The organism is Agrobacterium sp. ST15.16.055, assembly GCF_027956555.1.
Lineage (GTDB): Bacteria > Pseudomonadota > Alphaproteobacteria > Rhizobiales > Rhizobiaceae > Agrobacterium > Agrobacterium salinitolerans.
In genome coordinates this window covers 230,140-286,459 of the sequence record NZ_JAQKGN010000005.1, presented here as the reverse complement: position 1 = coordinate 286,459, position 56,320 = coordinate 230,140, and the positions used below count along the sequence as shown (strand labels likewise).

54 protein-coding genes and 1 tRNA gene are annotated in these 56,320 nt (G+C 59.3%); 32 read left to right on the top strand and 23 right to left on the bottom strand.

Annotated features, from left to right (window positions below; translation table 11 throughout):
• Positions 1-208: 208 nt before the first annotated feature.
• Positions 209-376 (bottom strand): Thivi_2564 family membrane protein, encoded by a 168-nt coding sequence (locus PL599_RS11090; RefSeq protein WP_003502827.1) that lies wholly within the window; start codon positions 374-376, stop codon positions 209-211.
• Between the two features lie 122 nt (positions 377-498).
• On the opposite strand from PL599_RS11090, the gene PL599_RS11085 reads away from it, so the two are divergent.
• Positions 499-927: an OsmC family protein gene (locus PL599_RS11085; protein ID WP_269823907.1), complete on the top strand. Its 429-nt coding sequence runs from the start codon at positions 499-501 to the stop codon at positions 925-927.
• Positions 928-930: 3 nt separating this feature from the next.
• Here the strand turns inward: PL599_RS11085 and PL599_RS11080 are convergent, their stop codons facing one another.
• From PL599_RS11080 to PL599_RS11070, 3 genes are read right to left on the bottom strand one after another with little or no spacing between them, the layout of a single operon-like run.
• Positions 931-1,425 (bottom strand): peptide deformylase, encoded by a 495-nt coding sequence (locus PL599_RS11080; RefSeq protein ID WP_269823908.1) that lies wholly within the window; start codon positions 1,423-1,425, stop codon positions 931-933.
• A gap of 17 nt (positions 1,426-1,442) precedes the next feature.
• The gene (locus PL599_RS11075) at positions 1,443-1,745 is read right to left on the bottom strand and encodes a hypothetical protein (RefSeq protein WP_137410407.1); all 303 of its coding nucleotides are present in this window, start codon (positions 1,743-1,745) and stop codon (positions 1,443-1,445) included.
• A complete protein-coding gene (locus PL599_RS11070) occupies positions 1,745-4,045 on the bottom strand; it encodes an FdhF/YdeP family oxidoreductase (protein ID WP_269823909.1) in 2,301 nt (766 codons plus the stop codon). The genes PL599_RS11075 and PL599_RS11070 overlap by 1 nt, the downstream gene beginning before the upstream one ends.
• 391 nt (positions 4,046-4,436) lie before the next feature.
• On the opposite strand from PL599_RS11070, the gene mgtE reads away from it, so the two are divergent.
• Both mgtE and PL599_RS11060 read left to right on the top strand, forming a co-directional pair.
• The gene (gene mgtE / locus PL599_RS11065) at positions 4,437-5,864 is read left to right on the top strand and encodes a magnesium transporter (RefSeq protein ID WP_269823910.1); all 1,428 of its coding nucleotides are present in this window, start codon (positions 4,437-4,439) and stop codon (positions 5,862-5,864) included.
• A 72-nt stretch (positions 5,865-5,936) separates the two neighbouring features.
• Positions 5,937-6,323, top strand: coding sequence for a MerR family transcriptional regulator (locus PL599_RS11060; RefSeq protein WP_003524989.1), 387 nt, complete (start codon positions 5,937-5,939; stop codon positions 6,321-6,323).
• A gap of 286 nt (positions 6,324-6,609) precedes the next feature.
• Here the strand turns inward: PL599_RS11060 and PL599_RS11055 are convergent, their stop codons facing one another.
• Together PL599_RS11055 and PL599_RS11050 are read right to left on the bottom strand one after the other, a co-directional pair.
• Positions 6,610-7,575 carry a heparan-alpha-glucosaminide N-acetyltransferase gene (locus PL599_RS11055; protein ID WP_077982259.1) on the bottom strand — a complete coding sequence of 322 codons (966 nt, stop codon included), beginning with the start codon at positions 7,573-7,575 and terminating at the stop codon, positions 6,610-6,612.
• A 65-nt stretch (positions 7,576-7,640) separates the two neighbouring features.
• Positions 7,641-8,333 carry a DUF599 domain-containing protein gene (locus PL599_RS11050; protein WP_137411010.1) on the bottom strand — a complete coding sequence of 231 codons (693 nt, stop codon included), beginning with the start codon at positions 8,331-8,333 and terminating at the stop codon, positions 7,641-7,643.
• 503 nt (positions 8,334-8,836) lie between these two features.
• Here PL599_RS11050 and cobU point away from each other — a divergent pair.
• From cobU to ccoP, 5 genes are all read left to right on the top strand, one after another.
• Positions 8,837-9,358 carry a bifunctional adenosylcobinamide kinase/adenosylcobinamide-phosphate guanylyltransferase gene (gene cobU, locus PL599_RS11045; RefSeq protein ID WP_269823911.1) on the top strand — a complete coding sequence of 174 codons (522 nt, stop codon included), beginning with the start codon at positions 8,837-8,839 and terminating at the stop codon, positions 9,356-9,358.
• 237 nt (positions 9,359-9,595) lie between these two features.
• Positions 9,596-11,218, top strand: coding sequence for a cytochrome-c oxidase, cbb3-type subunit I (gene ccoN / locus PL599_RS11040; protein ID WP_142912245.1), 1,623 nt, complete (start codon positions 9,596-9,598; stop codon positions 11,216-11,218).
• An 11-nt stretch (positions 11,219-11,229) separates the two neighbouring features.
• Positions 11,230-11,961: a cytochrome-c oxidase, cbb3-type subunit II gene (ccoO, locus tag PL599_RS11035; RefSeq protein WP_137410403.1), complete on the top strand. Its 732-nt coding sequence runs from the start codon at positions 11,230-11,232 to the stop codon at positions 11,959-11,961.
• A gap of 13 nt (positions 11,962-11,974) precedes the next feature.
• Positions 11,975-12,127 (top strand): cbb3-type cytochrome c oxidase subunit 3, encoded by a 153-nt coding sequence (locus PL599_RS11030; RefSeq protein WP_142912244.1) that lies wholly within the window; start codon positions 11,975-11,977, stop codon positions 12,125-12,127.
• Positions 12,128-12,130: 3 nt separating this feature from the next.
• The gene (ccoP, locus tag PL599_RS11025; RefSeq protein WP_077982264.1) at positions 12,131-12,994 is read left to right on the top strand and encodes a cytochrome-c oxidase, cbb3-type subunit III; all 864 of its coding nucleotides are present in this window, start codon (positions 12,131-12,133) and stop codon (positions 12,992-12,994) included.
• A gap of 57 nt (positions 12,995-13,051) precedes the next feature.
• Here ccoP and PL599_RS11020 read toward each other — a convergent pair whose 3' ends face one another.
• Genes PL599_RS11020 through PL599_RS11010 form a run of 3 tightly spaced genes read right to left on the bottom strand, consistent with a single transcriptional unit; the run spans position 13,052 to position 14,286 of the window.
• A complete protein-coding gene (locus tag PL599_RS11020) occupies positions 13,052-13,498 on the bottom strand; it encodes a VOC family protein (protein WP_191218266.1) in 447 nt (148 codons plus the stop codon).
• Between the two features lie 16 nt (positions 13,499-13,514).
• On the bottom strand, positions 13,515-13,871 hold the full coding sequence (locus PL599_RS11015; RefSeq protein ID WP_269823912.1) for a VOC family protein: 357 nt from the start codon (positions 13,869-13,871) through the stop codon (positions 13,515-13,517).
• A gap of 10 nt (positions 13,872-13,881) precedes the next feature.
• Entirely contained in the window at positions 13,882-14,286 is a 405-nt protein-coding gene (locus PL599_RS11010) for an SRPBCC family protein (RefSeq protein WP_269823913.1), read from the bottom strand.
• 119 nt (positions 14,287-14,405) lie between these two features.
• On the opposite strand from PL599_RS11010, the gene ccoG reads away from it, so the two are divergent.
• The 5 genes from ccoG to gndA all read left to right on the top strand — a co-directional run bounded on the left by ccoG (position 14,406) and on the right by gndA (position 20,524).
• The gene (ccoG, locus tag PL599_RS11005; RefSeq protein WP_269823914.1) at positions 14,406-15,989 is read left to right on the top strand and encodes a cytochrome c oxidase accessory protein CcoG; all 1,584 of its coding nucleotides are present in this window, start codon (positions 14,406-14,408) and stop codon (positions 15,987-15,989) included.
• Positions 15,986-16,486, top strand: coding sequence for a FixH family protein (locus tag PL599_RS11000; protein ID WP_269823915.1), 501 nt, complete (start codon positions 15,986-15,988; stop codon positions 16,484-16,486). The genes ccoG and PL599_RS11000 overlap by 4 nt, the downstream gene beginning before the upstream one ends.
• Positions 16,483-18,774, top strand: coding sequence for a cation-translocating P-type ATPase (locus tag PL599_RS10995; RefSeq protein ID WP_269823916.1), 2,292 nt, complete (start codon positions 16,483-16,485; stop codon positions 18,772-18,774). The genes PL599_RS11000 and PL599_RS10995 overlap by 4 nt, the downstream gene beginning before the upstream one ends.
• Positions 18,771-18,929, top strand: coding sequence for a cbb3-type cytochrome oxidase assembly protein CcoS (ccoS, locus tag PL599_RS10990; RefSeq protein WP_077982270.1), 159 nt, complete (start codon positions 18,771-18,773; stop codon positions 18,927-18,929). The genes PL599_RS10995 and ccoS overlap by 4 nt, the downstream gene beginning before the upstream one ends.
• Positions 18,930-19,093: 164 nt before the next feature.
• Positions 19,094-20,524, top strand: a complete 1,431-nt coding sequence (gene gndA, locus PL599_RS10985; RefSeq protein WP_271359058.1) for an NADP-dependent phosphogluconate dehydrogenase — start codon at positions 19,094-19,096, stop codon at positions 20,522-20,524.
• A 67-nt stretch (positions 20,525-20,591) separates the two neighbouring features.
• Here the strand turns inward: gndA and PL599_RS10980 are convergent, their stop codons facing one another.
• The 3 genes from PL599_RS10980 to PL599_RS10970 form a co-directional block, all read right to left on the bottom strand.
• On the bottom strand, positions 20,592-20,918 hold the full coding sequence (locus PL599_RS10980; protein WP_077982272.1) for an RcnB family protein: 327 nt from the start codon (positions 20,916-20,918) through the stop codon (positions 20,592-20,594).
• Positions 20,919-21,108: 190 nt separating this feature from the next.
• Complete coding sequence (gene mgrA / locus PL599_RS10975) at positions 21,109-22,140, bottom strand: L-glyceraldehyde 3-phosphate reductase (RefSeq protein WP_269823918.1); 1,032 nt, start codon at positions 22,138-22,140, stop codon at positions 21,109-21,111.
• Between the two features lie 103 nt (positions 22,141-22,243).
• Positions 22,244-24,742 carry a beta-mannosidase gene (locus PL599_RS10970; RefSeq protein WP_269823919.1) on the bottom strand — a complete coding sequence of 833 codons (2,499 nt, stop codon included), beginning with the start codon at positions 24,740-24,742 and terminating at the stop codon, positions 22,244-22,246.
• A gap of 489 nt (positions 24,743-25,231) precedes the next feature.
• On the opposite strand from PL599_RS10970, the gene PL599_RS10965 reads away from it, so the two are divergent.
• Entirely contained in the window at positions 25,232-26,284 is a 1,053-nt protein-coding gene (locus PL599_RS10965; RefSeq protein WP_269823920.1) for a LacI family transcriptional regulator, read from the top strand.
• A gap of 194 nt (positions 26,285-26,478) precedes the next feature.
• On the opposite strand, the gene znuA is transcribed toward PL599_RS10965, so the two are convergent.
• Positions 26,479-27,471 carry a zinc ABC transporter substrate-binding protein ZnuA gene (znuA, locus tag PL599_RS10960; RefSeq protein WP_269823921.1) on the bottom strand — a complete coding sequence of 331 codons (993 nt, stop codon included), beginning with the start codon at positions 27,469-27,471 and terminating at the stop codon, positions 26,479-26,481.
• Positions 27,472-27,575: 104 nt separating this feature from the next.
• Here znuA and znuC point away from each other — a divergent pair, with 104 nt between their 5' ends.
• The 3 genes from znuC to zur are packed head-to-tail and all read left to right on the top strand — an operon-like array spanning position 27,576 to position 29,717.
• Positions 27,576-28,496 carry a zinc ABC transporter ATP-binding protein ZnuC gene (znuC, locus tag PL599_RS10955; RefSeq protein ID WP_269823922.1) on the top strand — a complete coding sequence of 307 codons (921 nt, stop codon included), beginning with the start codon at positions 27,576-27,578 and terminating at the stop codon, positions 28,494-28,496.
• Positions 28,489-29,307 carry a zinc ABC transporter permease subunit ZnuB gene (znuB, locus tag PL599_RS10950; protein ID WP_191218276.1) on the top strand — a complete coding sequence of 273 codons (819 nt, stop codon included), beginning with the start codon at positions 28,489-28,491 and terminating at the stop codon, positions 29,305-29,307. Before znuC ends, znuB begins: the two co-directional genes overlap by 8 nt.
• A complete protein-coding gene (gene zur, locus PL599_RS10945; RefSeq protein WP_077982278.1) occupies positions 29,304-29,717 on the top strand; it encodes a zinc uptake transcriptional repressor Zur in 414 nt (137 codons plus the stop codon). The genes znuB and zur overlap by 4 nt, the downstream gene beginning before the upstream one ends.
• 36 nt (positions 29,718-29,753) lie before the next feature.
• Here the strand turns inward: zur and PL599_RS10940 are convergent, their stop codons facing one another.
• A complete protein-coding gene (locus PL599_RS10940) occupies positions 29,754-30,287 on the bottom strand; it encodes a gamma carbonic anhydrase family protein (protein WP_173989101.1) in 534 nt (177 codons plus the stop codon).
• Between the two features lie 33 nt (positions 30,288-30,320).
• Positions 30,321-31,010, bottom strand: a complete 690-nt coding sequence (locus PL599_RS10935; RefSeq protein WP_269823923.1) for a fumarylacetoacetate hydrolase family protein — start codon at positions 31,008-31,010, stop codon at positions 30,321-30,323.
• A gap of 138 nt (positions 31,011-31,148) precedes the next feature.
• On the opposite strand from PL599_RS10935, the gene dusA reads away from it, so the two are divergent.
• A complete protein-coding gene (gene dusA, locus PL599_RS10930; RefSeq protein WP_271359057.1) occupies positions 31,149-32,159 on the top strand; it encodes a tRNA dihydrouridine(20/20a) synthase DusA in 1,011 nt (336 codons plus the stop codon).
• 6 nt (positions 32,160-32,165) lie between these two features.
• On the opposite strand, the gene PL599_RS10925 is transcribed toward dusA, so the two are convergent.
• Both PL599_RS10925 and uvrA read right to left on the bottom strand, forming a co-directional pair.
• A complete protein-coding gene (locus PL599_RS10925; RefSeq protein WP_191218279.1) occupies positions 32,166-32,966 on the bottom strand; it encodes a DUF72 domain-containing protein in 801 nt (266 codons plus the stop codon).
• A gap of 56 nt (positions 32,967-33,022) precedes the next feature.
• Entirely contained in the window at positions 33,023-35,944 is a 2,922-nt protein-coding gene (gene uvrA / locus PL599_RS10920; RefSeq protein ID WP_269823925.1) for an excinuclease ABC subunit UvrA, read from the bottom strand.
• Positions 35,945-36,208: 264 nt separating this feature from the next.
• On the opposite strand from uvrA, the gene PL599_RS10915 reads away from it, so the two are divergent.
• The gene (locus tag PL599_RS10915; RefSeq protein ID WP_269823926.1) at positions 36,209-36,793 is read left to right on the top strand and encodes a single-stranded DNA-binding protein; all 585 of its coding nucleotides are present in this window, start codon (positions 36,209-36,211) and stop codon (positions 36,791-36,793) included.
• A 68-nt stretch (positions 36,794-36,861) separates the two neighbouring features.
• On the opposite strand, the gene PL599_RS10910 is transcribed toward PL599_RS10915, so the two are convergent.
• Positions 36,862-38,010, bottom strand: coding sequence for a CBS domain-containing protein (locus PL599_RS10910; protein WP_271359056.1), 1,149 nt, complete (start codon positions 38,008-38,010; stop codon positions 36,862-36,864).
• A gap of 132 nt (positions 38,011-38,142) precedes the next feature.
• On the bottom strand, positions 38,143-38,772 hold the full coding sequence (locus tag PL599_RS10905; RefSeq protein WP_080790741.1) for a MarC family protein: 630 nt from the start codon (positions 38,770-38,772) through the stop codon (positions 38,143-38,145).
• Positions 38,773-38,989: 217 nt separating this feature from the next.
• Here PL599_RS10905 and gyrA point away from each other — a divergent pair, with 217 nt between their 5' ends.
• Positions 38,990-41,782, top strand: coding sequence for a DNA gyrase subunit A (gyrA, locus tag PL599_RS10900; RefSeq protein WP_077982286.1), 2,793 nt, complete (start codon positions 38,990-38,992; stop codon positions 41,780-41,782).
• A gap of 97 nt (positions 41,783-41,879) precedes the next feature.
• Here the strand turns inward: gyrA and PL599_RS10895 are convergent, their stop codons facing one another.
• The 3 genes from PL599_RS10895 to PL599_RS10885 form a co-directional block, all read right to left on the bottom strand.
• Positions 41,880-42,140: a hypothetical protein gene (locus tag PL599_RS10895; protein WP_269823928.1), complete on the bottom strand. Its 261-nt coding sequence runs from the start codon at positions 42,138-42,140 to the stop codon at positions 41,880-41,882.
• Between the two features lie 83 nt (positions 42,141-42,223).
• Positions 42,224-43,711, bottom strand: a complete 1,488-nt coding sequence (locus PL599_RS10890) for a D-alanyl-D-alanine carboxypeptidase (RefSeq protein ID WP_269823929.1) — start codon at positions 43,709-43,711, stop codon at positions 42,224-42,226.
• Positions 43,712-43,849: 138 nt separating this feature from the next.
• Entirely contained in the window at positions 43,850-44,569 is a 720-nt protein-coding gene (locus PL599_RS10885) for a hypothetical protein (protein WP_269823930.1), read from the bottom strand.
• Between the two features lie 137 nt (positions 44,570-44,706).
• Between PL599_RS10885 and PL599_RS10880 the strand changes: the two genes are divergently transcribed.
• From PL599_RS10880 to PL599_RS10865, 4 genes are all read left to right on the top strand, one after another.
• Positions 44,707-44,970 carry a hypothetical protein gene (locus tag PL599_RS10880; RefSeq protein ID WP_003502742.1) on the top strand — a complete coding sequence of 88 codons (264 nt, stop codon included), beginning with the start codon at positions 44,707-44,709 and terminating at the stop codon, positions 44,968-44,970.
• A 15-nt stretch (positions 44,971-44,985) separates the two neighbouring features.
• Positions 44,986-45,213, top strand: a complete 228-nt coding sequence (locus tag PL599_RS10875; RefSeq protein ID WP_269823931.1) for a hypothetical protein — start codon at positions 44,986-44,988, stop codon at positions 45,211-45,213.
• Between the two features lie 329 nt (positions 45,214-45,542).
• Positions 45,543-45,707 (top strand): hypothetical protein, encoded by a 165-nt coding sequence (locus tag PL599_RS10870; RefSeq protein ID WP_077982291.1) that lies wholly within the window; start codon positions 45,543-45,545, stop codon positions 45,705-45,707.
• An 87-nt stretch (positions 45,708-45,794) separates the two neighbouring features.
• Positions 45,795-45,884, top strand: a tRNA-Ser gene (locus tag PL599_RS10865).
• Positions 45,885-46,015: 131 nt separating this feature from the next.
• Here PL599_RS10865 and PL599_RS10860 read toward each other — a convergent pair.
• Positions 46,016-46,354, bottom strand: a complete 339-nt coding sequence (locus tag PL599_RS10860) for a hypothetical protein (protein WP_269823932.1) — start codon at positions 46,352-46,354, stop codon at positions 46,016-46,018.
• Between the two features lie 317 nt (positions 46,355-46,671).
• On the opposite strand from PL599_RS10860, the gene PL599_RS10855 reads away from it, so the two are divergent.
• The 8 genes from PL599_RS10855 to PL599_RS10820 all read left to right on the top strand — a co-directional run bounded on the left by PL599_RS10855 (position 46,672) and on the right by PL599_RS10820 (position 55,924).
• Positions 46,672-47,760, top strand: coding sequence for a septal ring lytic transglycosylase RlpA family protein (locus PL599_RS10855; protein ID WP_269823933.1), 1,089 nt, complete (start codon positions 46,672-46,674; stop codon positions 47,758-47,760).
• Positions 47,761-47,835: 75 nt separating this feature from the next.
• Positions 47,836-49,008, top strand: a complete 1,173-nt coding sequence (locus PL599_RS10850; RefSeq protein ID WP_077982293.1) for a D-alanyl-D-alanine carboxypeptidase family protein — start codon at positions 47,836-47,838, stop codon at positions 49,006-49,008.
• A 137-nt stretch (positions 49,009-49,145) separates the two neighbouring features.
• The gene (gene tmk, locus PL599_RS10845) at positions 49,146-49,820 is read left to right on the top strand and encodes a dTMP kinase (protein ID WP_137410305.1); all 675 of its coding nucleotides are present in this window, start codon (positions 49,146-49,148) and stop codon (positions 49,818-49,820) included.
• Positions 49,813-50,838, top strand: coding sequence for a DNA polymerase III subunit delta' (locus PL599_RS10840; RefSeq protein WP_269823934.1), 1,026 nt, complete (start codon positions 49,813-49,815; stop codon positions 50,836-50,838). The genes tmk and PL599_RS10840 overlap by 8 nt, the downstream gene beginning before the upstream one ends.
• 111 nt (positions 50,839-50,949) lie before the next feature.
• On the top strand, positions 50,950-52,500 hold the full coding sequence (gene metG, locus PL599_RS10835; protein ID WP_269823935.1) for a methionine--tRNA ligase: 1,551 nt from the start codon (positions 50,950-50,952) through the stop codon (positions 52,498-52,500).
• 11 nt (positions 52,501-52,511) lie between these two features.
• Complete coding sequence (locus tag PL599_RS10830) at positions 52,512-53,294, top strand: TatD family hydrolase (protein WP_269823936.1); 783 nt, start codon at positions 52,512-52,514, stop codon at positions 53,292-53,294.
• A 2-nt stretch (positions 53,295-53,296) separates the two neighbouring features.
• Positions 53,297-54,121 (top strand): MBL fold metallo-hydrolase, encoded by an 825-nt coding sequence (locus PL599_RS10825; RefSeq protein WP_269823937.1) that lies wholly within the window; start codon positions 53,297-53,299, stop codon positions 54,119-54,121.
• A 21-nt stretch (positions 54,122-54,142) separates the two neighbouring features.
• Positions 54,143-55,924: a chloride channel protein gene (locus PL599_RS10820; RefSeq protein ID WP_416172487.1), complete on the top strand. Its 1,782-nt coding sequence runs from the start codon at positions 54,143-54,145 to the stop codon at positions 55,922-55,924.
• Positions 55,925-56,320 lie beyond the last annotated feature (396 nt).

The window sequence follows — 56,320 nt, the reverse complement described above, 5'->3', positions numbered from 1 at the left end:
AGAAAATAGCGATGGCGCTCACGAAAGCACCCAAACCCGCCTGGGGATGAGGAAACGAGGCTCATCTTATCTCCCGTTCACCCGCAAAAGACGACAACAAAACGTCATCATCCCGAAAAAGAAAAAAACCCGCCGAAAATATCGACGGGTTTGTCAGCGGTCTGGGGCGGCCTTCGCCGCCTTTTTTCGTCTGCACCGTGCTTGGACATCAGAAGACGGCAAGATATTTCAGCAGCGAAATAATGCCGATGATGATGACGATCACCTGCGCAATCTGTTTCGCACCGCCGCCGACCGGCAGGCGCGCGATAAGCCACAAGACGAGCACAATCACCAGGAAGGTGATCAGAATGCTGACGAGCGTAGATGTAACCATATGTCCCAGCTCCCTGTAAAATAAAGGCTTCAACGGTCGTTCACCGTTGTGGGAGTAAAAAGCGCCAGATAGATTTTTGTTCCATGCAGTTGATTGCGCGCGATTAAATTAGGACTTGCTGAATGGCAGATGGTGGGAAGGTGAAGTTGCGTCCCGTGGGGGCGAGGGCCGAGGTGGGGCGGCTCGGTCGCGCCGCCATTTCGACGGTGACAGGCGGTAAACTGGATCTCGTGACCGGCGTTGCAGAGCCTGGATTCAACCCGATTGATCTACTGTATTCGTCACTCGCCGCCTGTCTTGCAGTCAGCGCCCGGATCGCCGCCAGTCGGCTAGGTTTGCTGGAGCGCTTCAATGGTGTGGTTGTCGAGGTCACGGGCGAAAAATCCGCCGAGGAGCCGTACAGCATTGTCCGTTTCGACATTGGCATCGCGGTGAGCGGCGATTTCGATGAGAATAGCCGCAACGCCATTGCCCATCTTGCCGAGGATATATGCACTGTCAGCAACACGCTGAAGGGCGATGCGGAATTCGCGATGTCTGTTACCGGCTGACGATCAAGGCTTCCGGGATTTTTCCCATTTTTTCACCAGCCGGTCGCGCTTGAGCTTCGAGAGGCGCTTCAGCCAGAAAACGCCATCCAGCTGGTCGATCTCGTGCTGGATGCAGACGGCGTGAAATCCCTCGGCGGTCTGCCGGTGTTCGCCGCCGGATATGTCCTGAAACCTCACCTCGACACTGCAAGGTCGCTCCACCTCGTCGGTAAAGCCCGGCATGGAGACGCTGCCCTCCATATGGCGCATGGTCTGCGTGGATTGGCTGATTATTTCGGGATTGATGTAGGTCAGGACGGTTCCCGGTGTCAGTTCCAACACGAAAACCCGCTGTTTTATGCCGATGTGGGCGGCGGTGATGCCGACGCCGGGTGCAGCGCGCATCGTGTCGATCAGGTCCGTTACCAGCTGTTGCAATTGCCCGTCGAAAGCCGTGACCGGCGCGCAGATTTCGGACAAACCGGGATGAGGGTAGGGCAGGATCGGCCTGATTGCCAAGGAATGCTCCGTTCGTTTCAAATCCGCAGGGACGCCGCCGCGAGGGCCTGTCCTTCTTCGGTTGCCTCCAGAAAGCTGCGCTGGGTGCGGGCATCGCGTTTTGTCACCCGCACGAAACGTGGCGACAGGGCAGTGATTTCGCGCAGAATGAGGGCGTGCGCAAGCCCCAGCCGATTGGCGATGCTGCGGCTGTCAGCGGCGATGTTGAGACGAAGCGAAAGAAGGATCGCCGCGCCCGTGGCTGTCAGCGCCCGTGAGGAGCTTTCCTGAACCCGCTCCACCGCGGCCATGAACGCGGCGGCGGACTGCGCCTCGTCCATCAGGAGGCGTCCGTGCGCAGGCGAACAGAGACGAGCACCGATTTCGATGTCGGCGTGAAACTGTCTTCGCCATAGCTCGACAGCGGCACCAGCACGTTCAGTTCCGGATAATAACCGCCGACGCTGCCCTGCGGGATATTATAGGGCACCAGCCGGAAATTCCGCGCAATGCGTTTCACGCCGTCGCCATATTCGCCGATGACATCGACACGCTGGCGGGAATGGGCGCCGAGCGTTTCCATGTCCTTCGGGTTCATGAAGATGACGTGGCGCTCGCCATAGACGCCGCGATAACGGTCGTCCATGCCGTAGATCGTGGTGTTGTATTGATCGTGGCTGCGGAAGGTCTGCAAGACAAACAGGTCATCGCGCGTGAGCGCCTGCTGGTGTTCGGTCTGTTCGGGTAGCGGACCGCTATAGAAGGTGGCCTTTTTCGCCGGCGTGTTCCATTCCCGTTCGGCTGCTGCGTTGCGCAGATGAAAACCGCGCGGCACGCGTACGCGCTCGTTGAAATTATCGAAACCGGGAATGACCCGCTCGATCATGTCGCGGATGAGGTCGTAATCATCGGCAAGCGCCTTCCAGTCGACATGGGCATTGCCAAGCGTCGCCTCGGCGATGCCAGCGACGATGGCCACTTCCGAACGCAGCTCATCCGAGGCCGGTGGATTGATGCCGCCGGAACCGTGCACCATGCTCATGGAATCCTCCACCGTGACGATCTGCGAGCGCCCGGCCGAATTGCGGTCGATTTCCGTTCGGCCGAGGCAGGGCAGCACAAAGGAGGTTTCGCCCGGCACCAAGTGCGAATGGTTGAGCTTGGTTGCGATGTTGACGGTCAGCTTCTGCTTTTCGAAAGCCTTGACGATCAGCGGGCTGTCGGGCGTCGCCCGCATGAAATTGCCGCCGAGCGCGATGAAAGTCTGAGCCTTGCCGTCCAGCATCGCGGCGACGGCTTCGACGGTATTGTGGCCGGGCTTGCGCGGCATGGGGACGCCAAGTTCCTTTTCCAGCGCATCGAGAAGCGCGGGCGGGGCTTTTTCATCGATGCCGACGGTGCGGTCGCCCTGCACGTTGGAATGGCCGCGCACGGGGCAAAGGCCGGCGCCCGGACGGCCGATATTGCCACGCAGCAGCATGAAATTGGTGATCTCGCGAACGATAATGACCGAATGCCTGTGCTGCGTGACACCCATGGCCCAGGTGGCGATGACGGAACCGGCGTTCATGTAGATGCGGGCGGCTTCCTCGATCTCCGCGCGGGTGAGGCCGGACTGGTCGAGGATGCTCTCCCAGCTCGTTGCATCGACGGCGGCGCGATAGGCATCGAATTCGGCCGCATGTTCGGCGATGAAGTCGTAGTCGATGATGGCGGGCTCGCCCGCCGCCCTTGCTGCATCGTCGGCGGCGAAGACTGCCTTGCTCATGCCGCGCACGGCCGCCATATCGCCACCCTGACGCGGCTGGTAATAGTTGGTGGCGATTTTCGTGCTGCTGCCGGTGATCATTTCGATCTTGTCCTGGGGGTCGGCGAAACGCTCGAGACCCTTTTCCCGAATGGGATTAAAGACAGCGATGCGGGCGCCGCGAAGGGCGGCGCGGCGCAAGTCGCCAAGCATGCGTGGATGGTTGGTGCCGGGATTTTGCCCGATGACGAAAATGGCGTCCGTCTGCTCGAAATCCTCCAGCAGCACCGTGCCCTTGCCGACGCCGATCGATTCTTTCAGGCCGACGCCGCTCGCCTCGTGACACATGTTGGAGCAGTCGGGGAAATTATTGGTACCGTAAAGCCTGACCATCAACTGATAGAGGAAGGCCGCCTCGTTGGAGGCGCGGCCGGAGGTATAGAACTCAGCCCGGTCGGGACTGTCGAGGCTGTTGAGGATACGGCCGATTTCGGCAAAGGCATCGTCCCAGGAGACAGGCAGATATCTGTCGCTCGCCCGGTCATAACGCATGGGATGGGTGAGGCGGCCCTGTTTTTCCAGATCGTAATCAGACCAGCTGCGCAGTTCGGATACGGTGCGGCTGGCGAAGAAATCCGGCGGCACCCGGGCTTCCGTTGCTTCCCATGACACCGCCTTGACGCCGTTTTCGCAGAACTCGAAAGAGGAGCCATGTTCCGGGTCTCCCCAGGCGCAGCCCGGGCAGTCGAATCCATCCGGCTGGTTGGTCTTCAAAAGCGTGCGGGCGCCGGAAATCGGGGCGCCGGATTCCAGGAGGCGTTTGCCGACGCTTTTGAGTGCGCCCCAGCCACCTGCGGCGGAGGATGCCTTGCCTATGAAATCCGTCTTGCTCATGATTGTGATTCCCGGGATGTGTCTTCTTGCGCGCGCCCGACGGCTTGCCGTTTGTCAAAAGCATCTTCAAAAGCGCTGATCCGCACCGCCTGTCAATGTCTTAATTGTGCATTGCGGCAAAACCTTTGTTCGCCCATTCGACATTTAAAACGGGAACGGCGTAAAGGGGGTGGACGTTGTCGTAAAACAAGCCGCGCAGATTGGCTAAACATGCTTATGGCCGCTGGCTGAGACCCTGCCGGCCAATAGGAAGAGGAATGTCGAATGGATTTTTTGCCGCGGCCGGAGAGCTTGCGTATTTGCTGCTACCCGGTTGTTGACAATATACCTTTTAACGCCATTCTGCCTGCGCATCCGTGCACTGCCATATTTGAATACAAGGGGACGCCAGATGACAGACCGTGACGACGATCCTGTCGCGCCCGAGGACATGAAGCCGACGGAAGCGCCCTCCGATATCTACGCCGAAGACGGTTCGGTACGCTCCGATTTTCTGACGATGGTGGGTGCGGCGATCGCTGACCGCGATCTGCTTTTCCTGCGCAAGAATGTGGCGCGGCTGCACGAATCGGAACTTGGTGACTTGCTGGAATCCATCCTGCCGGAACAGCGCCATGCGCTGGTGCGGCTTCTCGGTTCCGATTTCGACATGACGGCGCTGACCGAGGTGGATGAGGGCATCCGTCTCGATATCGTTGACCAGATGTCGAATGAACAGATTGCCGCCGGCATTGGCGAGCTGGATTCGGACGACGCCGTCTATATTCTCGAGGACCTCGACGACGAAGACCGCGAGGATATTCTCTCGCAACTGCCGTTCACTGAACGCGTGCGGCTGATGCGGGCGCTGGATTATCCAGAAAGTTCGGCCGGTCGCCGCATGCAGACGGAATTCGTCGCCGTGCCGCCGTTCTGGACCGTGGGGCAGACCATCGACTACCTGCGCGAGGAGGAGGAGCTGCCGGAATCCTTCTCGCAGATTTTTGTCATCGATCCCACCTTCAAGCTGGTCGGCGCGCTCGATCTCGACAGGGTTCTGCGCGCCAAACGTCAGGTGAAGATCGAAACGATCATGCACGAGACCAACCACTCCATCCCGGCGGAGATGGACCAGGAAGAGGCCGCGCAGCTTTTCGAGCAATATGACCTTCTCTCCGCCGCTGTGGTCGATGATAACGGCCGACTGGTGGGCGTGCTGACCATCGATGACGTAGTGGACGTCATTCAGGAAGAGGCCGAGGAGGATTTGCTGCGCCTTGGCGGTGTCGGTGACGAAGAGCTGTCGGACTCGATTGCCAGCACGTCCCGTTCGCGCGTGCCCTGGCTTGCGGTTAACCTTATCACCGCCTTTCTCTCCGCCTCTGTCATCAGCCTGTTCGATGCAACGATCCAGCAGATCGTCGCGCTGGCGATCCTTATGCCGGCGGTGGCCGGTATGGGCGGCAATGCCGGATCGCAGACCATGACGGTGTCGGTGCGGGCGCTCGCCACCAAAAGCCTCGATATTCACAACGCTGCGCGCATCATCCGGCGCGAGGCGGGCGTGGGTATTCTGAATGGCATGCTGTTCGGCTGCGCCATCGGCATCGTTGCCGGTGTCTGGTTTCAGGATATCCATATCGGCGGCATCATCGCCACGGCCATGTGCCTCAACATGCTGGCGGCGGCGCTGGCGGGCATTCTCATTCCGCTGGTGCTCGACAAGTTCGGCGCGGACCCGGCGGTCTCGTCGGCAGTTTTCGTGACGGCGGTCACCGATATTGTCGGCTTCTTCGCCTTTCTGGGGATCGCGACCTGGTGGTACGGTATTTCCGGATAGGGCCAGACGGGCGAAAATTGACTTTTACGTGAAGGTCAAATAATATCTTCCGGTGATGAATCGGATAGGCCCTTGGACAAGTATTATAGCATAACCGAACTGACACGCGAATTCGGTGTTTCCACCCGCACCTTGAGGTTTTACGAGGACGAGGGACTGATTCACCCTGAACGTCGCGGGCGCACACGGCTTTTCAGGGCTGCAGACCGCCGCCTCATTCAGGAAATCCTGCGCGGCCGCCGTATCGGTTTCACGATCTCCGAAATTCGCGAGATCATTCACGTCTACAAGGAACCGCCGGGCGAATCGGGCCAATTGGTGCTTCTGATGAAGAAGGTCGATGAAAAGCGCGCCGAGCTTCGGCAAAAACGCAAGGACATCGAAGAGACGCTGGCGGAACTCGACAATGTCGAAGAAGCCTGTCTGACGCGGCTTGCCGAAATCGGCGTTGGGACATGAAAGCAGCTCGTGCTGCTTGATTCGTCAGTGATTTAATGCCGAAAACAGGCCTTAAGCCTTCTATCTTTACCGCATTCCTTTGGGGGACGATCGCCAGAGTGGTGATGGGCCGCGTTGGAGCGAGTATGTGCCGCTTGTCGCCTTCTCCCCGCCGGGGAGAAGGTCGCGGCAGCGGGATGAGGGGGCTAGGGTAGAGATATTCGGCAACGTTGCCCCCTCATCCGACCCTTCGGGCCACCTTCTCCCCCTCGGGGAGAAGAAACAAGCGGCAAGCCCTGACGTCTCCCTACTGTGCCTCAACCGTGCACTGTTGCGCCACCTCACTGACCTTCGTCTGCTGATCGGCGTTGAGCTTGCCTTCCATCATCGTGTCGAACAGGTTTTCCGCCTGCAGCTTCTCCAGTGTGCAGCCGCAGAAACGCTGGCACAGTTCCAGCCCGTTGGCCTGCTCGACACAGCTCTTTTCACAGCTCGATTTGTAAAGCTCGACCTGATCGACAGGCGAGGGTGGGGCTATGAGCGACAGGGTATAGACGAGGCCGATAAGCACCGGCTGGTGGATGAGGTAGAATGCCAGGCTGTGGCGGCCGGCGCCTGCGATCAGGTTGCGAGGCGAACTCGGGCTTCGAAAGCGGTCGAGCCAGTCGCGCGGCGTGACGAATTGCGACACCGCAAGCCCGGCAAGGAAGGGCGCAAGCCAGGGCAGAAGCGGCACATAGTCGTTCGAACGGGGCGGCGTGGTGGAAAAACCAATCCAGGCCAACCATTTTGCGTTGAACAGTTCGGACTGCAGATAGTGAGGCAGGGTGAAGGCGATCACGGCAAAAAGCAACGTCACGGCCGCGGGGGCTCGCACGAACAGCAACCCGACAAGGCTTGCCGCGGCGATATTGTGCAATATGCCAAAGAAGATGAAGCTGTCAGGAAAGGCGAAATAGGTGGCGATGGTAATGAGCAGTGCCGAGCCGGCCACCATCGCAAAACGTTTGCCGAAAGACGGCCAGTTGACGCCCTTACCATGGGCGAGAAACAGGCTGAAACCGGCCAGAAACAGGAACGAGCTGGCGATGCCGCGCGCATAGAGTTTCCACAGGCCGGTGGTTGCCGTGCCGGGTTCCAGATAGCCGAAATATTCCAGATTCCATGTGAAGTGGTAGGACGCCATGGCGATGAGGGCCAGCCCGCGCAGGGTGTCGAGACCGCCTATGCGGCCTTTGCGGCGGTTTTCGTTTGCGGCTGCGTTCGTGTTCATGGTTTCCGTTTTCGGCTTTCGGGGGGCGGTATCACGCTCGGCTTGGCCCCTGAAGTGCGGCTATTTCAAGGCCTGTTTTCTTCCATAATGGCGCGCCGTGCTTCGGAAAAGAACTGGCGGCGTAACAACGCCACGATGATGATGACCGTGCTGGCGATGAAGACATAGGGGCTGATGAACCAGCCGAGATAACCGATTGACAGAAAGATGGTCCGCAGGCCGTCATTGAAGTTCTTAGCAGCGATGATGTTCATCTTTATGACGTTTTCGGCTGCCCGCTCGGCCGCCCTGCGATCGGCGCCGACATCGTGGACCATGGGAATGGCGCCGAACAGGATGGTGCAATAGTTGAACAGGCGGTAGGACCAGCCGAACTTGAAGAAGGAATAACCGAAAAGACAGGTCAGCCCGATGACCTTCAGCTCGAAGGCCGTGCGCCCGGCATACTGCACGAACGGCATGTCGCGGAACACCGATTCGACTTGTTCTGTGGCGCCCAGCAGGGCGAAACATCCGCCGATGGCGAAGATGGAGGTGGAGGCGAAAAAGGCGGTGCCGTTCTGCAGGCCGGCCATAATCTGCGTGTCGATCATCTTCAGGTCGCGCTTCAGCGAATTCATGATCCACTCGCGGCGGCGCTCGGCCATGGCCTGGTTGAGGCTGGCTCTCGAAAACAGCCTCGTGCCCGTCGTGACATGGGTATAGACGGCCCATAGCAGGATGAAAACCACGATCGAGATATAGTCCATCACGGTCATCACGGGCAGGCCACCTTGCTGTTTGCGAATCTTCGAAAGCATATTGATTTGAAGGCCATGGCAAGGCAATGGCGGCGGCTGCCGTCACTCCATATTCTCCTTGGGCGTTGCGGTTTCATCATTCGGTTTTTCGCTAACGTTCCGGTAACCAAGTCGCTTTATCAATCCAGTCGCGGACGATGTGTCTGCCGGTTCCGGGTTAAGGTTTTGCGTCCCGGTTCCGCCCGTTTTTTTGCCTGCGGCGAGGGCCGATTGACAGAATGGCCGTTCGCACCTAGCCTTTTATCTGGACCGGTGTTTCCGGTATCCGGAGCAGCCAAGGCTGATATGCCCCGCATCCTGCAGGCAGGTCTTGTTTTCTCCGGCCCGGTATCAGCGGCAGTCCGGCATGAGCAACCGGGGAACGCCTTTTTCTACGAATCGTTCCCTTCCTGTCTGTCTGCCCCTGGCTTGCGACACGGCGAAGATGCCGGTCCGTTTCATTCTCTTCCTTCAGGTTTCAGATGACAGATAAAAACCGCTCCGTTTTCATTCTTGGCGGCGCGCGCTCAGGCAAGTCCCGTTTTGCGGAGGAGCTTGCGGGCAAGTCGGGTGGAAGCCTGCATTATCTGGCCACTGGCCGGGCATGGGATGACGAGATGCGCGACCGCATCGTCCATCATCAGGCGCGGCGCGGCGGCGAATGGACAACGCATGAAGCGCCCGTCGATATTGCCGCCGTGCTGGACCAGCTCGGCGCGCCGGAAAATGTCGTTCTCATCGATTGCCTCACCCTGTGGCTCACCAATCTGATGATGGAGAACGCCGATATCGAGGCTGCTTTTGCGGCGCTCGAGACGGCGATTGCATCGGCTCGAGCTAAGCTGATTCTCGTCTCCAACGAAGTCGGTCTCGGCATCGTGCCGGAAAACCGCATGGCGCGGGAATTTCGCGATCACGCCGGCCGCCTGCATCAGCGAATCGCCGCCATTGCCGGAGAGGTCTATTTCGTCGCCGCCGGCCTGCCCCTGAAGATGAAGGGCTGAAGGGTACGCGCGCAAGCGGGGCCGGCATCGCTGCGCATTTTGCTCTTGTACAAATTTCTCTCGTAAAGCCGCGTCCCGTTTTGCCGGGGCTGCGACAGCTTTGCTTTCTTGACCTGGATCAAGGTGGCGCTCTCCCGCCGGTGGCAATGCTCCAACCGACGCATAGGCACGTTTCCGCTCTCTTGGGCGCGTGCCGTGCCTTTCGTCGGTCGGCTTGCACGTTGGGGGAAACCAACAATGAATTACACGTTAGAAACCGCGATCGTGGCGCTCGGCGCCTTTCTCGCGTTGCTTGGGGCAGCCTTTGCCCATGACAGTCTTTTCGCAGCCCATATGTGGGTACTGTTCTTTACGCTTCTGGTCAGCACGGTGCTTTTGCTGCGCCGTGTCTCCTTCGCGCCTGTCGGTTCTGCCACGCGTGCTCACTTGAAGTCGGAATATTTCGACGAGGTGGTGAAATACGGCGTCATCGCCACTGTGTTCTGGGGTGTCGTCGGCTTTCTGGTTGGCGTTGTCGTGGCGCTTCAGCTCGCCTTTCCCGATCTCAACATCGCGCCCTATTTCAATTTCGGCCGGATGCGGCCGCTGCACACATCGGCGGTTATCTTCGCTTTCGGGGGAAATGCGCTGATCGCCACCTCCTTTTACGTGGTGCAGAGAACCTGTCGCGCGCGGCTGTTCGGCGGCAATCTCGGCTGGTTCGTGTTCTGGGGCTACAACCTCTTCATCGTCATGGCGGCCACCGGCTATCTGCTCGGGATTACGCAGGGCCGCGAATATGCGGAACCGGAATGGTATGTGGATATCTGGCTGACCATTGTCTGGGTCGCCTATCTGCTGGTGTTCCTCGGTACGATCCTCACGCGCAAGGAGCCGCATATCTATGTGGCCAACTGGTTCTACCTCAGTTTCATCGTCACCATCGCCATGCTGCATATCGTCAACAATCTCGCCATTCCCGTCTCGTTCCTTGGCGTCAAGAGCTATTCGGCTTTTTCGGGCGTGCAGGACGCGCTGACGCAATGGTGGTACGGCCATAACGCTGTCGGCTTCTTCCTGACGGCCGGCTTCCTCGGAATGATGTATTATTTCATTCCCAAGCAGGTGAACCGCCCGGTCTATTCCTACCGCCTGTCGATCATCCACTTCTGGGCGCTGATCTTCATGTATATCTGGGCCGGCCCGCACCATCTGCACTATACGGCGCTGCCGGACTGGGCGCAGACGCTCGGCATGGTGTTCTCGATCATGCTGTGGATGCCGTCCTGGGGCGGCATGATCAACGGTCTGATGACGCTTTCGGGCGCCTGGGACAAGATCCGTACAGACCCCATCGTGCGCATGATGGTGATGGCGGTGGCCTTTTACGGCATGGCGACCTTCGAAGGTCCGATGATGTCGATCAAGGCCGTCAACTCGCTCAGCCACTATACCGACTGGACCATCGGCCATGTGCATTCGGGTGCTCTCGGCTGGAACGGCATGATCACCTTCGGCGCGATCTATTACCTGACGCCGAAACTCTGGGGCAGGGAGCGTCTCTATAGCCTGCAACTCGTCAACTGGCACTTCTGGCTCGCCACGATCGGCATCGTCATCTACGCGGCCGTCATGTGGGTGGCCGGCATCCAGCAGGCGCTGATGTGGCGCGAATACGATACCCAGGGCTTCCTCGTCTATTCCTTCGCGGAATCGGTCGCGGCGCTGTTCCCCTATTACGTGATGCGTGCATTGGGCGGCCTGATGTTCCTCAGCGGCGCGCTGATCATGGCCTACAACGTCACAATGACCATCCTCGGTCATCAACGCGAGGAGGGCGCCAGCGAAGGCGCGGTGCCCTCGCTGCAGCCTGCTGAATAAGGAGGGCTCCGATGTCCATTCTTGACAAACACGCCGTCGTCGAACGCAACGCCACGCTGCTTCTGGTCGGTTCTTTGCTGGTCGTCTCCATCGGCGGTATCGTGGAAATCGCACCGCTCTTTTATCTCGAAAACACCATCGAGAAGGTGGAAGGCATGCGGCCCTACACGCCGCTGGAACTGGCCGGGCGCAACATCTACATCCGCGAGGGATGTTATGTCTGCCACAGCCAGATGATCCGGCCGTTCCGCGACGAGGTGGAGCGTTACGGGCATTACAGCCTGGCAGCGGAATCCATGTATGACCATCCGTTCCAGTGGGGTTCCAAGCGCACGGGGCCGGATCTTGCGCGTGTCGGCGATCGTTATTCGAACGAGTGGCACGTGCAGCATCTGGCCGATCCGCGTTCGGTCGTGCCGGAATCGATCATGCCCTCCTATGCTTTCCTGAAGACCACGACGCTGAAGGTCACCGAGGTTTCCATGGAGCTGAAGGCCAACCGCGCCGTCGGCGTACCCTATAGCGACGAGATGATCGAAAAGGCGAGCGCTGACATGAAGGCGCAGGCTGATCCGAATGCCGATACCAGCGAGCTGCTAGCGCGTTACCCGAAGGCCAAGGTCGGCGATTTCGACGGCGATCCGGCCAAGCTCACCGAAATGGATGCGCTTGTGGCCTATCTGCAAATGCTCGGCACGCTGGTCGATTTCTCGACCTATGACGATGCCGCCGGATACCGGTGAGGAGGTGTGAGCCATGGAAACCTACACGGCCATGCGCCACTTCGCCGATAGCTGGGGTCTGCTTGCCATGACCCTGTTCTTTGCCAGCGTCGTTGTTTTCACCCTTCGCCCAGGCTCGAGAAAAGCCGCGGACGATGCCGCCAGCATTCCGCTCAAGGAGGACTAGGATATGTCCGAAAAACACATCGATAAAATCAGCGGCGTCGAAACCACTGGCCATGAATGGGACGGTATCCGCGAGCTGAACAACCCAATGCCGCGCTGGTGGGTCTGGACCTTCTATCTCACGATACTGTGGGCCATCGGCTATACCATCGCCTATCCGGCATGGCCGCTGATCAACGGGGCGACGCAAGGGTTGCTCGGCTGGAACAGCCGCGGCGATATTGCCGCCGATATTGCCGATGCAAAACAGTTGCAGAGCGTCTTTGTCGACAAAATCGCCAATGCGTCGCTTGCCGAAATTCAGACCGACCCGGCCCTGAGTCAATTTGCCCTTTCCGGCGGCGCGGCCGCTTTCAAGGTCAATTGCATTCAGTGTCACGGTTCGGGCGCGGAAGGCGGGCAGGGTTATCCCAACCTCAACGATGACGACTGGATGTGGGGCGGCAGCGTCGAGGACATCTATACAACGGTGAAGCACGGCATTCGTTTTGCCGACGATGCTGATACGCGTGCTTCGGAAATGCCGGCCTTCGTCGACATTCTGAAGTCTGACGAAATCCGCGAGGTTGCCGCCTATGTCGTCAGTCTGACGGGAACGCCTTCCAATCCGGCGCTGGTGGAACCTGGCAAACAGGTTTTTGCGGATAATTGCGCTTCTTGCCACGGTGAGGATGCCAAGGGCAACCGCGAGTTCGGAGCACCCAATCTTGCCGATGCTATCTGGCTGAAGGCCCACGGCGAAGAAGGTATCGCTGCACAGATACGGTCACCGAAACATGGGGTGATGCCTGCCTGGGGAGAGCGTCTCGGTGATACGACCGTCAAGCAGCTTGCCATCTTCGTGCATTCGCTTGGTGGGGGTGAATGAGGTGAGCAGAATGTGGAGAGGGGGCGCCGGGGAGGCGCCCTTTTTATCATGGGCAGATCAGGCGTTGTCCGCCCGTCCATCCGGATATTCGGCTGGTCCCTTCAACTCGATCTTGTTGCCGAATGGATCACGGAAATAGAACGAATGTCCCATTCCTCTCGCGCCGCCGTGAAAGGCTTCCTGTTCTATCGTAACGTTAAATTTCACCAGATGTGCGCGAAGCGCATCATGGTTCAGGGGACCGGTCGCTATGCAGATGTGATCGACATTCCGTCCTCCGGCGACGGGCGGAGCAGCCTTTGTGCCACCGGGATGTGTGACATCCCACAGCACGATCAAGGCATTTCCGCACCAGACCTGTTCCATGCCGAGAGCAGGATAAGAGTAACCATCAGTGCACCCCAGCACGTTCCGGTAGAAATCGAGCGCCCGCGCCATATCGTCGACGATGAAGACGATATGATCGATACCGACCAACGAAAAAGGCGGCGTTGTCAAAGTCATTGCGGGTTCCTGCCGATCAGTTTTTCGACCAGACGGCCAGTTCGTATCCATCCGGATCGGTGAAATGGAAACGCCGGCCGCCGGGAAAGGCGAAGATCGCGACGCTGATCTGGCCGCCGGCGGCCTCGATACGCCGTTGCGCATCCTCGATATCGGCGGCGTAGAGAATGACGAGCGGTCCGCCCGTGGAAGAAACCGGCGCGGTGGTGGTGAAGCCGCCCGTCAGGCGGCCGTCGGAGAATTCGCAATATTGCGGACCGTAATCCTTGAAAGTCCAACCGAACGCGCCGCCGTAAAATTCCTTGCTGCGCTCGATATCGGCGACGTTGAATTCGACATAGTCGATGCGTCGGTCGTTTGTATTCGTGATCATCTTTCCTCCATCAATCCTTTTCGAGCAGCGCCTTCAGCGTTTCGAGATCGGCCGTGACCGCTCTTGCATCCTGATCGAAATCCTCGTCCGTCATGCCCTGAAGGCGAAGCAGGGTGAAACTCACCTCCGTACCGTCGCCATTCGGCGTCACCCGTAGCGCGTTATAAACTTTGATACCATCCGGCAATGTCACGAGGTGGTCGATGACGCCCAATTCGTTTGCGGGCGCAAAATTGACGCGCACCTCACCCAGCGGCCCGCCCTCGGCGATCCAGTCTTGGCCATCGGCTTTAAGACCGCCCGCAAGGCCCGCGGCCCAGCGAGGCATATTCTGAGGGTCGGAGGCGAAGTCGTAGACCTCTGCCCACGGTTTTTCGATGGATAGATGAATGATTCTCGACTGCATGACAGGCATTTCATCCTCCCTGACGGCGCTTTCCCGGGACTGCGCCACTTTGTCGTCACTTGATGCAAGTCAAGGATGTTTCACCGGGGAGATGGGAGAAAGCAAGGAGATAAAAATGGACTCCTCTCATGAACATCTATCGCGCCGGACAGGACAGCCCGCAACAGCCCGTCGAAAGGCTGGAGGCGGAAGCCGTCAATTCCGCAAAAACGCGCAAACCGCTCTACGAAGCCCGCAAGAAGATTTTTCCCAAGCGCGCCGAGGGACGGTTCCGGCGGTTCAAATGGCTGGTAATGCTGATCACGCTCGGCATTTATTATCTGACGCCATTCCTGCGCTGGGACCGTGGCCCCTATGCGCCAGATCAGGCGGTGTTGATCGATATCGCCAACCGGCGCTTTTATTTCTTCTTCATCGAAATCTGGCCGCAGGAGTTCTTTTTCGTTGCCGGCCTGCTGGTCATGGCAGGGCTGGGGCTGTTTCTCGTCACCTCCGCCGTTGGGCGCGCATGGTGCGGTTACACCTGTCCACAGACCGTCTGGGTCGATCTGTTTCTGGTGGTCGAGCGGGCGATAGAGGGCGACAGGAACGCTCGCATGAAACTGGATGCGGCGCCCTTCACGTTTGGCAAGTTACACAAGCGGGTGTTGAAACATGCGGTCTGGCTGGTCATCGGTGTTCTGACAGGTGGAGCCTGGATCTTCTATTTTGCCGATGCGCCGACGCTGGCGAGAGAGTTCCTGACCGGCGAAGCACCCATGATCGCTTACACCACCGTCGCGATCCTCACCGCCACGACCTATGTCTTCGGCGGGCTGATGCGGGAACAGGTCTGCACCTATATGTGCCCCTGGCCGCGCATTCAGGCAGCGATGCTGGACGAGAATTCGCTTGTCGTCACTTATAATGACTGGCGGGGTGAACCGCGCTCGCGGCACGCTAAAAAGGCTGCGGCGGCAGGGGAGAGCATCGGCGATTGCGTCGATTGCAATGCCTGCGTTGCGGTCTGTCCCATGGGCATCGACATCAGGGACGGGCAGCAGCTGGAATGCATCACCTGCGCTCTCTGTATCGATGCCTGTGACGGGGTGATGGACAAGATCGGCAAGCCGCGCGGGCTGATCGCCTATGCGACGCTTTCCGAATACCAATCCAACATGGCGCTGGCGACCGGCAATGGTCAGCACCCGATTCGCCCCGCGAATGTGCGCGAGGAGGACGGCAGTTTCAGCAAACGCGTGCGCCACTTCAACTGGCGCATCATCTTGCGGCCGCGCACGCTGCTTTATACGGCCATCTGGGCTGCTGTGGGCATCGGCATGTTGTTTGCGCTGGTGACGCGCGAGAGGCTGGCGCTCAACGTGCTGCACGACCGCAACCCGCAATATGTGCTGGAATCGAACGGGTCCATCCGCAACGGTTACACGGTCCGAATCCTCAACATGGTGCCACAGCCGCGCATAATGAGCCTGACGATGGACGGCCTTCCGAATGCGGTGATGAAGATAAACGGCATGGCCGATACGGCTGCCCGGGCTTTCGAGGTGACCGTGGAGCCGGATGAAGCGACGACGCTGAAGGTCTTCGTCACCCTGCCGGGCGAGGATGTTGCGCGGGTAGCTGAAAATTTCGAATTCATCGTCAGCGATACGGCCGGCCACGAAACGGCCCGTTACGATGCGGTCTTCAATGCTCCGGGAGTGAAAAAATGACGGTGACCAATCAACGCGCCTCCGGTTTCACATTTACAGGCTGGCACATGCTCGGCGTGATGGTGCTGTTCTTTGGCACCATCATTACCGTCAACATGATCATGGCCTGGAACGCGATCCATAGCTGGAGCGGGCTTGTGGTGCCCAATACCTATGTGGCCAGCCAGCAGTTCAACGCCAAGGCGGAGGCCGCCAAGGCAAGGGCTGCAACCGGCATCAAGGGCAGGCTGGCGGTGGATGAAAAGACGGTGCGTTACGAAGTTTTCCATCCGGATGCCGGGCCTGTCGACACGGATACGGTGACGGCGCATTTCCGCCGGCCCGTGGGTGAGAGCCAGAATTTCGACATGGAGCTGGCCCCGGTTTCGACAGGTGTCTTCACTGCTGCGCATGACATGCTGTCCGGCCAATGGATCGTCGAAGTGACAGCCGTCAAGGATGGCCGGATCATCGTGCATGAGGGCACGCGGATAGCTGTCATCAGGGGGCGCAAATGAGCTGCTGCGCACCGGGAACGGAAGGGTCGCTGCAACTCGGCGAACCGGTCAATCCGCCATCGTCGGAGGAATTGCTGTTAGCGAGCCGCGATCTGGGGCAGGGGCTTCGCCAGACCGATCTCAGCGTGCCGGATGTTTATTGCGGCGCCTGCATCACCACCATCGAGACTGCGCTTCGCCGTGTGCCGCAAGTGGAGCAGGCGCGGGTGAACCTGTCGTCGAAACGGGTGGCGGTCGTCTGGAAGGAAGAGGTCGATGGCGTCAAGACCGATCCCGCCGATCTTGCCCGCGCGATCCTTTCAACCGGATACAGGACACATCTTTTCGCGAGCGGGCAGGATGCTTCAGACGCGTTGCGCTCGCAGCTTATCAGGGCGGTGGCGCTCTGCGGCTTTGCGTCCGCCAACATCATGCTTCTGTCGGTATCCGTCTGGTCGGGCGCGGATGCGGCGACGCGTGACATGTTCCACTGGATTTCGGCGATGATCGCCGCGCCGGCGCTGATCTACGGCGGGCGTTTCTTCTATCGATCGGCCTGGAATGCGCTGAAACACGGCCGCACCAATATGGATGTGCCGATCGCGCTCGCCATCACGCTTTCCTACGCCGTTTCGCTGTGGGAGACGATCCATCACGGCGAACACGCGTGGTTCGACGCGACGGTATCGCTGCTGTTCTTCCTGCTGATCGGTCGCACGCTTGATCATGTCATGCGCGACAAGGCGCGCTCGGCGATTGCCGGATTGGCCCGCCTTTCGCCGCGCGGCGCTACCGTCATCGACGCGGACGGGGTGCGGGACTACCGGTCGCTTGCGGATATCGAACCCGGAATGTCGATTGCGATTGCGGCGGGTGACCGGGTAGCGGTGGATGCCGTGGTGGTCTCCGGCAGCAGCGATCTCGACATGTCCATCGTCAATGGTGAAAGCGCGCCGCGCCGCGTTGCGGCAGGCGACAGCCTGCAGGCCGGCACGCTCAATCTCACCGGTTCGCTTGTCGCCCGGGTGACTGCGTCTGCAAAGGATTCCTTCCTGTCGGAAGTGATCGGGCTGATGGAGGCAGCGGAAGGCGGGCGGGCGCGTTACCGGCGTATCGCTGACCGTGCCGCAAGCTATTATTCGCCCGTCGTGCATCTTCTGGCGCTGGTGACGTTTCTCGGCTGGGGCATTTTCGGCGGCGACTGGAAACAGGCGATGCTGATCGCCATTGCGGTTCTCATCATCACCTGCCCCTGCGCGCTCGGCCTTGCCGTTCCCGTCGTGCAGGTGGTGGCCGCAGGAAGGCTGTTCCGGCACGGGATCATGGTCAAGGAAGGTTCGGCCATGGAGCGGCTTGCTGAAATTGATACCGTGCTGTTTGACAAGACCGGAACCCTGACTGTTGGCAAGCCGAAACTGGTCGAGACCGGCGATGTAAAGCCGGCCATCATGGCGATTGCCGCCGGCCTTGCCGCCCATTCGCGGCATCCGTTGTCGAAGGCTCTGCATGCTGCCTATAGCGGTGCCTTGCCGGCCTATGAGACGGTGCGGGAAATTCCGGGGTCGGGCGTCGAGGCCGAGACGGAAGGCGGCACTTACCGGCTCGGCAATCGCCGTTTCGCTTGCCCGGATGAGGCGCGGGTCGACAATGGCGATGCGCGGTCGGAAGTGGTGCTTTCTCTCGATGGCCGGCATCTGGCGAGCTTCGGCTTTGAGGACAAGCCACGCGCAGGTGCGGTGGCGGCATTGCGCAGCCTGTCTGGGTGGGGCCTTGCGCGGGAGATCGTCTCGGGTGACCGGGCAGCAGCCGTCAGCGCCATGGCGCAGCGGCTGGGGATCGGCAACTGGCGCGCGGACCTGTCACCGAAGGACAAGGCGGCGCGCTGTGCCGCGCTTGCCGGCGAGGGGCGCAGAGTGCTGATGGTGGGAGACGGTATCAACGACGCTCCGGCGCTTGCCGCTGCGCATGTGTCCATGGCGCCCGCCACCGCCGCCGATATTGGCCGGCAGGCCGCCGATTTCGTGTTCATGCAGGAGAATCTCGATGCCGTGCCTTTCGCAATCGAGACATCGCAGCGGGCAGGAAGGCTGGTCCGGCAAAACTTTGCGCTTGCCATCGGCTATAACGTCGTCGCCGTGCCGATTGCGATTGCCGGTTATGCGACGCCGATGATTGCGGCCATTGCCATGTCGACGTCTTCGTTGGTTGTTGTTGCCAATGCGTTGCGCCTTGCTGGTGCGGCTGAAACTGTCCGTACCCGGAGCGATGTAAAAACAGGATTTGCGGGCGAGGGGGCGCAACTGGCATGAACATGCTGATCTATCTCATTCCCGTCGCGCTGTTCTTAGGGGCACTTGGCCTTTTCGCCTTCCTCTGGTCGGTGCGTTCGGGCCAATATGAGGATATGGACGGGGCCGCCTGGCGGGTAATCGATGATGGTGATGACCGGCCACGGCCCTCTTGACGGAAAAACAAACGGTCAGTTTTGAACTTGTATCGACCTGTCGCAAATATGCAAAGCTGACTTGCGTCATCAAAATTTAATCGTTTCAGTCGCCCCCAGCCTTGCCGTTTTGTTATTACAGTGCCACAACACGACCACCAAAAAGCAAGATGGAGGCACACCCCTTGGAACAGGCAGAAATCGGTTTGATCGGTCTCGGCGTCATGGGCTCGAACCTGGCGTTGAACATCGCGGAAAAGGGCAACAAGATTGCCGTATTCAACCGAACCCCTGAAGCGACGAAAAAATTCTACGCCGAGGCGGGTGAGTTGCAGGGACAGTTGATCCCCTGCGAAACCATCGAGGAATTCGTCGCCGCCATTCGTCCTCCGCGCCCAATCATCATCATGATCAAGGCCGGCGATCCGGTTGACCAGCAGATGGAAATCCTGAAGCCGCATCTCTCGAACGGCGACATCATGATCGACGCCGGCAATGCGAATTTCCGCGATACGATCCGCCGTTTCGACAATCTCAAGGATAGCGGCCTGACCTTTATCGGCATGGGCGTTTCCGGCGGTGAAGAGGGTGCTCGTCACGGACCGTCGATCATGGTTGGCGGCACCGAGGATAGCTGGAAGCGCGTCGAAAAGGTTCTGACCTCCATTTCCGCCAAATATAATGACGATCCGTGCGTGGCATGGCTCGGCAATGACGGTGCCGGTCATTTCGTCAAGACGATCCATAACGGCATCGAATATGCCGACATGCAGATGATTGCTGAAATCTACGGCATCCTGCGTGATGGCCTTGGCATGAGCGCGGTTGAGATCGCCGACGTGTTCGCTGAATGGAACAAGGGGCGCCTGAATTCCTACCTGATCGAGATCACCGAGAAGGTCCTGCGCGCCGCCGATCCGATCACCGGCAAGCCGATGGTCGATCTGATCCTCGACAAGGCCGGCCAGAAGGGCACCGGCAAGTGGTCGGTGATCGAGGCCCAGAACATGGGCGTCGCCGCAACAGCTATCGAGGCGGCTGTGGCTGCCCGTATCCTGTCGTCGCAGAAGGACGAGCGTGAAGCTGCCGAGAAGATCTTCGGCCTGCCGCCGCTTGCAGCTGCACCCGCCGACAAAAAGGCGTTTATCGCCGATCTGGAAAGCGCGCTTCTGGCCGCCAAGGTCGGTGCCTATGCGCAGGGCTTCGCCATCATGTCGGCCGCGTCGAAGGAGTTCAACTGGAACCTGCCGATGCCGACGATTGCCCGCATCTGGCGCGCCGGCTGCATCATCCGCTCGGAATTCCTCGATGAGATCACTTCGGCCTTCACCAAGGATCCGCATGTGGCCAACCTCATCGTGACGCCGGCCTTCTCCGCCATCGTCAAGGATACCGACGCGCCGCTGCGTCGTGTGGTTTCCTATGCCGTGCTCTCCGGCCTGCCTGTTTCGGCGCTGGCTTCGGCACTCGGCTATTTCGATGCCTATCGCCGCGGTCGCGGCAGCGCCAACCTCATCCAGGCGCAGCGCGACTTCTTCGGCGCCCACGGCTTCGAACGCACCGACGGTGTGGACAAACCGCACGGCCCTTGGGGCAGCGGCGCGGATAGCTTCTGATAGGCTGAAACGACAAACGACAAAAGGCCCGCGCGAGCGGGCCTTTTTCATTTCATCTATGCCTCGATTAGCGGGCGGCGGCGAGACCGACGATGAGGCCGCTGACGGCGTTGATGAGCAGGAACTGGTTGTCGACGCGCACCCAGCGCTGGTCGCGGCGCGGTTCGGCAAGGCGATAGCGGCGGTAGTCACGGCGGTCCACCATGTTGCGGCGCTCACGGGCCGAGAGGCGCTGGCCGCGATCCCAGCGGTGCTTCTTGACGATGACTTTCTTGGTGGTGACCTGACGCTCGACGGTAACGCCGCGATGGCGGTCGTCGTGGCGGCTCTGGGCCTGAGCCATCGGGGCTGCAAGAACGGTGGCTGCCAGAAGAATGGTGACGAACTTTTTCATGGACGTTTCCTCTCGTGTTTCGATGAGGAGAACTTACGAATAAACGAATGAACGGAAACTGAATTTAAAATTACATTTATGTAATGGTTATTAACGGTTAGGTGCGGACATTAATTCTTCGGTTGCAGATTGCAATCCGGCTCTTGGAGTGAGGCCGCCCGGTATCCGCCGGACGGCCTTGCTTCATATATCAGGCCCGTTCGGCGGATTTTGCCCAGAGGTTGATATCCGCGTCCTTGGCGTAGCGGTCGATTTCCGCAAGCTCGTCGGCGGAGAAATCGGCGTTGTCGAGCGCCTTCACGCAATCCTCGACCTGTTCGACACGGCTTGCGCCAATCAGCGCAGACGTGATGCGACCACCGCGCAGCACCCAGGCAATTGCCATCTGCGCCAGCGTCTGGCCGCGGCGTTCGGCAATGCTGTTCAGCGCGCGGATGTTTTCGACATTGCGCTCATTGAGGAACGCCGGGTTCAGCGACTTGCTCTGCGATGCACGGCTGCCATCAGGCACGCCGCCGAGATATTTCGTCGTCAACATGCCCTGCGCCAACGGCGAGAAGACGATGGAGCCGATGCCCAGTTCTTCCAACGTGTCGACGAGACCATCTTCTTCGATCCAGCGATTGATCATCGAATAGCTCGGCTGATGGATGATGCAGGGTGTGCCGAGATCCTTCAGGATCGCGGCGGCCTCGCGGGTACGCTTCGAATTGTAGGACGAGATGCCGACATAAAGCGCCTTGCCCGAACGCACGATCTGGTCCAGCGCGCCGCAGGTCTCCTCAAGCGGTGTATTGGGGTCGAAACGGTGGGAATAGAAAATATCGACGTAATCCAGCCCCATGCGCTTCAGGCTCTGGTCGCAGGAGGCGATTACATATTTGCGGCTGCCCCATTCGCCATAGGGACCTGGCCACATGTTGTAACCGGCCTTGGAGGAGATGATCATCTCGTCGCGATAACCTCTGAAATCCGTCTTCAGAATTTCGCCGAAGGCGGTTTCGGCGCTGCCGGGCGGCGGGCCGTAATTGTTGGCGAGATCGAAATGGGTAATGCCGAGATCGAAGGCGCGGCGGCAAATGGCCTGTTTGGTCTGGTGCGGCGTGTCATTACCGAAATTGTGCCAGAGCCCCAGCGAAATCGCCGGCAGTTTCAGGCCGGTCTTGCCACAATGATTGTATTTCATGGATGTGTATCGGTTTTCGGCCGGTTGCCAAACCATGGGTATTCCTCCATTTGCTGATGACTGGTTGCCGCAGAACCCGGCAACCCTTTGAACTGTCGACGACAGGCGCACGTGCACCTGTCATTCCCGAGAGGGATGGTTATGCCTTTCTCCGCATCGTTTCAATGTCGGGATTGGGCGAGGATTGGCAGGTGTGAAGATCGAAGATGCGGAAATGCGGCTGGGGGCCGCCCGCCTTCGGGGTGAAGATGATGCGGCGCGTTTCGCCGGCCGAAAGATCGAACAGATTGTCCGAATATCGACCCGGCTGGTCCGCCTCCAACATGACGAAGAGGGCGAGACCGGCGGCGGTGACATCGATTTCAAACTGGCCGTTTTTCAGCGGGCTGACGGAGAGATCCAACCCGGCGGGCTGAAGATCCAGCGCCTTGTAGCTATCGCGCACATGATGGCCTTCGCCGGTCATGCCGTTGGACGCGATGAAGCTCCACGCAAGGATAGCGCCATCCGGCAGGCTGTCCATGTCGATGTCTGTCAGCGTCGCGGCCTTATCCGTCGCGCATGTGCCGTTGGCGGATTTCAGCGGCACGCGGTTGCCGTCCATGGTCAGCGCAACGATGTTCATGTCAATTTCCACATCCTCCGCCGTGTCGTTGACCATGGAGAATTTCACCCGGCGTCCATCTTCTGAAGGGATGGCCGAGACCGTGACCGGCTGGAAGAAACGGCGGGCGGCATAGTGCAGCGCCTTCCAGCCGCCGCCATAATCGAGGCTCGACCATGAAGCGACCGGCCAGGTGTCGTTGAGCTGCCAATAAAGCGTGCCCATGCAATGGGGCTTGAGCGAGCGCCAGTAATCGACAGCCGTGCGTATGGCCAGCGCCTGCTGCACCTGACTGAGATAAACGAAATTCTTGAAATCCTTGGGGAAGCGGAAGTAGCGGAACATGGTGCCCGCAATCCGCTCATTGCCGCCGACATTCTTCTGGTGCAGTTCGATGACCGGGGAGGCGATGTTCATGTCCTTCTCTTCCGCATAGGTGCGGATGACAGGCATGGACGTATAGGATTGGAAACCGAATTCGGAGCAGAAGCGCGGCTTGACCGAGCGGTAATTGTCGAACGACTTGTTCTCGTGCCAGACGGACCAATAATGCATGTCGCCGGAGCCATCCGCGTGCCAGGCATCGCCATAATCGAGATAACCGGAGGCGGGGCTTGACGGCCACCAAAGCGCTTCGGGAGCGGCTTTTTTCAGGGCTTTTTCGATAGTGCGGTTCAGGCGGTCGTAAGCCACGAGATAACGGTCGCGATTGTTGCGGGATTCATTGAACCAGGTCAGCGCGCCCACCAGTTCGTTATCACCGCACCAGAGTGCGATGGACGGATGCGAGAAGAGGCGTTTGACCTGATAATCGACCTCGTGTTCGACATTGTCGAGGAAGTCATCGGTGCAGGGATAGAGATTGCAAGCGAACATGAAGTCCTGCCAGACCAGAAGGCCGAGGCGGTCGCAGAGATCATAGAACCAGTCTTCCTCATAAAAGCCGCCGCCCCAGACACGTATCATGTTCATATTGGCCTCGACCGCGGAGCAGAGGAGATCTTCGGTCTTTTCCGGGCTGGTCAGCGAATAAAGCGCATCGGCGGGAATCCAGTTGGCGCCGCGGCAGAAGATTTCCCGTCCGTTGATGCGGAAAGCGAAGCGGCTGCCGGCCTCATCCTTGTCGGTCAGAAGCTCGATGGTTCGAAACCCGATCTGGCGGGTGACGGTTTCGTCAGGCAGTTCGACCGTGAGTTTGTAGAGCGTCTGCTCGCCACTGCCGGCCGGCCACCAGAGGTCTGGATTTTCCACGAAGAAGACGTGGCGCACCACCGTTTCGCCAGCGCCGACGCCGCAATCCAGCCGCAGCCTTTCATGCCCCAGCGACAGATAGACCGGCAGGCTTGCCGGTCCTTCGGCAAAGAGCGTGATGGCCACATGCAGCTCGACGCCGCCTTCGACATGATGCTGCGAGGTGAGGACATGTTCGATACGGGCTGTATCGAGCCGCTTCAGCAGGATTTTGCCGTAGAGGCCAAGCGGGGCGATGGCGATGTTCCAGTCCCAGCCGAAATGGCATTGCGGCTTGCGCAGCATGTTGCCATTGGCAATGGGTGAATTGCCGGGGTGATAGGGAATATAAAAAGGCTGCCGCGCCTGCCGGTCCGCACCGGCAGCGATATTGGAATGGAAATGAATCCGGATGGTGTTTTCACCCGGCCGCACAGCCCGCGAAACATCCGGGCGGTAACGGCGAAAACAATTGTCGGCGCTCAGGACCGGGACGTCGTTGACGAAGACGATGGCGACCGTGTCGAGGTAATCGATATCGAGATACCAGCTGGCGTCCGCCTCATCGAGAATGAAAGTGCGCTCAAGGATCCAGTCTCGCTGCGCGACCCATTGCACGGCCTTCTCGTTGGCGCCGTGATAGGGGTCTGGAATGATGGCGGCATTTTTGAGCGCGGAGTGAATATCGCCCGGAATGGAAATCTCGATGGCATAGTCTCCTTCCACTGAGGCCAAGTGCCAAAGCCCGGACAGATCGATGACGGTTTCGGGCGTGGAGGAAGAAATCATGATCGGACCCTGCATAATATGAATTCAACGAAGACGGCCGGCATTATGATGCAGGCTTGTGTCAGAATATGGGGAGAATGGATCGACGCAAAGCGGCCGTGATACGTTTATGCGGCCTTGCGATTTCCTCCCTCCGGCAACGTTATCGTAAAACAATCCTCCCGTCATTCCTTTGAATGTCCTGTGGATGCCAGATAAATACCGGGCGTTTATTGAGTGGGATGCAGAAGTTCTGGTGAGTGATGATTTTGTTGTTTTATCAATTTATATCAGTAATTTATTCTATTTATTTAATTTAAATAATTAGGATGTTTTTCCGTCAATATCCACAATTTTCAGACCTTGAGGAGTGGCTGACGGCAGGGAGATATTTTCTCGATCTATATCGTTATAGCCGGATCGGCGGATATGCAGAAAAGGCCCGCTCTGTGGCCGAGACCTTTGCCTTTGCAACGGCGCAAAAGCTATCTATGATTATCGTTCGGTAAAGTGTGGCGAAATGACATGAACGATACTGGTAAATCCGGCGGAGGCGAAGCACCCGCGACGACGGGCGAGCGTCCGACCCTGAAGACCATCGCCTATATGACGGGTCTTGGCATCACCACAGTCTCGCGCGCGCTGAAGGATGCGCCCGATATCGGCGCCGAGACCAAGGAGCGCGTGCGGCTGATCGCCCGGCAGATCGGTTACCAGCCAAACCGCGCCGGGGTGCGCCTTCGCACCGGCAAGACCAATGTGATTGCCCTTGTGCTGAGCGTCGATGAAGAACTGATGGGTTTTACCAGCCAGATGGTATTCGGCATCACCGAGGTTCTTTCCACGACACAATATCATCTGGTTGTGACGCCCCACATCCATGCCAAGGATTCGATGGTGCCGATCCGCTATATTCTCGATACCGGTTCGGCGGATGGGGTCATTATTTCGAAAATCGAGCCCAACGATCCGCGCGTTCGTTTCATGACCGAGCGCAACATGCCCTTCGTCACCCATGGGCGGTCCGATATGGGGATCGACCATGCTTTTCACGATTTCGATAATGAGGCCTATGCCTATGAAGCCGTCGAGCGGCTGGCGCAATGCGGACGCAAAAGGATCGCCGTCATCGTGCCGCCATCGCGGTTTTCGTTCCACGATCACGCCCGCAAGGGGTTCAACCGGGCGATCAGGGATTTCGGCCTTAGCGAATTTCCGCTGGACGCCATCACCATCGAAACACCGCTTGAAAAAATCCGCGATTTCGGCCAGCGGTTAATGCAATCCGATGACCGTCCCGACGGCATCGTTTCGATCAGCGGCAGCAGCACCATCGCGCTGGTGGCGGGTTTCGAAGCAGCGGGTGTTAGGATCGGCGAAGATATCGATATCGTCTCGAAACAGTCCGCCGAGTTCCTGAACTGGATCAAACCGCAGATCCACACCGTCAATGAAGATATCAAGCTGGCAGGCAGGGAGCTTGCAAAGGCCCTTCTGGCGCGCATCAACGGCGCGCCGCCGGAAACCCTGCAGGGCATCAGCAGTCCTGTCTGGTCTTCGATGGCGCCGAAGCCGTAACGAGCTGCTTTGCGATTGATGGCGCGACGTGCCTACCCAGCGATTGTCGCGCCTCGTTTCCTTATGCGGTACTTTATATTTCAATCGCAAGTAACTGTTTTGAAATATGCGTTCTTCCGGTAATTTACGCTTCGGCCGTTTCCGGTTCAAAGCTGGAATGACGGCGCCGAACCGTTTGGGGCAGCAAATGCGCTTCAGGACAGGCAGTCCTTCAGCGAGCCGGCAATGCCGCGCATCAGCTTGAAATAGAGGTCCGGGCCGGGTTCCAGTGTTGCAGCCTCCGGATCGAGCGTCGCCGATTTCGCGGCGGTGCCTTCGGTGATGACCGAAATCAGCTTCGGCTCGAATTGCGGTTCAGCGAAGACGCAGGTTGCGCCGAGTTGGCGAACCTTTTCCTGCATCTGTTTGACGCGGTCCGCCCCCGGCAGGGTTTCGGGGCTTACGGTGATCGATCCCGCCGTCTTCACGCCGTAACGATGCTCGAAATATTGATAGGCATCGTGGAAGACGATGAAGGGCTTGTCCTTCACCGGCTTGACCGTTTCCCTGAGTTCGGCATCGAGCGCATCTAGGTCGTCTATCAGTTTTTTGGTATTGGCCTGATAGGTCGCGGCATTGCCGGCATCGGCGGCGATCAGAGCGGTTTCTATCGTCTGCGCCATGGCCTTGGCATTGGCGGGGTCGAGCCAGAGATGGGTGTCATAAGCGCCGTGGTCATGGTCCCCGTGGCCCTCCGCATGGTCGTGTCCATGATCGTGTGCGCCTTCCTCTTCGGCGTGGCCGTTATGTGCATGATGGCCTTCGTCGCCATGGTCGTGTGCTTCAAAGGGGCCGCCTTCACGGAAGGGCAGCTTCTCGAGCCCCTTGGCGTCTTCCAGTTCAACCACGGTCGCCTTGCTGGCAAGCGCCTCCAGCGGCTTTTCCAGGAATGCTTCCAGTCCCGGCCCGACCCAGAAGACCACATCCGCCTTTTCCAGCTTGCGCGCGTTGGAAGGTCTGAGATTATAGGTATGCGGTGAGGCCGCGCCGTCGACGATGAGCTGCGGTTCGCCGACGCCCTGCATGATGGCGGCGACGAGAGAATGGACGGGCTTGATCGAGACCACGACATCGGGCGCGGCGGTGGCGCCTGAAGCGGCCGCCGCTATTGCCACGGATGCCATGAGCGGGACCAGGAACGATTTCATGAAATGCACTCCACTTGAACAAGTATAGTTATGTTATTACATTTATTGCGTAACTCTATAACGTATGCAATAGCGGTAGGCAACATCGCCGAACGGACAATGCCATGCTTCATTCCGCCCGTAAGGGTAACGATACACTGGTTTCCCTTGCCAATGCCGGCGTGCAGCGCAACGGCCGATGGCTGGTGCGCGGCGTGGAGTTTTCCGTCAGCAAAGGCGAGATCGTCACGCTGATCGGCCCGAACGGTTCCGGCAAGTCAACGAGCGCGAAAATGGCAATCGGTGTGGTGAAGCCGACTGAGGGCGAGGTCTCGCGCATTGCCGGTCTGAGGGTCGGTTATGTGCCGCAGAAGCTTTCGGTTGATTGGACCATGCCGCTTTCGGTGCGCCGGCTGATGACGTTGACCGGGCCGCTGCCAGCCCGTGAAATCGACGCGGCGCTGAATGCGACTGGCATTGCGCATCTTGCCAATGCCGAGGTCCAGCACCTTTCCGGCGGCGAGTTCCAGCGCGCGCTTCTGGCTCGCGCCATCGCCCGCAAGCCCGATCTGCTGGTTCTTGACGAGCCCGTGCAGGGTGTTGATTTCTCCGGCGAGATAGCTCTCTATGATCTGATAAAAAATATCAGAAATTCAAATAATTGCGGAATTCTGTTAATCTCGCATGATCTGCATGTGGTGATGGCGGAGACCGATACCGTGATATGCCTGAACGGCCATGTCTGCTGCCGGGGCACGCCGCAGGCTGTGAGCCAGAGCCCGGAATATATGCGACTGTTCGGTGGCGCCGCGGCCAAGGCGCTTGCCGTCTACAGCCACCATCACGATCATACCCATTTGCCCGATGGCCGAGTGCAGCATGCGGATGGTTCGGTGACGGATCATTGCCACCCGGAGGATGGGCACCACCATATGCATGACCATGGCCACCATCACGACAACCATGACGAATGCGGCTGCGGCCATGAGCATGAACATGGGGGCCATACGCCTTCCAATGAGCGGCAGGGAGACCGCCATGTTTGACGATTTCTTCGTTCGCGCCATGGTCGCCGGTATCGGTGTTGCGCTGACTGCCGGTCCTCTCGGCTGTTTCGTCGTCTGGCGTCGCATGGCCTATTTCGGCGATACGATGGCCCATTCGGCGCTGCTCGGCGTCGCGCTGTCGCTGCTGTTGCAACTCAACCTCATCGTCAGCGTCTTTATGGTGGCGTCGGCCGTGTCGATCCTGCTTCTCTTCTTGCAACGGCGGCAGGCGCTTTCTTCCGACGCGCTGCTTGGCATCCTGTCCCATTCCGCGCTGGCGATCGGTCTCGTCATCGTCGCCTTCATGAGCTGGGTGCGCATCGATCTCGTCTCGTTCCTGTTCGGCGATATTCTCGCCGTCACCCGCAGCGATATCGCCCTGATATGGGGCGGCGGGCTGGTGGTCGTCATCTCCATGGTGTTCCTGTGGCGGTCGCTGCTTGCCTCCACCGTCAATACCGAACTGGCGGAAGCCGAGGGGCTGAACCCGGAGCGGGCGAAGCTGATCTTTACGCTCCTGATGGCGCTGGTGATCGCCATTGCCATGAAGGTGGTCGGCATCATGCTCATCACATCGCTGCTCATCATACCGGCGGCGACCGCCAGACGCTTTTCCGGCACACCGGAGGTGATGGCGGTTGTGGCTTCGCTGATCGGTGCGGTCGCCGTTGTCGGCGGCCTGTTCGGCTCGCTGACCTATGATACGCCGTCCGGCCCATCCATCGTGGTTGCCGCGGTGATCCTCTTCGTTATAAGCCTGTTGCCGGCGCCGGGTTTTTCCCGCGACGCGGATGAAGGAGGCAGATCATGAATGCTCAGACCCAGCAGAACCTCACCAAGAACCAGTCGCTGGTCATGAATGCCCTCTCAAACGCGCATCAGCCGCTGAGCGCCTATATGATCCTCGACAAGCTGCGCGACGAGGGGTTTCGTGCGCCGCTGCAGGTTTACCGGGCGCTGGAAAAGCTGGTGGAATTTGGTCTCGTGCACCGGCTCGAGAGCCTCAACGCCTTTGTCGCCTGCACCCATACGCAGGCGGAGTGCTGCTCGCAGCACCATGGCACGGTGGCTTTCGCCATCTGCGAGTCCTGCGGACAGGTGACGGAATTCCACGATCACGAAATCGACCACCGTCTCGAGCGCTGGGTGAAGGACAGCAAGTTCAAGGCGGAAAAGACCACCATTGAAATTCGGGGCCTCTGCGCCGCCTGCTCGGCTTAATCTCACGACGGGGCGGGCGTAGGCGCCCGCCGTTTCCTATCCCTCGATGATCGCCAGATCCTTCGAAAAACGTTTCCAGTTTTCGATGTATTTCTCCGCCGAGCGGCGAAGCCCCGCGACGGTGTCATCATCCAGCGTCCGGATGGCGCGCGCCGGCGAGCCCACAATCAGGGAATTGTCCGGAAATTCCTTGCCCTCCGTCACCAGCGCATTGGCGCCGACGAGGCAGTTGCGGCCGATCTTCGCGCCATTCAGGATCGTCGCGCCCATGCCGATGAGCGAATTGTCGCCAATGGTGCAGCCATGAACGATGGCATGGTGGCCGATGGTGCACATTTCGCCGATGACGGCGGGAAAACCGGGATCGCTATGCACCATCACGCCTTCCTGAATATTGGTGCCGCGCCCGATGCTGATCGGCTCGTTATCGCCGCGCAGCGTCGCGCCGAACCAGATGCCGACATCCTCGCCGAGCGTCACCGAACCGATGACATTGGCGTCGGGCGCTACCCAGTAGCGATCAGCCGCAGGGGTTTGCGGCATCCGGTCGGCGAGGCGGTAAAGTGGCATGGCGGTATCCTCCCTTTTGTTTTTTTGATGGCCTCAGGCAACCGTCACGGCAAGCGTGCCGACACCCTCGACGCCGCATTCGATGCGGTCGCCGCGCACGATCGGGCCGACGCCGGCCGGCGTGCCGGTCATGATGACGTCACCGGCGGCAAGCGTGAACAGCTTGGAGAGCTCGGCAATCACTTCCGGCACCTTCCAGATCATCTGGGCAAGGTCGCCCGTCTGCTTGCGTTCGCCATTGACGTCGAGCCAGATCGCGCCGGTGGCGGGATGGCCGATCCTGTCTGCGGGAACGATGGGGGAGACCGGTGCGGAATATTCGAAGGCCTTCGCGCCTTCCCAGGAGCGGCCCATCTTCTTCAGGCCGTCCTGCAGGTCGCGGCGGGTCATGTCGATACCGACGGCGTAACCCCAGACATGGTCCAGTGCCTCGGACGCCGGGATATCGGCGCCGCCGCTTTTCAGAACCACGACACATTCGACTTCGTAATGTACGTTCGATGACAGCGGCGGGTAGGGGAAGTCCTCACCGGCTGGCAGCAGATTGTCCGGGTTCTTCTGGAAATAAAAGGGCGGCTCGCGCGAGGGATCGTGGCCCATCTCAATGGCGTGATCGGCATAATTGCGGCCGACGCAATAGATCCGCCGTACGGGAAACAGGTCGCCCGTGCCTTCAACGGGCAGGAGAACGGGTTTGGGAGCGGGGATGACGGTGGCGGCCATGTGGATTTCCTGTCGTCTTTTTTGAGTGCAATTCTTGTCCCGCGATTCCGGGGCGATTTCCAGTTCAAAATGACCCTGCCTGCAAAACTGGCTTTTTACGGTCCTTTGTTGTAGAAGCCGGCGCAAAGAGGTTAATCCATGTACAGACAAGCGCTTGCAAGCGGCGAAAAAATCTTCGCCGTGGCCCCCATGATCGACTGGACCGATACGAGGTGCAGATTTCTGCACCGGCAATTGTCGAAGCGCGCTTTGCTGTTTACCGAAATGATCGTTGCCGACGCCATCATCCATGGCCAGCGTGAGAGGTTGCTCGGTTACCACCAGCAGGAACATCCCGTGGCCTTGCAGCTCGGCGGTTCTGATCCCGCCAAGCTTGCCGAGGCGGTGCGGATCGCCGGCGATTACGGTTATGACGAGATCAATCTCAATGTCGGCTGTCCTTCGGACCGCGTGCAATCCGGCACCTTCGGCGCCTGCCTGATGCGTGAGCCTGACGTCGTTGCGCAATGTATTTCCGCGATGAAGGCGGTTGCTGCTGTGCCCGTCACGGTCAAATGCCGGATCGGCGTTGATGACCAGGAGCCCGAAACCGTCTTGCCGGATTTTCTGGCGCGGGTGGTTGCTGCCGGTGCGGATGCGGTGTGGGTTCATGCGCGCAAAGCCTGGCTTCAGGGGCTTTCGCCGAAGGAAAACCGCGAGGTGCCGCCGCTTGATTATGATCTCGTCTATCGGATGAAGCGGGAAAATCCTGACGTCTTCATCGGCATCAATGGTGGTATTTCCGATCTCGATCAGGCGAGCGAGCACCTGAAACATATGGACGGCGTGATGCTCGGCCGCGCCGCCTATCACAACACCTCAATCCTTGCCGATGTCGATCATCGCATTCATGGCGGGGAAGCCCTCCAATATGACTGGATGGCTTTGCGGGACACGATGATGGACTACGCTGCCGATTATATTGCCACAGGTGGACGTCTCAATCACGTTACCCGACACATGGTCGGCCTGTTTCAGGGCATGCCGGGCGCGCGCCGTTTCCGGCAAATCCTCTCCAGCGATGCCACCCGGCCGGGCGCTGGGCCAGAGGTGATCGAGGCCGCTTTTGCCGCCATCGATTTCAACCCCACAAAAGAACTGGCGGGCTGAGGGGGCTCAGACCGCTTTTTGCAACTCCTGCGCACCCACGGGTGCATTGACCTTGCCGCCGGTGATGAAGAAGGCGAAGACGTCACGCGGGGTCTTTTCGACCGACCGCTCAGGCGCAATCAGCGGCAGATCGTCAGGCACGCCGCCCGCCGCATAGGTCTTGACCCGTTTGGCCCAGTCGCTGATCCCGGTCTGCGGATAACAGGTCTTGATATCGTCCTCGCCCTTCTGCAGGCGGCAATAGACGAAATCGGCGGTCACGTCCGGCAGCATCGGATAATCATGATGATCGGCGCAGACGACCGCGACCTTGTGTTTGGCGATGAGATCGATGAATTCCGGGACCTGGAATGTTTCGTTGCGGACCTCCACCACATGCCGCAGGGAGATACCGTCCTGTTTTTCCGGCAACAGCGCCAGAAACGCACCGAAATCATCCGCATCGAATTTCTTCGTGGGCGCAAACTGCCAGAGGATCGGGCCGAGATGGGCGCCGAGTTCCGTCAACCCTTGAGTCAAAAACTTCGTCATGGATTCACCGGCCTCGGCCAGAACCCTGCGATTGGTGACGAAGCGGCTTGCCTTCAGCGAGAAGACGAAATCCTCCGGCACTTCGGAAGCCCATTTGGCGAAGGTCTCCGGCTTCTGGCTGCTGTAATAGGTGCCGTTCACCTCAATGGCCGTAAGCTGCCGGCTGGCGTGCTCCAGCTGGCGCTTCTTCGGCAATTTTTCGGGATAAAACGTGCCTTCCCAGGGCTCGAAGGTCCAGCCGCCGATACCGGTGCGAATCGTGCCTGATGTCGACATGTGTTATTCCTCCTCCGGCCTTCGGCCTTTCGTACCCTTGCGACGAAAGCTGCGGATTACTCCGCAGCCTCCCGTTTTCCGGCTGGCCGGCGCTCCAGAAGCTCCTTCAGGAAATGACCGGTATAGGAACGCTCGACCTTCACAATGTCCTCCGGCGTGCCGGTCGCCACCACTTCGCCGCCGCCCGTGCCGCCTTCAGGCCCGATATCGATGATCCAGTCCGCCGTCTTGATGACTTCGAGATTGTGCTCGATCACCACGACGGAATTGCCCTGTTCGACCAACGCATGCAGCATTTCCAGCAGCTTGTTGACATCGTGGAAATGCAGGCCGGTCGTCGGCTCGTCGAGAATATAGAGCGTACGGCCCGTCGAGCGTTTCGACAGTTCCTTGGCGAGCTTCACGCGCTGCGCCTCGCCGCCGGAGAGCGTATTGGCCTGCTGGCCGACCTTGATGTAACCGAGGCCGACATCAAACAGCGATTGCAGCTTGTCGCGCACCGCCGGAACCGCCGCGAAGAACTCCACACCTTCCTCGACCGTCATATCCAGGACATCGGCGATGGACTTGCCCTTGAAGGTGACATCCAGCGTCTCGCGATTGTAGCGCTTGCCGTGGCAGACGTCGCAGGTGACGTAGACGTCGGGCAGGAAGTGCATCTCGATCTTGATGACGCCATCGCCCTGGCAGGCCTCGCATCGTCCGCCCTTGACGTTGAAGGAGAAGCGGCCGGGCGCATAACCGCGCGCTTTTGCTTCCGGCAGGCCGGCGAACCAGTCGCGGATCGGCGTGAAGGCGCCGGTATAGGTGGCCGGGTTGGAACGCGGTGTGCGGCCAATGGGCGACTGGTCGATATCGATCACCTTGTCGATGAATTCGAAACCGTCGATGCGGTCGTGCTCGGCCGGGATTTCGCGCGCGCCCATCACCCGGCGCGCCGCGGATTTGTAAAGCGTCTCGATCAGGAAGGTGGACTTGCCGCCGCCGGATACGCCTGTCACCGCGGTGAAGACGCCGAGCGGAACGGCCGCCGTGACATTCTGGAGATTGTTCCCGCGGGCGCCAAAAACCTTGATCTCGCGACCCTTTTTCGGCTTGCGGCGTTCGGCCGGCACGGCAACGCCGAGTTCGCCGGAGAGGTATTTGCCGGTCAGCGATTTCGGATTGGCCATCACGTCCTGCGGCGTGCCTTCCGCTATCACCTGACCACCGTGAATGCCGGCGGCCGGGCCGATATCGACCACATAATCCGCCGTCAGAATGGCGTCTTCGTCATGTTCGACAACGATGACAGTATTGCCGATATCGCGCAGGTGCTTGAGCGTCTCGAGCAGGCGGGCATTGTCACGCTGGTGCAAGCCTATCGAAGGCTCGTCGAGAACATAGAGAACGCCTGTCAGCCCCGAGCCGATCTGTGAGGCGAGACGGATACGCTGGCTTTCACCGCCGGAAAGCGTGCCTGAATTGCGCGACAGGCTGAGATAATCCAGCCCGACATCGTTGAGGAACCGCAGGCGTTCGCGGATTTCCTTGAGAATACGGACTGCGATTTCATTTTGCTTGGCGTTGAGACTTTCCGGCAGCACCTCGAACCAGTCGCGTGCCTTGCGGATCGACATTTCGGTAACTTCACCGATGTGCAGCTTGTTGATCTTGACGGCGAGCGCTTCCGGCTTCAGGCGATAACCGGCGCAGGCCGGGCAGGGGGCCGCCGACATGTAACGTTCGATTTCCTCGCGCGCCCAGGCGCTGTCCGTCTCTTTCCAGCGACGTTCCAGATTGGGCACGATGCCTTCGAAATTCTTCACCGTCTTGTAGGAGCGGGCGCCGTCCTGATAGTTGAATTCGATCTTGTCATCGGTGCCCTGCAGGATGGCGTGCTGCGCTTCTTTCGACAGGTCCGACCATTTGCTCGACAGCTTGAAGCCGAAAGTCTTGCCGAGCGCTTCCAGTGTCTGGTTGTAATAGGGTGAGGAGGATTTGGCCCAGGGCGCTATCGCGCCGTCGCGCAGCGTACGGGCCGGCTCCGGTACGATGAGGTTTTCATCGACCTTCTGCTGCGAGCCGAGACCGTCGCAGCTGGGACAAGCGCCGAAGGGATTGTTGAAGGAGAACAGCCGCGGCTCGATTTCCGGAATGGTGAAACCGGAAACAGGGCAGGCGAATTTTTCCGAAAACAGCACCCGTTCATGGGTCTCGTTGAGCGACTTGTTGGCGGAGCCACCAGCGGCGGTTTCTTCCGGCGGCAGAGGTTTGTCGGCGAATTCGGCGATTGCCAGCCCGTCGGCGAGCTTGAGGCAGGTCTCGAGACTGTCGGCAAGGCGTGCGGCCATATCCGGGCGAACGACGGCGCGGTCGACCACCACGTCGATATCGTGCTTGTATTTCTTGTCGAGGGCAGGAACGTCTGCGATCTCGTAGAACTGGCCATCCACCTTGACGCGCTGGAAGCCCTTTTTCATCAGCTCGGCGAGTTCTTTCTTGTACTCGCCTTTGCGGCCGCGCACGATCGGCGCAAGAATATAAAGACGCGTGCCTTCCTCGAAAGCGAGGATGCGGTCGACCATCTGGCTGACCGTCTGGCTCTCGATCGGCAGGCCGGTCGCCGGCGAATAGGGCACACCGACGCGGGCGAACAGCAGGCGCATATAGTCATAGATTTCGGTGACCGTGCCGACCGTGGAACGCGGATTGCGCGACGTTGTCTTTTGCTCGATGGAGATTGCCGGCGACAGGCCGTCGATCTGGTCGACATCCGGCTTCTGCATCATTTCCAGGAACTGGCGCGCATAGGCCGAAAGGCTTTCGACATAACGGCGCTGACCCTCGGCATAGATCGTATCGAAGGCAAGCGACGACTTGCCCGAACCGGAAAGGCCGGTCATGACGATCAGCTTGTTGCGCGGCAGATCCAGATCGATGCCCTTGAGGTTGTGCTCGCGGGCGCCACGGATGGAAATCGTCTTCAGTTCACTCATGACAAGGCTCGGACAAAAATAACAGGCTTGATGGCAACGCGTCCTTATGTAGTGACGCAGCCGGATGTGTCGAGGTCTATTCCCAATCGGTCGCAGCTTTTCGGAATGCTTGACTCGAAATCTGCGATTTAATAGAACAAAAAAGGAACGAATTGCAAGCGCGAATGTCTGCTCCCGCAGCTTAAGATTATTCTTTGTGGATAGTTCCCCGGCTGCGGTGCCCTTTGCGGGCGGCGGCAGCTATTGTGTGGCGAATTTTTTGAAATGCAATTGCCGGTCATGATGGCCGGCGGACAGGATGACGAGATGGCTGGTAGCGTAAACAAGGTAATTCTGATCGGAAACGTGGGCGCCGATCCCGAAATCCGCCGGACGCAGGATGGCCGCCCCATCGCCAATCTGCGCATTGCCACTTCGGAGACCTGGCGGGACCGTAACAGCGGCGAGCGCCGCGAGAAGACCGAATGGCACACCGTCGTCGTCTTCAACGAAGGCCTTTGCAAGGTGGTCGAGCAATATGTCAAGAAGGGCGCCAAGCTCTATATTGAAGGCCAGTTGCAGACGCGCAAATGGCAGGACCAGACCGGTAACGACCGTTACTCCACCGAAATCGTGCTTCAGGGCTTCAATTCCACGCTGACGATGCTTGATGGTCGCGGCGAGGGCGGTGGCCGCAGCGGCGGCGGCGATTTCGGCGGCGGCAATGATTATGGCAGCGGCGGTGGTTCCGGTTACAGCGGCAGCGGCGGCTACGACCAGCAGTCGTCACCCCGCGGCGGCTCTTCCCGTGGCGGCGGCCAGCCTTCCGGTGGATTCTCCAACGATATGGATGACGATATCCCGTTCTGAGCGGAAGCTCGCAGATTGTGGAAGGCGGGCGTAGCAAGGCTGCGGCCCGCCTTTAATTTTAGATCGGCTCAGGCCGCCACCTTGTCCGCCAGCATCGCAACCATGACATCCGATTGCGACACGATGCCCACCATCTTTCCCTTGGCGTCGATAACCGGCAGGTAATGTAGACCTTCCTCCGCAAAACGGATGATGGCCTCCTCGATCGAGGTTTCAGGCTGCACGGTTTTTACCGGGGAGGTCATGATGTCCTTGACGGTATCGTTGGGGGCGCTTGCGCCTGATAGAATCCGGCGCAGCCGCTGCAGGAAGCCGATGGAGGGGCGACCGTTTCTCCAGCTTGCCTTCTCCAGGAAATCGGTCTGGGTAACGATGCCGAGGATTTCGGCCTTATCATTGGTGACGGGCAGTGCCTTGAAATGGTGGCTGCGCATCAACGCATGGGCGTGGCGCAGGCTGTCATCGGGGGCGACACCGATCACATCCCGCGACATGACACTGGCGCAATCGAGATGCAGCGCGCGGCGGCGGTAAGAGCGCAGTTCGGTCTTGCGCAGGATGGCTTCGAGCTCGTCCCGGTCAATATCGAGAAACTCGTCATATTCCTTCAGCACCTCATCGAGATCGCTGGAGGAAAAGCCGATTTTCTGGATAGGGGTGGGATCGGTGGTGCCATGGGCGGCCTTTCCAGACTTCAGGCCGTGGGGATAAGTGCGGCCGGTGGCATTGTTATAGACGAGCGCGAGTGCCAGAAGGATCAGTGAGTTTCCGGCGACCGGCCAGAGCAGGAAGTCATAACCGAGGCTGTGTACGGCGGGGCCGCCGAGAACGGCCGTCAACGCGACGGCACCGCTTGGCGGATGCAGGCAGCGCAGCGCCATCATGGCGGCAATGGCAAGGCTGACGGCGAGCGCGCTGGCGAGGAATGGATCCGGCACCAGTAGCGCTGCGGTTACACCCACGAAAGCCGATACGAGATTGCCGCACAGGATCGACCAGGGTTGCGCCAGCGGGCTGGAGGGCACGGCGAATAAAAGCACGGCCGAGGCGCCCATCGGTGCGATCATGGCGGGCAGGGTGGGATCGAAATGCAGAGCCAAACTGCCGAGAAGCCCAGTCAGCAGAATGCCTAAAAAGGCGCCGCTTGCGGAGCGCAGCCTTTCCCTGTTGCTGACGGGGGCGGCATCCGGGATGAGGCGGCGCAGCGTGGAGCGCATGAGAACAACTTTCGAGACCGGAAAAGATGCGCGTCTTTTAGCCGAAATGCCGGCCGGATTTAAAGCGCGGATTTTCCGGAGTTATAACCGCATACGGGATTTTGTTGCGCGGACATGGGATCGCACCGAAGATCAGAAATCGAAGGCTGATTTTATGCCGTCGACCACGAATTGCACCGATAGTGCCGCCAGCAGCACGCCGAGCAGCCGGGTGAGGATCGCACGGCCGGTATTGCCGAGAAAGCGGTCCATGCGTTCCGAGACGATCAGGGCTGCATAAACGAGGGCCATGGCGAAAGCGAGGATCAGGATGAGCACCACCATCTCGACCGTGGTCTTCATCGATCCGGCTAGCAGCACGGTGGCTGAAATCGCGCCCGGCCCGGCGATCAGGGGCAGCGCCAGCGGAAAGACCGCCAGATTGTGAAGCTGGTCCCTGGTGATGGCGATTTCGGAAGTCTTTTCCTTGCGCTCCTGGCGTTTTTCGAAAATCATCTCGAAGGAAATCCAGAACAGCAGAAGGCCACCGGCGATGCGGAAGGCGCCGAGCGAGATGCCGAGAAGATTGAGGATCGCGAGGCCGAAAAGCGCGAAGACGGCGAGAATGCCGAAGGCGATGATGGAGCCGCGCAGCGCCACCTGGCTGCGCTGGTCGCGCGTCATGCCGACGGTGAGCGCCAGGAAAACGGGTGCGAGACCCGGTGGATCGAGTGTGACCAGAAGTGTGGTGAGCGCATTGATGAGCGTTTCGCTGCTGGCCATTCTTTCCCCGCTTATTGCCTTTTTGCATATGACCCTACGCAAGTCGTGGCTGCTTTGAAAGGGAACGGACCCACTTTTGCCGGGCTAAATCGTGAAAAGCGGCGTTCGTCTTGCAAATGACGCAAAAGCCTGTTCAAAACTCGCCGGGAAATTGGCTTAACGTTGCTGTTTCCGCTATAAAAATCCATCCGATTCTTAACAGAGAATGTGATCCGTTTTGACTGACCAGAGCCCCCCCGGCGGCGGAAAACTTCCGCCAGGCATTGAACCGATTTCCATCATGGAGGAAATGCAGCGGTCGTATCTCGATTACGCCATGAGCGTTATCGTGTCCCGCGCGCTTCCCGATGTGCGAGACGGCCTGAAGCCGGTCCATCGTCGTATCCTCTACGGCATGTCCGAACTCGGCATCGACTGGAACAAAAAATACGTCAAATGCGCCCGCGTTACCGGGGACGTGATGGGTAAATTCCATCCGCACGGCAATTCGGCGATCTACGACGCTTTGGCGCGCATGGCGCAAGACTGGTCGCTCCGCCTGCCGTTGATCGACGGGCAGGGCAATTTCGGCTCCATCGACGGCGATCCGCCGGCGGCAGAACGTTATACCGAATGCCGTCTGGACAAGGCCGCGCATTCGCTGCTCGACGATCTCGACAAGGAAACGGTCGATTTCCGCGATAACTATGACGGCACGCTGCAGGAGCCGGTGGTCATTCCGGCCAAGTTCCCGAATCTGCTGGTCAACGGTGCAGGCGGCATCGCCGTCGGCATGGCCACCAATATTCCGCCGCACAATCTTTCTGAGGTTATCGACGGCTGTATCGCTCTCATCGAAAATCCGGCGATTGAGCTGCCGGAACTGATGCAGATCATTCCCGGCCCGGATTTCCCGACCGGCGCGCTGATCATGGGCAGGTCCGGCATCCGCTCGGCTTACGAGACGGGTCGCGGATCGGTCATCATGCGCGGCCGCGCCACCATCGAACCGATGCGCGGCGACCGCGAGCAGATCATCATCACCGAGGTTCCCTATCAGGTGAACAAGGCGTCGATGATCGAAAAGATGGCCGAACTGGTCAAGGAAAAGCGCATCGAGGGCATTTCCGACCTGCGCGACGAGTCCGACCGCCAGGGCTACCGCGTGGTCGTCGAGCTGAAGCGCGATGCCAATGCCGATGTCATCCTGAACCAGCTTTACCGTTACACGCCGCTGCAGACCTCCTTCGGCTGCAACATGGTGGCGCTGAACGGCGGCAAGCCGGAGCAGATGACACTGCTCGACATGCTGCGCGCTTTCGTTTCGTTCCGCGAGGATGTCGTCAGCCGCCGCACCAAATATCTGCTGCGCAAGGCGCGTGAGCGCGCGCATGTGTTGGTCGGTCTGGCGATTGCGGTCGCCAATATCGACGAGGTCATCCGCGTCATTCGCCATGCGCCCGATCCCGCTTCGGCCCGCGAAGAGCTGATGACGCGGCGCTGGCCGGCGCAGGATGTGGAAAGCCTGATCCGTCTGATCGACGATCCGCGCCACCGCATCAATGAAGACGGCACCTACAATCTCTCGGAAGAGCAGGCGCGCGCCATTCTCGAACTTCGCCTTGCCCGCCTCACAGCGCTCGGCCGCGATGAAATCGGCGACGAACTGAACAAGATCGGCGCTGAAATATCCGAATATCTGGAAATCCTGTCGTCGCGCCTGCGCATCCAGCAGATCGTCAAGGACGAGCTTGTCGCCGTCCGTGACGAGTTCGGCACGCCGCGCCGTTCCGAGATTGTCGAGGGCGGCCCAGATATGGACGATGAAGACCTCATCGCCCGCGAGGACATGGTCGTCACCGTTTCGCATCTCGGCTACATCAAGCGCGTGCCGCTGACCACATATCGGGCGCAGCGTCGCGGCGGTAAGGGCCGGTCCGGCATGGCGACGCGCGACGAGGATTTCGTCAACCGTCTCTTCGTTGCCAATACCCATACGCCTGTCCTGTTCTTCTCCTCGCGTGGCATCGTCTACAAGGAAAAGGTCTGGCGTCTGCCGATCGGCACGCCGCAGTCCAAGGGCAAGGCCCTCATCAACATGCTGCCGCTGGAGCCCGGCGAGCGCATCACCACCATCATGCCGTTGCCCGAGGACGAAACGACCTGGGAAACGCTGGATGTAATGTTCTCGACGACGCGTGGCACGGTTCGCCGCAACAAGCTCGGCGATTTCGTACAGGTCAACCGCAATGGCAAGATCGCCATGAAGCTGGACGAGGAGGGCGATGAAATCCTCTCCGTCGAAACCTGTACGGACCGCGACGACGTGTTGCTGACGACCGCGCTCGGCCAGTGCATCCGCTTCCCCGTGGACGATGTGCGCGTCTTTGCCGGCCGCAACTCCGTCGGTGTGCGCGGCATCAACATGGCCGAGGGCGACCGCATCATCTCCATGACCATTGTGGGCCATGTGGAAGCTGAACCGTGGGAGCGCGCGGCCTATCTGAAGCGTTCGGCTACCGAGCGGCGTGCCGCAGGCGTTGATGAGGACGATATTGCGCTCGTCGGCGAGGAAGTTACGGAAGAGGGTGAACTCAGCGAAGAGCGTTATCAGGAACTGAAGGCACGCGAAGAATTCGTGCTGACGGTTTCCGTGAAGGGCTTCGGCAAGCGTTCCTCTTCTTACGACTTCCGCACCTCGGGTCGCGGCGGCAAGGGCATCCGCGCCACCGATACGGCAAAGACCAACGAGATCGGCGAACTCGTCGCTGCCTTCCCGGTGGAGGAGGGCGACCAGATCATGCTGGTTTCCGATGGCGGTCAGCTCATCCGCGTTCCGGTCAACGGAATCCGCATCGCCAGCCGCGCCACCAAGGGCGTGACTATTTTCTCGACCGCCAAGGATGAGAAGGTGGTTTCCGTGGAGCGTATCAACGAGCCGGAAGGCGACGACGAAGCGGAAAACGGCAATGGCGAAGACGCCGCCGCCGATCTGCCTGATACGCTGGAGGCGCCGGAAAGCGAGGCGTAAGCCGCCTCGTTATCTTCGGTTACCAATCAAGAAAAACCCCGCGGCGCTCAGGCTCCGCGGGGTTTTTTGCTTGCGTCTTGTCGACTGCGTTTGATTTTCAGCGGATCCGAATATGCACCGGTGCGCGGCCCGAGCGGCTTGCGACGTGAAGGTGGATTCTTGCTTCCGGCTGATTGGAGCGCCAGGCGCGGGCGCCATGCGACAGAAGCAGCGCCACGAGATCGCGCGTCTTCGCCTTGGAACGGTTAAGACCGAGATCGGCGATACGCATCGCCGCCTCGTGAATGGGATGCAGAACCGACAGGTTGCCATGCCCGTTGCCAGACGCAATGTCCGAATAATTCTCGTTGACTGCCATCTTGGAAAGCCTCGCTACACATTACAAATTTCGAGGAGACGGGCGATGTTTCGAGCGTGAACCACCGCCTGCGAAAACGTCTGTTACTGGAGTGACGCCCAGCAGCTGACGCCTTTCTTTTTCAATGCATTGCATGCATTCACTGCGGCGTTCTGGCCATCGAAGCCGCCGAAACGGGCGCGGTAGATCTGGGAGCCGTCCTTGTTGAAGGCAACCGTGAAGGGCTTTGCGGAGCGCAGCGCCGCACCGCCTTTTTCCTGCGCGTTGTGCAACAGGCCGCGCGCGGAGTTCTCGTCGGGAGATGCTCCGATCTGGATCACCCAGCTTCCCTGCGGAATTTCCGACCTGGCCGAAACTGAAGGGGCGGAGACGACAGGTGTCGTAGTGGACGCGGTGACGATATTATCCACCTTGGTCGAGTTGGTGATCAGCTTACGGTCCGGCGCGGAAGGCGCACGAGCAATCGGGTCCTTGCCCTTCTGCCAGGTTGCGGCTTCCATCGCCTTGACGGCCGCATTGGAAGAGGAGCCTGCAAAAGCGGTAACCGGCGCTTCCTCGTAACGGGCCTGCGGGACTGGACCGGAATTGGGCAGGCCGGCTGCCGTTGCAGCAACCGCCACGGAAGGAACGGCAGCGGCTACGGGCTCTTCGACCGGTGCGGAGCGGGTTTGCGCGATCAGGTTGCTGTTGCCGCCACGCGATGCCTGCGGCAGGTATGTTGCGACAAGCTTGCGCATGGTGGCGTCACGGGCAGCGCTGGAGCGACCGCCGAGAACGACGGCGACGATAGAACGTCCGTCAAGCTGAGCCGATGTGGCAAGGTTGCTGCCGGCTGCACGGGTATAACCGGTCTTGATGCCATCCACACCCTTCACGGTTCCGACAAGGCGGTTATGGTTGCCGATAACCTGCTTGCCGAAGTTGAAGGTACGGGTGGAGAAGTAGCCGTAATATTGCGGGAAATGCTGGCGAAGCGCGATACCGAGACGGGCCTGGTCGCGTGCCGTTGTCATCTGCGCCGTGTTGGGCAGGCCGTTGGCGTTGCGATAGGTCGTGCGGGTCATGCCGAGCGCTCGGGCCTTGGCGGTCATCATTCTGGCGAAACGGTCTTCCGAGCCGCCGAGATATTCGCCGAGCGCGGTTGCCATGTCATTTGCGGACCGGGTGACGAGTGCAAGGATGGCCTGTTCCACGGTGATGCTGCCGCCGGCGCGTACGCCGAGCTTGGACGGCGGCTCCTTGGCGGCGTTGGCTGACACCGGCACCTTCGAATCGAGCGAGATACGTCCGGTATTGAGCGCCTCGAATGTCAGATAAAGCGTCATCATCTTTGTCAGCGACGCCGGATAACGCAGCCCGTCCGGATCCTCGCCATAAAGAACCTTGCCGGTCTTGGCATCGATGACGATGCCCGCATATTTCGGATCGGCCTTTGCGGTTTGAACGGATGTTGCGGTTATGAACGCCGCAGCAAGGGTTAACGCAATAAACCTCACAAAAGACGTCGCACCCGCTTTGCGCGAATGTGCCCCGGATAGACTTTTCAACACTGCTGAACTCTTCAATCGCATATTTCTGTTCCGCTCGGACACGCCCCGCCCGATGCTCCGAGACAAAACTTTATCGGGTTGGCGTTACCAAGTGGTTTATGAAAGGTATCCGCCTTCCATAAAATGCGACTTTTCGCACCCAATCTGTGCCGTGCTGTTTCACCGATTTCCGTCTTTTACGAGGCGGCGCTCGATATAGTTTTTCACCTCCGCATCCAGCTTTTGCCATTGGGGCAGCAGGGCGGAGGAGAAACGGTAGAACAGGCTCAGGTCCTGTCCGGCGTGAATATCCCTCTGACAATCGCTGCCGGTGGCCGCCTGCGGCGTTTGCGGCAGCAGGCAGCGCACCACATAGACGCTTTTGCCATCGCGATCGCCGGTCAATATGACTTCCTTGCCATAGCCGGAATCGGTCCGCAGACGGTGCAGCAGCAGGCCGTGCTTCAACGGCATCGGCTCTCCCTCCGTCAGCCGCGAATAGATCGGCCCGAAACGACCGGACATGTCCTCGGACATGGTGCTTTGTGAAAGCTGGATGAAAATCAGACCTGCCGCCTGCGCCGGATCGTCGAAAACAGCGCGATTCGCTTCCTCATACCCCTTGAGATCAGGCCAGCTTAGATAAAGGTCGACGCGCTCCCGTTCTCCGCCGATGCGCTCGGAAGGCGCCCGCAGGGTGTTTTTGGCAAGCCTCAGCCGGTCGTTGCCGATGACGATCTCGACCTCTTCGGTGTCCGTCGTCTGGCCGGCCTGAAGAATCCGCTCGCCATACCATTTGATGCCGACATTTAGGACGCCGAGAAAGACGAGCAGAATTGCGGTGATAAGGACGGACCGCAGCATGAGTGATGATGACAGCAGAGGTTTCTGGTCGTTCATGGGCTTCCACATTCATTCCGGCCGCTGGATGCGTTTCCCGCCGGGAAATAGGGGTGCAAAGCTTTAACCCGAGGCGATCGGCATTGAAATGATGTTTTGCCGCTGCTACCTGAGAACAACCAAGCAAAGGACGGCATATGGCAGCGCGCGACAGATATTCCCGGAAGCTCGAATGTTCCAAATGTGGTCATCAGGGTTTTGCCGAAGCGTCGGAATCGGATGACAAGAGCCGCCGGGACGTCGATTTTCGCATCGATGAAATGCCGCGCGGATTTCGCGCGGAGCGCGTCTCGGGCGATCCGACGGATTTCATGATCCGCTGCGCCCAGTGCGGCAATATATTCCGTTTCTTGCAGAAAACCGCCTATGCGCCCGGAGGCGAGCCGCGCGTGAAGGCCTGAAGGAAAGGTGCCAGCATGACCTTACCACAACAACCGAACGGAGCGCCGCAAAGGCGCAAGCCGATCTGGCCGTGGATCGTGCTGCTGGTGCTGACGCTCTCAGCCATTTATTCCTATAATCGCGCCAACGAAATCATCACCGAGTTGTCCGATAGCTTGCCGCCGGCGTTGCTAAATCTGTTCGAGGATATTTTTCGAGGTGACAGCCGGCACGGCAATGGCGGGCCGAGCATCGGCGTCTGAGACGATGGCGGTTATCGCCCGCTGGCCTTTCGGTCACGCTTCTTTTTTTTGTGGTCATAATAGAAAAAAAGCCCCGCAAAGAGGCGGGGCAGGTTGATCGCTCGGGGAAAGTTGGGCAATGCCCGGGAGCGATGGCCTGATATAAATGACAATAGTGCTGACGCGATAGGCCATTTCCGTCTCAAACAGTACGCCTATGCATAAATTTCACCCAATTTGCGGATTTTTGAACGATAAGTTGGCCGAATCTGTAAGACAACTTGACAGACTTTCACTTTGTTCTTTGCGTTGCCCAGAATTGCACATATTCGGCTTTAAGATAACGTGACATGAGCAAACGCATGGACAAATCGGGAATCCTCTTTGTGGCGCTTTTGCTGGCGCTTGTGGCAATCGTTTTAAGCCTGACGCTATTCGATACGGCTCAGCAGGCGCCGTCGATACCTTCAGGTGACGGATCCCTGTTGCCGCCGGCAACGACACCGGGGCAATGATCTGCCAACCACGAAAGAAGAGCGACGCCGCTCGACCGGTCGGGATTGACGACCTTTTTCAAACCGCTATAAAGCCTCACCACCGATGGATGGGTGTCCGAGTGGTTTAAGGAACCGGTCTTGAAAACCGGCGTGCGTGAGAGCGTACCGTGGGTTCGAATCCCACCCCATCTGCCATCAAGCTTTAAAATCATTCGAACAATGCTGCGGTGAGGGATGCTTCGATCCCGCTTCCTGGCTTTGGAATGGCTGGAAAACAGCGCGAGCGGGAATCCCGCTGTGCAGCGGGTTCCATTTTGTCGATGCAATCATATTTCCGGGCAGCCCCGCTCATTGGCGAAGGTGATGCGATCCGGTCCCCGGCGCGTGAAGCCTTCTACGACGACACGACCCGGGGTGACGCGCACGACCTCGGGATCGCGCAGGCCGGCCTCACGGGCGGCGGCGCGGGCTTCGCGTTCGCTGCAGCCACGCATGCGAGGCGGGCCGCGGCGGTCTACGTCCCGTTCACGATCGCGGATGATGGGGCGAACGCCATCGGGGCCGATTCTGAGTTCCATGTCCTGCGCACCTGCGGGGATCGGCGCGGCGAAGGATACCAAGGCGATGCCCATCGCAAGAGCTGTGGTTTTCATTGGCTTGATCATGTTTCCTCCCTCAGCCGAAACCGGCGGAAAGCTCGTTCTTTGCGGGGAGAGAACGCGGTTGCCCTCCGTTTGTTCCTTGCGGAAGCGGTGAGCGGGAGATGTTGAGGCGGGTAAATCCGGCCCGATGGGTGGGCTCAAAAGATAGAAATCATTAACCACGTTCGTTACAATTTTATCGAATTTGCAGAAGTCGTTCGCATTTTCGCCACGTTATGCACAAGATTAAGCGACTGTTAGGTGCTTCGATGGCAGGGGCAAATAATCGAGGCAAGTGAGGGTGCGGTTCTCCGAGCCAATAGCAGCGTGGGGCAGACGATTTGAATTCTACGGTCAAGAAACTCGGCATCAACGCCAGGTCGGGCGTGAAGTGGCTTGCAATTTCCGTGCTTTGCGCCGCAACCGCATCGTGTTCCACGACATCCGAGACCAAGCCTAAGCCCAAGCGCAGCAAGGAATATTTTTCCGAATCCGAATATGGCGTCAAAGCCAGTCCGCGTGTGGCCGATGGCAAGACCATTCCCAAGGGCGGCGGGCGCGAGCTGATCGGCAATGCCTATACCGTCAAGGGCCGCCGTTATTTCCCCAAGGAAGAACCGGGTTACAACAAGACCGGCCTTGCCTCCTGGTATGGTTCCGCCTTCCATGGTCGCCTGACCGCCAATGGCGAAGTCTACGACAAAGAACATCTTTCTGCCGCACATCCGACATTTCCCCTGCCGAGCTACGCGCGCGTCACCAATATGGACAATGGCGCGTCGGTTCTGGTGCGCGTCAACGATCGCGGACCGTTCCACGAAGGCCGCCTGATCGACGTTTCAAGCAAGACGGCCGATCTTCTCGACATGAAGACCACTGGCACGGCCAATGTGCGGGTACAATACGCCGGACGTGCGCCGCTCGATGGTCACGACATGCCTTATCTGATGGCATCTTATATTCCGAAGGGCTCTCGCTCACCGGGTGTGGCGCCGGAAGGGCAGATCGCGACAGGCGTGATGGTGGCTTCAGCCTCGCCGAATTTCGTTCCGGCTCCGGCGTCCAACCCGAATTATGGCGGCTCGACCCAGACAGCGCTTGTCGGCTCCAGGAAGAATGCAGCGCTGCAGGCCATGCCGCTGGTCAATGGTTCGGCAACGGCTTTCGAACAGTTCGCGATCCTGCCGGAAATCGGTCCTTTCCTGGCCGAACGTCCGGAAGGCAATTTCATGCGTGAACCGGCGGCGCCCGGCGGCAATTATCTGCGTGTGCCGACGCCTTCCTCCAAATTTGCGGCGGCCTATTCCGAAGAATCGGCTACGGTCTCTAGGACCGCGAGCGCCTTCGACAGCGTGCTCGTCGACCGTGGCGCACTTAACGAGCAATCGATACTCGCCCATGTGAAACGTCAGCAGGCGAAGTCGCGCTGACGAATTGAAGGATACGGCCGGCCTTTTGCCTTTGTCGCGGGCAGCCGGTTACGGCAGGCAGGACTGGGCGGTTTCATGCGCAAGGCCATTCATCGCTCCTATTGTTCGCTCCTGGCAGCGGCAGCGTTTGCGCTTTTCAGTGCAAGCCCGGCACAATCGCAGACCGGCCCCTTCATCGCCAAGGCGGAACAGGCCTATATGATCGATGCCGAAACAGGCACGGTGCTTCTTTCGCAAAATGAGGATCAGCCTTTTCCGCCCGCATCGCTCGCCAAGCTGATGACGGTGGAAGTGGTGCTGGATGCGCTGTCAAAGGGGCAGGTGACGGCAGAGACGGCTTATCCCGTCTCGGAATATGCCTGGCGCACGGGCGGCGCGCCTTCACGCACCTCGACGATGTTCGCGGCGCTGAAATCCTCGGTCAGCATCAACGATCTCTTGACTGGGATCATCGTTCAGAACGCCAATGACGGCTGTATCGTCGTCGCCGAAGGCATGGCAGGTTCGGATGCCGCTTTCGCCAAACGCATGACGGTGCGGGCGGACGAACTGGGCATGAGCCGCAGCACCTTTACCAATTCGACCGGGCTTCCCGACCCCGGCAACCGGACGAGTGCGAGGGATATGGTGCGCCTTGCCCAGCATCTGCATGACACCTATCCCGACCGTTACGGGCTTTTCACCAAGCCGGATTTCGAATGGAACCGGATTTTCCAGCGCAACAAGAATACGCTCCTGATGCCCGGGAGCGGTATCGACGGTCTCGGTCTCGGTTTTGCGGAAGGTAGCGGTTTTGCGGCTGTCGTTTCGGCCGAGCGGGGAGGCCGCCGGGTCTATCTGGCGCTTGGCGGCATCGCGGACGACAAGACGCGGCAGGAAGAGGCCCGCCGGGTGGTGGACTGGGGCCTGACCGCCTTTGAAAAACGCCATCTCTTCAGCAGGGACGAAGCCGTCGGGTCTGTCAGCGTTTATGGCGGCGATGTTTCGCATATCGATCTTTCGCCGAAGGAAGATGTGAGCGTGCTTGTGCCGGTCAATAATCCGGACCGTATTTCCGGCCGAATCGTCTATCGCTGGCCCCTGAATGCGCCGCTGGACGTCGGTGCAAATGCCGGAACGCTTAAGATTTTCTCGGGCGAGCGCCTGTTGCGGGAAGTGCCGCTTTATACGAAGGCGGCGGTCGGCAAGGGGTCGCTCACCCAGAATGCGACAGGCGCGCTGAAGGAACTGCTGCTGTTCTGGCTCTGAAAGCCTGTTGCACGGGCGGCCTTGTTCCTATGCTTTTGTTCAGGCATCGGATTTTCTGAAAAGCGCTTCACACTTTTCGGTTCGATGCTGTAAACAGGCATTTCAACATTGACGTGAATTCCTCGCAGGACGTGACATTGGCCGAAAAGACCGGATTGTTTATCAGCTTCGAAGGCGGCGAAGGCGCGGGCAAGTCGACGCAGATTCGCACGCTTGCCGAGGCGCTTCGCGGCCGTGGTTTCGAGGTGGTCGTGACGCGTGAGCCGGGCGGCTCGCCGGGTGCGGAGGCCGTTCGGCATGTTCTGCTCTCGGGTGCGGCAGAGTCCTTCGGGGTGCGCATGGAAGCAATCCTGTTTGCGGCGGCGCGCAACGACCATGTCGAAGAGGTCATTCGTCCGGCGCTTGCGCGCGGCGAGATCGTGCTCTGCGACCGCTTTCTTGATTCCTCGCGTGTCTATCAGGGCACGACCGGCAATCTGGAGCCTGATTTCATCGAGACGCTGCAACGGATAGCCATCGATGGCGTCGTGCCGGAGTTGACGCTGATCTTCGATATCGCCGCCGAAAAGGGGCTCGCCCGCGCCAGAAAACGGGCGGATGAGGGTGCTACGCCGGATCGGTTCGAAAAAGAGGAAATCGAGACCCACGAGAAGCGTCGTGAGGCCTATCTGGATATTGCGCTCGCCGAGCCGCGTCGTTGCCGGATCGTGAACGCCGACCAGCCGCAGGAAAAGGTGACGGAGGATGTCATGTCCTTTGTCGAGCCGTTGCTCGAGCGTGCGGGAAAAGCTGCGGACGCCGCGCATGAGTGAGGTTCAGGGCGTTCTCGACGGCGCGATTGCGCCGCAGCAGAACACGAGGCTTTTCGGGCACGAGGAGGCGGAGGCCTTTCTTGCGCAATCCTATCGCTCCGGCAAAGGCCATCACGCCATTCTGATCGAGGGACCGGAGGGGATCGGCAAGGCGACGCTCGCTTTTCGTTTCGCCAATCATGTGCTGACCCATCCCGATCCCGCATCCGCGCCGGATTTCCTTGCCGATCCCGATCCGCAATCACTGGTCAGCCGGCAGATCACCGCCGGCGCCTCGCACAATCTGCTGCATCTGACCCGTCCTGTGGACGAAAAGACGGGCCGTGTGAAATCCGCCATTACGGTGGACGAGGTGCGGCGGGCAGGGCACTTCTTTTCGCAGACATCCGGCACGGGCAACTGGCGCATCGTCATCATCGATCCTGCCGACGATCTTAACCGGAACGCCGCCAATGCCATCCTGAAAATACTGGAGGAGCCACCGAAGCGGGCGATGTTCCTCGTGCTTTCGCATGCACCGGGAAAATTGCTGCCGACCATCCGTTCGCGCTGCATGCCGCTCCGGCTCGTGCCGCTTTCCGATGCGGCGATGGTGCAAGCGCTCGATCAACTCGACATCAGCCCCGAAGGTGAGAAACGCGACGCTCTGCTTGCCGCCGCCAAGGGCAGCGTGGCGCAGGCGCTGAAACTGATGAATTATGGCGGTTCCGACATTGTCGAGGTCTTTGCCGAAGTGATGACTGCCGAAGGGCCGGGCGCGCGCAAGCGCATGCACAAGCTTGCCGAGGTTCTGGCGCAGAAAGATGGCGACATCGTTCTCGGATTCTTCATGGAGCATGTGACGGAAGAGCTGATGGCGCGAGCGCGGGCGGCGGCAATGGCGGGTGACATTGCGGCGGCAGAAAAACATGCCCGGCTTTCCTCGACGCTTTCGGAGCGCATCACTGTGGCGCAGGCCTATAATCTCGACAAGAAGCAGATGGTGCTTTCCATTCTGGAAGATATTCGTTCGGTTTAGGCGCCGGGATATGAATCATACCCGAAATGGGGAAGTTGTTGTTTCGCTGCTGCGAACAATGGTTTAAGAGCGGTCTATCCAAAAAACAGCCTGTAAAGTCGATAGACCGTCATGACAGACAAGACACCGTTCTACATCACCACCGCGATCTCCTATCCCAACGGCAAGCCGCATATCGGCCATGCCTATGAGTTGATTGCGACGGACGCCATGGCACGCTTTCAGCGCCTGGACGGAATGGATGTTTTCTTCCTGACCGGCACCGACGAACATGGCCAGAAGATGCAGCAGACGGCGCGGGCGGAAGGTATTTCGCCGGAAGATCTCGCCCAGCGCAACTCCGACCAGTTCCGCGAGATGGGCAAGCTGCTCAACGCCTCGAATGACGATTTCATCCGCACCACGGAAGAGCGTCACCACGAGACCTCGCGCAATATCTGGAACCTGATGGCCGAGAGCGGCGACATCTACAAGGACAGCTATGCCGGCTGGTACTCGGTGCGCGACGAGGCCTATTACGCCGAGGACGAGACGGAAGTGCGCGCCGATGGCGTCCGTTACGGGCCACAGGGCACGCCGGTCGAATGGGTGGAAGAGGAAAGCTACTTCTTCAAGCTCTCCGAATATCAGGATAAACTCCTGAAGCTCTACGAGGAGAACCCTAACTTCATCGGTCCGGCCGAGCGTCGCAACGAGATCATTTCGTTCGTGAAATCCGGTCTTAAGGACCTGTCGATTTCCCGCACCACCTTTGACTGGGGCATCAAGGTTCCTAACGATCCGAAGCACGTCATGTATGTCTGGGTCGATGCGCTGACCAACTACATCACCGCGACCGGTTACATCGAGGATAAAAACGGCCCGCGTGCGAAATATTGGCCCGCCGACGTGCATATCATAGGCAAGGACATCATCCGTTTCCACGCGGTCTATTGGCCGGCCTTTCTGATGAGCGCCAAGCTGCCGCTGCCCAAGCGGGTCTATGCGCATGGCTTCCTGCTCAACAAGGGCGAGAAGATGTCGAAGTCGCTCGGCAACGTCGTCGATCCAGCCAATCTGGTAAACCATTTCGGTCTCGATCAGGTCCGTTATTTCTTCCTGCGCGAAGTCTCCTTCGGCCAGGACGGCAGCTATAGCGAAGAGGGCATCGCCACCCGTATCAATGCCGATCTTGCCAATGGCATCGGCAATCTCGCCAGCCGTTCACTCTCGATGATTGTCAAGAATTGCGACGGCCAGATCCCGACGCCCGGTGAGTTCACCGAAGAAGACAAGGCGATGCTTGGCTCCGCCGATGGGCTGCTTGAGATTTGCCGCGAGGAGATGGGTAAACAGCTCATCCACCGTGCGCTTGCGGCCATCATCGCCGTCGTCTCGGAAACCGACCGCTATTTCGCCTCGCAGGAGCCGTGGGCGCTGAAAAAGACCGACCCTGAGCGCATGGGCACCGTGCTTTACGTTACGGCGGAAGTGGTGCGCCAGATCGGCATTCTCCTGCAGCCCTTCATGCCGGAATCCAGCGAGAAGCTGCTCGATCTCGTCGCTGCGCCTGCCGATAAACGTGATTTCGCTGCTTTGGGCGAAGCAGGCCGTCTGGTTCCGGGCACGCCGCTGGAAGCACCGAAGCCGGTTTTCCCGCGTTATGTCGCGCCGGAAGCTTGAAGGCGACAACCATGCTGATCGATACCCATTGTCATCTGGATTTTCCCGATTTCGAGGCCGAGCGCGACGACATTATCGCCCGCGCCCATGCTTCTGGCGTCGCCCAGATGGTGACGATCTCGACCCGGGTGCGTCGGCTGCCGGAGCTTTTGAAGATCGCGGAAAAATATCCGTCGGTCTTCTGTTCGGTCGGTACGCATCCCAACAATGCCGACGAGGAACTGGATATTTCCGCCGACGAGCTTGTGCGGCTCGCGGAGAGCCACGACAAGATCGTGGCGATCGGTGAGGCGGGTCTGGATTATTTCTACGATACGCAGAAGCCGGAAGACCAGAAGACCGGCCTCATCCGCCACATCGAGGCCGCAAGACGAACGAAGCTGCCGCTCGTTATCCACAGCCGCAGCGCCGATGAGGACATGGCCGCTATTTTGCGCGATGAAAGCGACAAGGGGGCGTTCCCCTTCATTCTGCACTGCTTCTCTGCCGGCCTTGAATTGGCGAGAACCGGCGTCGAACTTGGCGGTTATGTGTCCTTCTCCGGTATTCTGACCTTCCCGAAATCGCAGGATATCCGTGATATCGCCGCCACCGTGCCGCTGGACAGGCTGCTGGTGGAAACGGATGCGCCTTATCTCGCGCCAAAGCGCTGGCGCGGGAAGCGCAACGAACCCTCCTATGTGGTCAACACGGCGGAGGTTCTGGCCGAGGTGCATGGCGTTTCCTTCGAGCGCATGGCCGAAATCACCACCGAAAACGCCTTCCGCTGCTTTTCCAAGATGACAAGGGTGTAGGCGTGGCAATCTACCGTCGTCGCTTCACGGTTCTCGGTTGCGCGTCGTCGCCTGGCGTGCCGCGCATCAACGGCGACTGGGGCGCCTGCGATCCCGAGAACCCGAAGAACCGGCGCACGCGCGCGGCCTTTATGGTGGAGCAGATCGGCCCGGATGGCGGCAGGACGACCGTCGTTATCGACACCGGCCCGGATTTTCGCGAGCAGATGATCGCCGCAAAGGTGGAAGCCGTCGATGCGGTGCTTTACACCCACGCCCATGCCGACCATCTGCACGGCATAGATGATCTGCGCATCTATTTCGCTCTTCAGAAACACCGCATCCCCATCTATGCCGATCCCGTTACCATGGCGCGCATAAGGGACGGTTTCGCCTATTGCCTGGAGACCCCGCCGGGCAGCAACTATCCGCCCATCGTCGAACCGCGGATCATTGCCGATATCGACACGACCTTGATTATCGACGGGGCAGGCGGGCCGATCCCATTCAACGTGCATATGCAGCAGCATGGCGATGTGCATTCGCTGGGTTTCCGTATTGGTGACGTCGCCTACTGCACCGATGTCAGCGATTTTCCGGCAAAAAGCCTGCCGAAGCTTGCCGGTCTCGATGTCCTCGTCATCGATGCGCTGCAGCACCGTTATCACCCCAGCCATCTTTCGCTGGAACAGGCGCTCAGCTGGATCGAAAGATTCGCACCCAAAAGGGCGATCTTGACCCACATGCACATCCCGCTCGATTATGAAACGGTGATGCGTGAAACGCCTGATCATGTTGAACCGGCTTATGATCAGATGCGTTTCGAAATCGAGATCGAAGCAGCCTGACGCCGCCTGAGAAGGAATAACATGTCGACCAAGCCTTTCCGTGCACCCAGTATGGCGAGCTTTTTCGACAATCTGCGCGCCAGCCGCCTGCGGGCGATGTTTCGGCGCGGTGAAGTGGGGCTGGTGCTTCTTGCCGTCTTGATCGGCATTGCAGCGGGCCTTCTGGTGGCGTTGATCGGCGCCCTGAGCACGGCGCTGCATGTTATGGTTTTCGGCGTCGAGCGGCTGAGCAGCAGCGATCTCTCCGGCCGTATCGTGCTCGCCGGGCCGATCGTCGGCGGTATCGTGCTCGGCATGATCATCTTCATTCTTTCGAAGACACGCAAAAAACCCATGATCGACCCCATCGAGGCGAATGCGCTGCATGGCGGTCGCCTGTCGCTAACGGACAGCATCATCGTCTGCGTGCAGAATATCGTCTCCAATGGTTTTGGCGCTTCTGTCGGGCTTGAGGCCGGCTACACGCAGATCGCCAGCGGCGTTGCATCGAAGATCGGCATCAAGCTGAAACTGCGGCGAGGGGACATGCGTATTCTTGTCGGCTGTGGTGCGGCGGGCGCTATTGCTGCGGCCTTCAACGCGCCTCTGACCGGGGCGTTCTACGCCATCGAACTCATTATCGGCACCTATACCGTGGTGACGCTTGCGCCGCTCATCGTTGCGGCGCTGGTGGCGACGACGGTCATCGGAATTATCGGTGGCCATGGCATCTCGATCGATATTGTCGATGCCAGCCGTGTGACGCCGGCCGATTATGTGCCCGCCATCTTTCTCGGCGTCGTGTGTGCGGCCATTGGCATCGTGCTGATGCAGGCAGTGTCCTTCATCGAAGAAACTGCGCGTAAAAGCGCCATTCCGGGCTGGCTGCGTCCCACGATAGGCGGCGTGGCGGTGGGTGCTCTTGCGCTGATTTCGCCGCAGGTACTGTCGAGCGGCCATGGCGCACTGCATCTCAACATCGATGCCGAACTGACGATATATGGGGTGGCCGGGCTGTTTCTGCTGAAGGCAGCGGCCAGCGCCATTTCCATCGGCTCGAACTTCCGCGGCGGCCTCTTTTTCGCGTCGCTGTTCATGGGCTCGCTGCTCGGCAAGATTTTCGCGCTTTGCGCACCCTATATCGGTTATGGATCGACCGCGCCCATCGTTTATGCCGTGATCGGCATGAGCGCCTTTGCCGCCGCCATCATCGGCGGCCCGCTGACAATGACGTTTCTGGCGCTGGAACTCACAGGCGACTTCCAGATCACGGCTCTGGTGCTTGCCGCCGTCATCACCACCTCGCTCGTGGTGCGCACCACCTTCGGTTATTCCTTCGCCACCTGGCGTTTTCACCTGCGGGGCGAGAGCATTCGCAGCGCCCACGATATCGGCTGGATCCGCGACCTGACGGTCGGCAAGATGATGCGCGCCGATATCCGCAAGGCCAATGTCAGCATGGGGCTTCCGGCCTTCAAGGAGAAGTTCCCGCTCGGCTCCACGCAACGGGTGATCATGACCCATGATGACGGGCGTTATGCCGGCATCGTCCTTGTCCCGGAAATCTACGCCGACCCGATGGATCGCGACCCCAGCAAAATCAGCCTCGAAACCTATCTGCATTACAAGAACGACGTGTTGCTGCCGACCATGAATGCCCGGCAAGCGGCTTCGGCCTTCGATGCGGCGGAAAGTGAAGCCCTGGTCGTCGTCAACGACAAGATCGAAAATCGTCCCGTGGGATTGCTGACTGAAAGCCATACGCTGAGGCGCTATAGCGAAGAACTGGATTTAAGACGCCGGGAGGCATCGGGTGAGTTTTAATATTACATTAGATTATCGTTTTTATATATTGATATAATTATACTTTTTTAATTTCTAATTATCCTTAAACCTTGGCTGGGAACGGTCTTTTCGCCGCGCAGACCCGCGTCAGCCGGATTTCTGTGGCCGACACAGAAATGGGACGGAGGACTTCTCCACTCCAGGGAACCAATTTGTCGCGTATGCGATGCACAACAACTCCACCAAAGTCAGCCTCTGGTTCAACGTCCGACGGCACTGAACCTGTGCTCCCCCACGGCATTTTTCGCTGTCATGTCATTTTTCTCAACGCCTGCTTGACAAAAAAACAGTCCGCGGAATAAATAGACTGACTACTTAATTAATGATTTGTCGAACTGGAAATGGGCCAGTCGGGGAAGATGACGTGGGATTGTT

Coding starts and splice junctions, on each gene's coding strand:
- PL599_RS11075 (WP_137410407.1), bottom strand. CDS start 1,745: ATGGACGAGGCGCAGTCCGCCGCCGCGTTCATGGCCGCGGTGGAGCGG.
- mgrA (WP_269823918.1), bottom strand. CDS start 22,140: ATGGTTTGGCAACCGGCCGAAAACCGATACACATCCATGAAATACAAT.
- PL599_RS10980 (WP_077982272.1), bottom strand. CDS start 20,918: ATGAAAAAGTTCGTCACCATTCTTCTGGCAGCCACCGTTCTTGCAGCC.
- PL599_RS10940 (WP_173989101.1), bottom strand. CDS start 30,287: ATGCCACTTTACCGCCTCGCCGACCGGATGCCGCAAACCCCTGCGGCT.
- PL599_RS10905 (WP_080790741.1), bottom strand. CDS start 38,772: ATGGCCAGCAGCGAAACGCTCATCAATGCGCTCACCACACTTCTGGTC.
- mgtE (WP_269823910.1), top strand. CDS start 4,437: ATGACAGACCGTGACGACGATCCTGTCGCGCCCGAGGACATGAAGCCG.
- ccoN (WP_142912245.1), top strand. CDS start 9,596: ATGAATTACACGTTAGAAACCGCGATCGTGGCGCTCGGCGCCTTTCTC.
- znuC (WP_269823922.1), top strand. CDS start 27,576: ATGCTTCATTCCGCCCGTAAGGGTAACGATACACTGGTTTCCCTTGCC.
- ccoS (WP_077982270.1), top strand. CDS start 18,771: ATGAACATGCTGATCTATCTCATTCCCGTCGCGCTGTTCTTAGGGGCA.
- PL599_RS10870 (WP_077982291.1), top strand. CDS start 45,543: ATGAGCAAACGCATGGACAAATCGGGAATCCTCTTTGTGGCGCTTTTG.
- PL599_RS10840 (WP_269823934.1), top strand. CDS start 49,813: ATGAGTGAGGTTCAGGGCGTTCTCGACGGCGCGATTGCGCCGCAGCAG.
- PL599_RS11085 (WP_269823907.1), top strand. CDS start 499: ATGGCAGATGGTGGGAAGGTGAAGTTGCGTCCCGTGGGGGCGAGGGCC.
- PL599_RS11055 (WP_077982259.1), bottom strand. CDS start 7,575: ATGAACACGAACGCAGCCGCAAACGAAAACCGCCGCAAAGGCCGCATA.
- PL599_RS11070 (WP_269823909.1), bottom strand. CDS start 4,045: ATGAGCAAGACGGATTTCATAGGCAAGGCATCCTCCGCCGCAGGTGGC.
- PL599_RS10910 (WP_271359056.1), bottom strand. CDS start 38,010: ATGCGCTCCACGCTGCGCCGCCTCATCCCGGATGCCGCCCCCGTCAGC.
- PL599_RS10860 (WP_269823932.1), bottom strand. CDS start 46,354: ATGATCAAGCCAATGAAAACCACAGCTCTTGCGATGGGCATCGCCTTG.
- PL599_RS10890 (WP_269823929.1), bottom strand. CDS start 43,711: ATGCGATTGAAGAGTTCAGCAGTGTTGAAAAGTCTATCCGGGGCACAT.
- cobU (WP_269823911.1), top strand. CDS start 8,837: ATGACAGATAAAAACCGCTCCGTTTTCATTCTTGGCGGCGCGCGCTCA.
- PL599_RS11000 (WP_269823915.1), top strand. CDS start 15,986: ATGACGGTGACCAATCAACGCGCCTCCGGTTTCACATTTACAGGCTGG.
- PL599_RS11090 (WP_003502827.1), bottom strand. CDS start 376: ATGGTTACATCTACGCTCGTCAGCATTCTGATCACCTTCCTGGTGATT.
- PL599_RS10830 (WP_269823936.1), top strand. CDS start 52,512: ATGCTGATCGATACCCATTGTCATCTGGATTTTCCCGATTTCGAGGCC.
- metG (WP_269823935.1), top strand. CDS start 50,950: ATGACAGACAAGACACCGTTCTACATCACCACCGCGATCTCCTATCCC.
- PL599_RS10995 (WP_269823916.1), top strand. CDS start 16,483: ATGAGCTGCTGCGCACCGGGAACGGAAGGGTCGCTGCAACTCGGCGAA.
- zur (WP_077982278.1), top strand. CDS start 29,304: ATGAATGCTCAGACCCAGCAGAACCTCACCAAGAACCAGTCGCTGGTC.
- PL599_RS11015 (WP_269823912.1), bottom strand. CDS start 13,871: ATGATCACGAATACAAACGACCGACGCATCGACTATGTCGAATTCAAC.
- PL599_RS11020 (WP_191218266.1), bottom strand. CDS start 13,498: ATGACTTTGACAACGCCGCCTTTTTCGTTGGTCGGTATCGATCATATC.
- PL599_RS10820 (WP_416172487.1), top strand. CDS start 54,143: ATGTCGACCAAGCCTTTCCGTGCACCCAGTATGGCGAGCTTTTTCGAC.
- PL599_RS10875 (WP_269823931.1), top strand. CDS start 44,986: ATGACCTTACCACAACAACCGAACGGAGCGCCGCAAAGGCGCAAGCCG.
- PL599_RS10915 (WP_269823926.1), top strand. CDS start 36,209: ATGCAATTGCCGGTCATGATGGCCGGCGGACAGGATGACGAGATGGCT.
- ccoG (WP_269823914.1), top strand. CDS start 14,406: ATGAACATCTATCGCGCCGGACAGGACAGCCCGCAACAGCCCGTCGAA.
- PL599_RS11030 (WP_142912244.1), top strand. CDS start 11,975: ATGGAAACCTACACGGCCATGCGCCACTTCGCCGATAGCTGGGGTCTG.
- uvrA (WP_269823925.1), bottom strand. CDS start 35,944: ATGAGTGAACTGAAGACGATTTCCATCCGTGGCGCCCGCGAGCACAAC.
- PL599_RS10970 (WP_269823919.1), bottom strand. CDS start 24,742: ATGCAGGGTCCGATCATGATTTCTTCCTCCACGCCCGAAACCGTCATC.
- PL599_RS11050 (WP_137411010.1), bottom strand. CDS start 8,333: ATGACCGTGATGGACTATATCTCGATCGTGGTTTTCATCCTGCTATGG.
- dusA (WP_271359057.1), top strand. CDS start 31,149: ATGTACAGACAAGCGCTTGCAAGCGGCGAAAAAATCTTCGCCGTGGCC.
- PL599_RS10885 (WP_269823930.1), bottom strand. CDS start 44,569: ATGAACGACCAGAAACCTCTGCTGTCATCATCACTCATGCTGCGGTCC.
- PL599_RS10895 (WP_269823928.1), bottom strand. CDS start 42,140: ATGGCAGTCAACGAGAATTATTCGGACATTGCGTCTGGCAACGGGCAT.
- ccoO (WP_137410403.1), top strand. CDS start 11,230: ATGTCCATTCTTGACAAACACGCCGTCGTCGAACGCAACGCCACGCTG.
- PL599_RS10850 (WP_077982293.1), top strand. CDS start 47,836: ATGCGCAAGGCCATTCATCGCTCCTATTGTTCGCTCCTGGCAGCGGCA.
- ccoP (WP_077982264.1), top strand. CDS start 12,131: ATGTCCGAAAAACACATCGATAAAATCAGCGGCGTCGAAACCACTGGC.
- PL599_RS11010 (WP_269823913.1), bottom strand. CDS start 14,286: ATGCCTGTCATGCAGTCGAGAATCATTCATCTATCCATCGAAAAACCG.
- PL599_RS10880 (WP_003502742.1), top strand. CDS start 44,707: ATGGCAGCGCGCGACAGATATTCCCGGAAGCTCGAATGTTCCAAATGT.
- PL599_RS10925 (WP_191218279.1), bottom strand. CDS start 32,966: ATGTCGACATCAGGCACGATTCGCACCGGTATCGGCGGCTGGACCTTC.
- PL599_RS10935 (WP_269823923.1), bottom strand. CDS start 31,010: ATGGCCGCCACCGTCATCCCCGCTCCCAAACCCGTTCTCCTGCCCGTT.
- PL599_RS10965 (WP_269823920.1), top strand. CDS start 25,232: ATGAACGATACTGGTAAATCCGGCGGAGGCGAAGCACCCGCGACGACG.
- znuB (WP_191218276.1), top strand. CDS start 28,489: ATGTTTGACGATTTCTTCGTTCGCGCCATGGTCGCCGGTATCGGTGTT.
- znuA (WP_269823921.1), bottom strand. CDS start 27,471: ATGAAATCGTTCCTGGTCCCGCTCATGGCATCCGTGGCAATAGCGGCG.